The 54,569-nt window shown below is 63.6% G+C and carries 60 protein-coding genes and 1 tRNA gene (2 of these 61 cut by a window edge); 34 read left to right on the top strand and 27 right to left on the bottom strand.

Annotated features, from left to right (window positions below; all coding sequences use genetic code 11):
- The 12 genes from rpl7ae to FYC77_RS11650 form a co-directional block, all read left to right on the top strand.
- Positions 1–87, top strand: the end of a protein-coding gene (rpl7ae, locus tag FYC77_RS11705; RefSeq protein ID WP_149081683.1) for a 50S ribosomal protein L7Ae. The gene continues 276 nt to the left of window position 1, outside the view; the window shows 87 of its 363 coding nt (coding positions 277–363); the start codon falls outside the window, past its left edge; the stop codon is at positions 85–87.
- An 11-nt stretch (positions 88–98) separates the two neighbouring features.
- Positions 99–323 (top strand): 30S ribosomal protein S28e, encoded by a 225-nt coding sequence (locus FYC77_RS11700; protein WP_008894573.1) that lies wholly within the window; start codon positions 99–101, stop codon positions 321–323.
- A gap of 3 nt (positions 324–326) precedes the next feature.
- On the top strand, positions 327–692 hold the full coding sequence (locus FYC77_RS11695; protein WP_149081682.1) for a 50S ribosomal protein L24e: 366 nt from the start codon (positions 327–329) through the stop codon (positions 690–692).
- On the top strand, positions 689–1,153 hold the full coding sequence (ndk, locus tag FYC77_RS11690; protein ID WP_149081681.1) for a nucleoside-diphosphate kinase: 465 nt from the start codon (positions 689–691) through the stop codon (positions 1,151–1,153). The genes FYC77_RS11695 and ndk overlap by 4 nt, the downstream gene beginning before the upstream one ends.
- A 158-nt stretch (positions 1,154–1,311) precedes the next feature.
- The gene (locus FYC77_RS11685) at positions 1,312–1,692 is read left to right on the top strand and encodes a DUF7344 domain-containing protein (RefSeq protein WP_149081680.1); all 381 of its coding nucleotides are present in this window, start codon (positions 1,312–1,314) and stop codon (positions 1,690–1,692) included.
- Positions 1,693–1,955: 263 nt separating this feature from the next.
- Positions 1,956–2,558: a superoxide dismutase gene (gene sod / locus FYC77_RS11680; RefSeq protein WP_149081679.1), complete on the top strand. Its 603-nt coding sequence runs from the start codon at positions 1,956–1,958 to the stop codon at positions 2,556–2,558.
- Positions 2,559–2,730: 172 nt separating this feature from the next.
- Positions 2,731–5,844 (top strand): FAD-binding and (Fe-S)-binding domain-containing protein, encoded by a 3,114-nt coding sequence (locus FYC77_RS11675; RefSeq protein WP_149081678.1) that lies wholly within the window; start codon positions 2,731–2,733, stop codon positions 5,842–5,844.
- 125 nt (positions 5,845–5,969) lie between these two features.
- The gene (locus FYC77_RS11670; RefSeq protein ID WP_149081677.1) at positions 5,970–6,278 is read left to right on the top strand and encodes a DUF5827 family protein; all 309 of its coding nucleotides are present in this window, start codon (positions 5,970–5,972) and stop codon (positions 6,276–6,278) included.
- Entirely contained in the window at positions 6,275–7,117 is an 843-nt protein-coding gene (locus FYC77_RS11665) for an ATPase (RefSeq protein ID WP_149081676.1), read from the top strand. The genes FYC77_RS11670 and FYC77_RS11665 overlap by 4 nt, the downstream gene beginning before the upstream one ends.
- A 128-nt stretch (positions 7,118–7,245) precedes the next feature.
- Entirely contained in the window at positions 7,246–8,424 is a 1,179-nt protein-coding gene (locus FYC77_RS11660) for a thiamine ABC transporter substrate-binding protein (RefSeq protein WP_149081675.1), read from the top strand.
- A 109-nt stretch (positions 8,425–8,533) separates the two neighbouring features.
- A complete protein-coding gene (locus tag FYC77_RS11655; RefSeq protein WP_149081674.1) occupies positions 8,534–10,414 on the top strand; it encodes an ABC transporter permease in 1,881 nt (626 codons plus the stop codon).
- A complete protein-coding gene (locus tag FYC77_RS11650) occupies positions 10,411–11,478 on the top strand; it encodes an ABC transporter ATP-binding protein (protein ID WP_149081673.1) in 1,068 nt (355 codons plus the stop codon). The genes FYC77_RS11655 and FYC77_RS11650 overlap by 4 nt, the downstream gene beginning before the upstream one ends.
- Before the next feature lie 63 nt (positions 11,479–11,541).
- On the opposite strand, the gene FYC77_RS11645 is transcribed toward FYC77_RS11650, so the two are convergent.
- On the bottom strand, positions 11,542–12,120 hold the full coding sequence (locus tag FYC77_RS11645) for an MBL fold metallo-hydrolase (protein ID WP_149081672.1): 579 nt from the start codon (positions 12,118–12,120) through the stop codon (positions 11,542–11,544).
- 120 nt (positions 12,121–12,240) lie between these two features.
- Here FYC77_RS11645 and FYC77_RS11640 point away from each other — a divergent pair, with 120 nt between their 5' ends.
- Positions 12,241–13,467: a helix-turn-helix transcriptional regulator gene (locus FYC77_RS11640; protein WP_149081671.1), complete on the top strand. Its 1,227-nt coding sequence runs from the start codon at positions 12,241–12,243 to the stop codon at positions 13,465–13,467.
- A gap of 92 nt (positions 13,468–13,559) precedes the next feature.
- A tRNA-Glu gene (locus FYC77_RS11635) sits at positions 13,560–13,634 on the top strand.
- A 544-nt stretch (positions 13,635–14,178) separates the two neighbouring features.
- On the opposite strand, the gene FYC77_RS11625 is transcribed toward FYC77_RS11635, so the two are convergent.
- Positions 14,179–14,649 (bottom strand): ArsR family transcriptional regulator, encoded by a 471-nt coding sequence (locus FYC77_RS11625; RefSeq protein ID WP_149081670.1) that lies wholly within the window; start codon positions 14,647–14,649, stop codon positions 14,179–14,181.
- A 153-nt stretch (positions 14,650–14,802) separates the two neighbouring features.
- Here FYC77_RS11625 and FYC77_RS11620 point away from each other — a divergent pair, with 153 nt between their 5' ends.
- The 3 genes from FYC77_RS11620 (at position 14,803) to FYC77_RS20455 (ending at position 16,742) form a co-directional block, all read left to right on the top strand.
- Positions 14,803–15,543, top strand: a complete 741-nt coding sequence (locus tag FYC77_RS11620; protein ID WP_149081696.1) for a hypothetical protein — start codon at positions 14,803–14,805, stop codon at positions 15,541–15,543.
- A 57-nt stretch (positions 15,544–15,600) separates the two neighbouring features.
- Complete coding sequence (locus FYC77_RS11615) at positions 15,601–16,344, top strand: Yip1 family protein (protein ID WP_149081669.1); 744 nt, start codon at positions 15,601–15,603, stop codon at positions 16,342–16,344.
- Positions 16,345–16,577: 233 nt separating this feature from the next.
- The gene (locus tag FYC77_RS20455) at positions 16,578–16,742 is read left to right on the top strand and encodes a hypothetical protein (protein WP_202911818.1); all 165 of its coding nucleotides are present in this window, start codon (positions 16,578–16,580) and stop codon (positions 16,740–16,742) included.
- Positions 16,743–16,783: 41 nt separating this feature from the next.
- Here FYC77_RS20455 and FYC77_RS11610 read toward each other — a convergent pair whose 3' ends face one another.
- The 3 genes from FYC77_RS11610 to FYC77_RS11600 all read right to left on the bottom strand — a co-directional run bounded on the left by FYC77_RS11610 (position 16,784) and on the right by FYC77_RS11600 (position 19,370).
- On the bottom strand, positions 16,784–17,968 hold the full coding sequence (locus FYC77_RS11610; protein WP_149081668.1) for a pyridoxal phosphate-dependent aminotransferase: 1,185 nt from the start codon (positions 17,966–17,968) through the stop codon (positions 16,784–16,786).
- A 9-nt stretch (positions 17,969–17,977) separates the two neighbouring features.
- A complete protein-coding gene (locus FYC77_RS11605; protein WP_149081667.1) occupies positions 17,978–18,463 on the bottom strand; it encodes an Lrp/AsnC family transcriptional regulator in 486 nt (161 codons plus the stop codon).
- A 277-nt stretch (positions 18,464–18,740) separates the two neighbouring features.
- Positions 18,741–19,370, bottom strand: coding sequence for a hypothetical protein (locus FYC77_RS11600; RefSeq protein WP_149081666.1), 630 nt, complete (start codon positions 19,368–19,370; stop codon positions 18,741–18,743).
- A gap of 190 nt (positions 19,371–19,560) precedes the next feature.
- On the opposite strand from FYC77_RS11600, the gene FYC77_RS11595 reads away from it, so the two are divergent.
- Entirely contained in the window at positions 19,561–20,139 is a 579-nt protein-coding gene (locus FYC77_RS11595) for a thioredoxin family protein (RefSeq protein WP_149081665.1), read from the top strand.
- An 86-nt stretch (positions 20,140–20,225) separates the two neighbouring features.
- On the opposite strand, the gene FYC77_RS11590 is transcribed toward FYC77_RS11595, so the two are convergent.
- The 6 genes from FYC77_RS11590 to FYC77_RS11565 form a co-directional block, all read right to left on the bottom strand.
- Positions 20,226–20,702, bottom strand: a complete 477-nt coding sequence (locus FYC77_RS11590) for a plastocyanin/azurin family copper-binding protein (RefSeq protein ID WP_149081664.1) — start codon at positions 20,700–20,702, stop codon at positions 20,226–20,228.
- A 148-nt stretch (positions 20,703–20,850) separates the two neighbouring features.
- Positions 20,851–22,176 carry a hydroxyacid-oxoacid transhydrogenase gene (locus FYC77_RS11585; RefSeq protein WP_149081663.1) on the bottom strand — a complete coding sequence of 442 codons (1,326 nt, stop codon included), beginning with the start codon at positions 22,174–22,176 and terminating at the stop codon, positions 20,851–20,853.
- On the bottom strand, positions 22,173–22,979 hold the full coding sequence (locus FYC77_RS11580) for an N-acyl homoserine lactonase family protein (protein ID WP_149081662.1): 807 nt from the start codon (positions 22,977–22,979) through the stop codon (positions 22,173–22,175). The genes FYC77_RS11585 and FYC77_RS11580 overlap by 4 nt, the downstream gene beginning before the upstream one ends.
- A gap of 161 nt (positions 22,980–23,140) precedes the next feature.
- Positions 23,141–24,382 (bottom strand): tripartite tricarboxylate transporter permease, encoded by a 1,242-nt coding sequence (locus FYC77_RS11575; RefSeq protein ID WP_149081661.1) that lies wholly within the window; start codon positions 24,380–24,382, stop codon positions 23,141–23,143.
- Between the two features lie 97 nt (positions 24,383–24,479).
- Positions 24,480–25,559 carry a Brp/Blh family beta-carotene 15,15'-dioxygenase gene (locus tag FYC77_RS11570; protein WP_149081660.1) on the bottom strand — a complete coding sequence of 360 codons (1,080 nt, stop codon included), beginning with the start codon at positions 25,557–25,559 and terminating at the stop codon, positions 24,480–24,482.
- Positions 25,559–26,320: a lycopene cyclase domain-containing protein gene (locus FYC77_RS11565; RefSeq protein ID WP_149081659.1), complete on the bottom strand. Its 762-nt coding sequence runs from the start codon at positions 26,318–26,320 to the stop codon at positions 25,559–25,561. The genes FYC77_RS11570 and FYC77_RS11565 overlap by 1 nt, the downstream gene beginning before the upstream one ends.
- 310 nt (positions 26,321–26,630) lie before the next feature.
- On the opposite strand from FYC77_RS11565, the gene FYC77_RS11560 reads away from it, so the two are divergent.
- The gene (locus tag FYC77_RS11560; RefSeq protein WP_149081695.1) at positions 26,631–27,440 is read left to right on the top strand and encodes a bacteriorhodopsin; all 810 of its coding nucleotides are present in this window, start codon (positions 26,631–26,633) and stop codon (positions 27,438–27,440) included.
- 345 nt (positions 27,441–27,785) lie between these two features.
- A complete protein-coding gene (locus FYC77_RS11555) occupies positions 27,786–28,379 on the top strand; it encodes a hypothetical protein (RefSeq protein ID WP_149081658.1) in 594 nt (197 codons plus the stop codon).
- A gap of 345 nt (positions 28,380–28,724) precedes the next feature.
- On the opposite strand, the gene rpl12p is transcribed toward FYC77_RS11555, so the two are convergent.
- Genes rpl12p through FYC77_RS11540 form a run of 3 tightly spaced genes read right to left on the bottom strand, consistent with a single transcriptional unit; the run spans position 28,725 to position 30,774 of the window.
- On the bottom strand, positions 28,725–29,072 hold the full coding sequence (rpl12p, locus tag FYC77_RS11550) for a 50S ribosomal protein P1 (RefSeq protein ID WP_149081657.1): 348 nt from the start codon (positions 29,070–29,072) through the stop codon (positions 28,725–28,727).
- A gap of 24 nt (positions 29,073–29,096) precedes the next feature.
- Positions 29,097–30,143: a 50S ribosomal protein L10 gene (locus tag FYC77_RS11545; protein WP_149081656.1), complete on the bottom strand. Its 1,047-nt coding sequence runs from the start codon at positions 30,141–30,143 to the stop codon at positions 29,097–29,099.
- Position 30,144: 1 nt separating this feature from the next.
- Positions 30,145–30,774, bottom strand: a complete 630-nt coding sequence (locus FYC77_RS11540) for a 50S ribosomal protein L1 (RefSeq protein ID WP_149081655.1) — start codon at positions 30,772–30,774, stop codon at positions 30,145–30,147.
- Between the two features lie 228 nt (positions 30,775–31,002).
- Here FYC77_RS11540 and FYC77_RS11535 point away from each other — a divergent pair, with 228 nt between their 5' ends.
- From FYC77_RS11535 to FYC77_RS11505, 7 genes are all read left to right on the top strand, one after another.
- Positions 31,003–31,608: a hypothetical protein gene (locus FYC77_RS11535; protein WP_202911817.1), complete on the top strand. Its 606-nt coding sequence runs from the start codon at positions 31,003–31,005 to the stop codon at positions 31,606–31,608.
- 132 nt (positions 31,609–31,740) lie between these two features.
- On the top strand, positions 31,741–32,109 hold the full coding sequence (locus tag FYC77_RS11530) for a DUF7475 family protein (RefSeq protein ID WP_149081654.1): 369 nt from the start codon (positions 31,741–31,743) through the stop codon (positions 32,107–32,109).
- Positions 32,102–32,857, top strand: a complete 756-nt coding sequence (locus tag FYC77_RS11525) for a CDP-alcohol phosphatidyltransferase family protein (protein WP_202911816.1) — start codon at positions 32,102–32,104, stop codon at positions 32,855–32,857. The genes FYC77_RS11530 and FYC77_RS11525 overlap by 8 nt, the downstream gene beginning before the upstream one ends.
- Positions 32,858–32,986: 129 nt before the next feature.
- On the top strand, positions 32,987–34,024 hold the full coding sequence (locus FYC77_RS11520; RefSeq protein ID WP_149081652.1) for a zinc-dependent alcohol dehydrogenase: 1,038 nt from the start codon (positions 32,987–32,989) through the stop codon (positions 34,022–34,024).
- Between the two features lie 89 nt (positions 34,025–34,113).
- Complete coding sequence (locus FYC77_RS11515) at positions 34,114–34,491, top strand: 6-pyruvoyl trahydropterin synthase family protein (protein WP_149081651.1); 378 nt, start codon at positions 34,114–34,116, stop codon at positions 34,489–34,491.
- Between the two features lie 2 nt (positions 34,492–34,493).
- Complete coding sequence (locus FYC77_RS11510; protein WP_149081693.1) at positions 34,494–35,630, top strand: glycosyltransferase family 4 protein; 1,137 nt, start codon at positions 34,494–34,496, stop codon at positions 35,628–35,630.
- The gene (locus tag FYC77_RS11505; protein ID WP_238386908.1) at positions 35,627–36,625 is read left to right on the top strand and encodes a class I SAM-dependent methyltransferase; all 999 of its coding nucleotides are present in this window, start codon (positions 35,627–35,629) and stop codon (positions 36,623–36,625) included. The genes FYC77_RS11510 and FYC77_RS11505 overlap by 4 nt, the downstream gene beginning before the upstream one ends.
- Before the next feature lie 86 nt (positions 36,626–36,711).
- Here the strand turns inward: FYC77_RS11505 and FYC77_RS11500 are convergent, their stop codons facing one another.
- The 3 genes from FYC77_RS11500 to FYC77_RS11490 form a co-directional block, all read right to left on the bottom strand.
- Positions 36,712–37,185: a 50S ribosomal protein L11 gene (locus FYC77_RS11500; RefSeq protein WP_149081650.1), complete on the bottom strand. Its 474-nt coding sequence runs from the start codon at positions 37,183–37,185 to the stop codon at positions 36,712–36,714.
- 114 nt (positions 37,186–37,299) lie between these two features.
- Positions 37,300–37,602, bottom strand: a complete 303-nt coding sequence (gene cutA / locus FYC77_RS11495; RefSeq protein WP_149081649.1) for a divalent-cation tolerance protein CutA — start codon at positions 37,600–37,602, stop codon at positions 37,300–37,302.
- An 89-nt stretch (positions 37,603–37,691) separates the two neighbouring features.
- Positions 37,692–37,877, bottom strand: coding sequence for an HEWD family protein (locus FYC77_RS11490; RefSeq protein ID WP_149081648.1), 186 nt, complete (start codon positions 37,875–37,877; stop codon positions 37,692–37,694).
- 385 nt (positions 37,878–38,262) lie between these two features.
- Between FYC77_RS11490 and FYC77_RS11485 the strand changes: the two genes are divergently transcribed.
- Both FYC77_RS11485 and FYC77_RS11480 read left to right on the top strand, forming a co-directional pair.
- A complete protein-coding gene (locus FYC77_RS11485) occupies positions 38,263–40,857 on the top strand; it encodes a methyl-accepting chemotaxis protein (RefSeq protein ID WP_202911815.1) in 2,595 nt (864 codons plus the stop codon).
- A 148-nt stretch (positions 40,858–41,005) separates the two neighbouring features.
- Complete coding sequence (locus FYC77_RS11480; protein ID WP_149081647.1) at positions 41,006–41,188, top strand: DUF7501 family protein; 183 nt, start codon at positions 41,006–41,008, stop codon at positions 41,186–41,188.
- A gap of 213 nt (positions 41,189–41,401) precedes the next feature.
- Here FYC77_RS11480 and FYC77_RS11475 read toward each other — a convergent pair whose 3' ends face one another.
- Together FYC77_RS11475 and FYC77_RS11470 are read right to left on the bottom strand one after the other, a co-directional pair.
- A complete protein-coding gene (locus FYC77_RS11475) occupies positions 41,402–42,025 on the bottom strand; it encodes a universal stress protein (protein WP_149081646.1) in 624 nt (207 codons plus the stop codon).
- Positions 42,026–42,095: 70 nt separating this feature from the next.
- A complete protein-coding gene (locus tag FYC77_RS11470) occupies positions 42,096–42,380 on the bottom strand; it encodes a helix-turn-helix domain-containing protein (RefSeq protein ID WP_149081645.1) in 285 nt (94 codons plus the stop codon).
- A gap of 172 nt (positions 42,381–42,552) precedes the next feature.
- On the opposite strand from FYC77_RS11470, the gene hmgB reads away from it, so the two are divergent.
- The 3 genes from hmgB (at position 42,553) to FYC77_RS11455 (ending at position 47,403) form a co-directional block, all read left to right on the top strand.
- Entirely contained in the window at positions 42,553–43,890 is a 1,338-nt protein-coding gene (gene hmgB / locus FYC77_RS11465; RefSeq protein WP_149081644.1) for a hydroxymethylglutaryl-CoA synthase, read from the top strand.
- 149 nt (positions 43,891–44,039) lie between these two features.
- Positions 44,040–44,852, top strand: a complete 813-nt coding sequence (locus tag FYC77_RS11460; protein WP_149081643.1) for a sulfite exporter TauE/SafE family protein — start codon at positions 44,040–44,042, stop codon at positions 44,850–44,852.
- Between the two features lie 40 nt (positions 44,853–44,892).
- Positions 44,893–47,403 (top strand): heavy metal translocating P-type ATPase, encoded by a 2,511-nt coding sequence (locus FYC77_RS11455; protein WP_149081642.1) that lies wholly within the window; start codon positions 44,893–44,895, stop codon positions 47,401–47,403.
- Between the two features lie 46 nt (positions 47,404–47,449).
- On the opposite strand, the gene FYC77_RS11450 is transcribed toward FYC77_RS11455, so the two are convergent.
- From FYC77_RS11450 to FYC77_RS11440, 3 genes are all read right to left on the bottom strand, one after another.
- A complete protein-coding gene (locus FYC77_RS11450; protein WP_149081641.1) occupies positions 47,450–48,601 on the bottom strand; it encodes an SPFH domain-containing protein in 1,152 nt (383 codons plus the stop codon).
- Between the two features lie 238 nt (positions 48,602–48,839).
- The gene (locus FYC77_RS11445) at positions 48,840–49,289 is read right to left on the bottom strand and encodes an RNA-binding protein (RefSeq protein WP_149081640.1); all 450 of its coding nucleotides are present in this window, start codon (positions 49,287–49,289) and stop codon (positions 48,840–48,842) included.
- A 63-nt stretch (positions 49,290–49,352) separates the two neighbouring features.
- A complete protein-coding gene (locus tag FYC77_RS11440; protein WP_149081639.1) occupies positions 49,353–49,553 on the bottom strand; it encodes a DUF1918 domain-containing protein in 201 nt (66 codons plus the stop codon).
- Positions 49,554–49,786: 233 nt separating this feature from the next.
- On the opposite strand from FYC77_RS11440, the gene FYC77_RS20900 reads away from it, so the two are divergent.
- Positions 49,787–49,912, top strand: a complete 126-nt coding sequence (locus FYC77_RS20900) for a hypothetical protein (protein ID WP_274381032.1) — start codon at positions 49,787–49,789, stop codon at positions 49,910–49,912.
- Between the two features lie 41 nt (positions 49,913–49,953).
- Here FYC77_RS20900 and FYC77_RS11430 read toward each other — a convergent pair whose 3' ends face one another.
- Positions 49,954–50,634: a type 1 glutamine amidotransferase domain-containing protein gene (locus FYC77_RS11430; protein WP_149081638.1), complete on the bottom strand. Its 681-nt coding sequence runs from the start codon at positions 50,632–50,634 to the stop codon at positions 49,954–49,956.
- Between the two features lie 203 nt (positions 50,635–50,837).
- Between FYC77_RS11430 and FYC77_RS11425 the strand changes: the two genes are divergently transcribed.
- Positions 50,838–51,299 (top strand): Hsp20/alpha crystallin family protein, encoded by a 462-nt coding sequence (locus tag FYC77_RS11425; protein WP_149081637.1) that lies wholly within the window; start codon positions 50,838–50,840, stop codon positions 51,297–51,299.
- A 31-nt stretch (positions 51,300–51,330) separates the two neighbouring features.
- On the opposite strand, the gene FYC77_RS11420 is transcribed toward FYC77_RS11425, so the two are convergent.
- The 4 genes from FYC77_RS11420 to FYC77_RS11405 all read right to left on the bottom strand — a co-directional run.
- Entirely contained in the window at positions 51,331–52,347 is a 1,017-nt protein-coding gene (locus FYC77_RS11420) for a DHH family phosphoesterase (protein ID WP_149081636.1), read from the bottom strand.
- Positions 52,348–52,773: 426 nt separating this feature from the next.
- Entirely contained in the window at positions 52,774–52,989 is a 216-nt protein-coding gene (locus FYC77_RS11415) for a hypothetical protein (RefSeq protein ID WP_149081635.1), read from the bottom strand.
- 304 nt (positions 52,990–53,293) lie between these two features.
- On the bottom strand, positions 53,294–53,713 hold the full coding sequence (locus FYC77_RS11410; RefSeq protein ID WP_149081634.1) for a DUF3054 domain-containing protein: 420 nt from the start codon (positions 53,711–53,713) through the stop codon (positions 53,294–53,296).
- 434 nt (positions 53,714–54,147) lie between these two features.
- Positions 54,148–54,569, bottom strand: partial view of a toll/interleukin-1 receptor domain-containing protein gene (locus FYC77_RS11405; RefSeq protein WP_149081633.1) — the 3' portion only. 190 nt of this gene lie beyond the right edge of the window; the window shows 422 of its 612 coding nt (coding positions 191–612); its start codon lies beyond the right edge, outside the window — the gene reads right to left on this strand; the stop codon is at positions 54,148–54,150.

Genomic DNA, 54,569 nt, shown 5'->3' with positions numbered 1-54,569 from the left:
GGCTCGGCCGCCGCAGCGATCGTCGACGCCGGCGAGGCCGACGGTGACGTCGAGGACATCGCCGACAAGGTCGAGGATCTCGACTGAGGTGACCGAAGATGAGTGCTGAAGAGGAAGAAACCGGATCCACGCCCGCCGAGGTCATCGAGATCGTCGGCAAAACCGGAATGCACGGCGAGGCCATGCAGGTCAAGTGCCGCATTCAGGAGGGCGAGAACCAGGGACGAATCATCACCCGAAACTGTCTCGGGCCGGTCCGCGAAGGGGACGTACTCCAGCTTCGCGAGACCGCCCGCGAGGCGGACTCCATCGGAGGTCAGTAACCAATGGTCGAGAAACGCACGTGCGACTATACGGGCGAAGAGATCGAGCCCGGCACGGGCATCATGTACGTCCGCAACGACGGAACCGTGCTCCACTTCGTCGACTCGAAGGCCGAGAAAAACTACAAGCTCGGTCGCGAACCGCGCGATCTCGAGTGGACCGCGGAAGGTCGCGCCGGGAAAGGCCCCGTCGAGACGGACGCGGACGTCGAGGAGGAACCAGACCAGGAGGACGTCGTCGAAGCCGTCGACGAGGACGACACCGAATCCGCCGACGGTGAAGACGTCGAAGACGACGACGCGCCAGCGAACGCCGAATCGGACGAGGCGGAAACCGCCGAGCGCGACGACGAGGAAGACGACCAATGAGCGACCACGAACGCACGTTCGTGATGGTCAAACCCGACGCGTTCGCACGCGGGCTCGTGGGCGAAGTGATCTCTCGGCTCGAGGAGCGCGGGCTCAAACTCGTCGCCATCAAAGTCGAGAACATGCCCCGCGAACGAGCCGAAGAACACTACGGCGAGCACGAGGACAAGCCGTTTTACGACGACCTCGTCGACTTCATCACCTCCGGCCCGGTCGTCCCGATGGTCTGGGAGGGCCAGGACGCGACCCGTCAGGTCCGCCAGATGATCGGCGAGACCGATCCGCTCGAGGCCGAACCCGGAACGATCCGGGGCGACTACGCGCTCGATCTCGGTCGGAACGTCGTTCACGCCGCCGACCACGAGGACGAGGGCGCAAACGAACGCGAGATCTCGATCCACTTCGACGACGACGAACTGATCGACTACGATCAACACGACGCCGGTTGGCTCTACGAGTAGCCCCGCCCGTCGAACCAGCTCCACCGCATTTCTACCCGGCCCAGTAAGTGTATTATATAACACAGGTACTCGTTCCGGTAGACGTAACATCTAATGTGGCGGCTGGTGAACGGGGTGTTGGTGGTTTCGAATGGTAACTTATGGTAGGTGGTCCGTGAATGCGTGAAGCCGAACGGGAGTCGACACAACTATCAACTGATACGACTCCGTCGCTCGACGTCGTTTTCGACCTCCTGTCGAATCACCGTCGTCGATACGTGCTGTACTTTCTGTACGACCGCCCCGACGGCGTCGCGACGCTCGAGGAGGTGACGGACAACGTTGTCGCCTTCGAGAACCGGGAGGAGGGGAGTGAGTTAGTTTCCGAGATCGATCGACAGAAACTGGAGATCCGAACGGAACTCCAACACGTTCACGTGCCGAAACTCGAGGATTCGGGGGTTCTCGAGTACGACCGCCGCAGCGAAACGGTCAGATACTGGACCCAGCCGACGCTCGAGGAGTGGCTCGAGCACGCCTACCACAAGGAGTTCGCCTGATACTGGTTGACGTACCTCTCTACCGCCGCACGCGGAGAACGGGCCCCCGGTGCGGCGGTGCTGACCGACAACAGATCGTATGAGATGACGAGAGCCGTCGAAACACGCATGTGCGGACCGGATCGGGTTGAAAGGTTTAACTTGACGTTCGTGGTGGGTTCTGACGGAGTCGACTCCCCACGACGTAATTGTGGGGTATGGTATCGTTTCACTCCTCAACACTTAACAGGAGAGATAGCATTACAACGAACAGGTGTTTACCAATGACTGACCACGAACTTCCACCACTACCGTACGATTACGATGCGCTCGAACCGTCGATCTCGGAGCAGGTCGTGACCTGGCATCACGATACCCACCACCAGGGCTACGTTAACGGTCTCAACTCCGCCGAGGAGACCCTCGAGGAGAACCGCGAATCCGGCGAGTTCGGCTCTTCGCCCGGAGCGATGGGCGGTGTCACCCACAACGGCTGTGGACACTATCTCCACACGCTGTTCTGGGAGAACATGTCCCCCGACGGCGGCGGCGAGCCGGAGGGCGAACTCGCCGACCGCATCGCGGAGGATTTCGGCTCTTACGACGCCTGGAAGGGCGAGTTCGAGGCCGCTGCCGGCGCTGCCGGCGGCTGGGCCCTGCTCGTCTACGACCCGGTCGCGAAACAGCTGCGTAACCTGGCGGTCGACAAGCACGATCAGGGCGCGCTGTGGGGCGCACACCCGATTCTCGCACTCGACGTCTGGGAGCACTCGTACTACCACGACTATGGCCCGGACCGCGGCAGCTTCATCGACAACTTCTTCGATGTCGTCAACTGGGACTCGGTCGCCGACGAGTACGGGAAGTGCGTCGACCACTTCGAGTAAGCGACGACTTCGTCGATCTCGATTTTTCTCGAACCAGTCGGAAAGCGACTGCCACACCGACGACCCGTACACGGCGTGGAACTAACACAGGATATCGGGATTAATCCACACGCTTTTGCCACCCGTTACCCACTCACATGATTTATTGTCGGGGACGATGAGAGGGCGTGATATGGCTGTCGAGGGCGATGAAACGATCGAGACCGACCGACTCGAGCGGAATCGGGGCCGAACGTCCGACGACGCCGGCACAGGACTGGCCGCGGATCTCGAGACAGCGTGTCGCGGTGACGTCCGATTTGACGAGTACACCCGAGTGCTCTACGCGACGGACGGCAGCATCTACGGTGCACAGCCGGCAGGCGTCGTCTTCCCCGTCGACGTTGACGACGTTCGTGCCGCCGTCCGTGTCGCAGCCGACCACGGCGTACCGATTCTCCCTCGAGGCGCGGGGTCGTCGCTGGCCGGACAGACGGTCGGTCCCGGCTGCGTCGTCCTCGACCTCTCCAGACATTTCGACGATATTCTCGAGATCGATCCGGAGGCGAAACGTGCCGTCGTCCAGCCGGGGGTCGTCCAGGACGACCTCGACGCCGCGCTGGCACCGGACGGACTCAAGTTCGCACCCGATCCCGCCTCCTCGAACCGCGCGACGATCGGCGGCGGAATCGGCAACAACTCGACGGGCGCACACTCGGTCCGGTACGGGATCACGGACGCCTACGTCGACGAGTGCGAGGTCGTCCTGGCCGACGGCTCGGTAATTCGCACCCGCGACGTCGGTATCGGCAGCGACGAGTGGGGCCGCATCCTCGAGAGGGACGACCGCGAGGCGGCGCTCTACCGGACGGTCCACAGCCTCCTCGACGAGCACGAAGCGGAGATCGAGAAACGGTATCCAACCCTCGAACGCAGTGTCAGCGGCTACAATCTCCAGAAGGTGATCCGGACGACCGACGACGGCGAGCGGGTGATCAACCTCTCGAAGCTGATCGTCGGCTCGGAGGGAACGCTCGGAGTCGTCACCGAGGCGACGCTCTCGCTGGTGACACGACCCGAGGAGACCGTCCTCGCGCTCTGTTGGTACGACGACTTACTCGAGGCGCTGTCGGCCGTCCCCGCGGCGCTCGACCTCGAGGCCAGCGCGGTCGAACTGATGGACGACGAGGTGTTCCGACTCGCTTCGGAGTCGGCGGAGTACGCCGAGTACGCCGATCCGGTTCCCGACGACACCGAGGCGGCGCTAATGCTCGAGTTCGACTCGGAACTGTTCGACGACTTCGACGATGCGCTGGAGAGAGCACGCACCCGGCTCGTCGCTGACGGAGACGCCTTCGGACTGCTCGAGGCACGATCCTCGACGGAACAGGAGCGACTCTGGAAGCTCAGAAAGGCCGCCATCCCGCTTCTGATGGGGATGGAAGGCGATCCGAAGCCGTACCCGTTCGTGGAGGACGCGTCGGTACCACCCGAGGAACTCGCCACCTACGTCGACGGCTTTCGTGAGATCCTCGCGGACCACGACACGACCGCCGCCTACTTCGCCCACGCCGGCGCGGGGACGCTCCACATCCGGCCGATCCTGAACTTAAAGGAGGGCGAGGGCGTCGAGAAGATGCGATCGATCGCCGATGACGTCACCAACCTGGCGCTCGAACACGGCGGTTCGTTCTCGGGCGAACACGGCGACGGCCTCGCGCGGACGGAGTTCAATCCCAAACTCTACGGCCCAGAGCTCTGGGCGGCGTTCAAGACCGTGAAGTCGGCGTTCGATCCGGAGTGGCGGATGAACCCGGGAACGGTCGTCTACCGGGAGGAAACTCCGACCGATATCCGCGAAAACCTCCGATACGGCCCCGGCTACGCCTCGCTCGAGCCGCGGACCACCCTCGATTTCGATGAGGATGGCGGCTTCTCCCACCTCGTCGAACTCTGTAACGGCTGTGGCACCTGCCGCCAGACCGACGACGACGTGATGTGCCCGACCTACCGTGCGACCGACGAGGAGATCGCGACGACCCGCGGGCGAGCCAACCTCCTCCGGGCGGCGATCAGCGGCGAAATCGATCCCGAGGAGCTGTACGACCAACGATTCCAGGAGGAGGTCCTCGAACGCTGTATCGGCTGTAAGGGCTGTCAGAGCGACTGTCCAACCGGCGTCGACCTCACGAAGCTCAAAGCCGAGGTGGCCCACCAGTACAACGAACGAACGGGAATCGATCTGCGAAAGCGACTGTTCGCGAACGTCGACAGGGTCGCCGCCCTCGGGAGTGCGTTCGCCCCGATCGCGAACCGCGCGTCGGCGCTTCCGGGTGCCAGAATCGCCCTCGAGCGAACGGTCGGAATCGCTGCCGATCGGACACTGCCGACGTTTCGCCGCGAGAGCCTGGTTTCGTGGTTCGAGGGACGTGGCCCCGGGGTCGCCACCGGCGAGGCGACGCGTGGCGTCGTCCTCTACCCCGATACCTACACGAACTACTCGAATCCGGAGCCGGGGAAGGCGGCCGTTCGCGTCCTCGAGGCGGCAGGGGTGTCCGTTCGGATTCCCGACCTCGGCCCCACGGGTCGGGCCGCCTACTCCCAGGGGATGCTCGAGGAGGCCCGAGCGCGCGGGGAGGCGCTGCTTTCGGACCTGGAGCCGTTCCTCGAGCGCGGCTGGTCCGTGGTCTTCGTCGAGCCCTCGGACGCGTCGATGATCGTGGACGAGTACCGTTCGTTGCTCTCCGGGACGGTCGACGAGGAGCGCCTCGAGCGACTCGCGACGAACGCCTACGACGTCTGCGAGTACGTCGATCGACACCGCCTCGAAGAGAGACTCTCGTTCGCCATCGACAGCGGCCCCCGATCCGACGGAGTCGCCTATCACGGCCACTGCCATCAGAAGGCCCGCGGGACGGATCACCACCCCGTCGGCGTCCTGGGCCGGGTCGGATACGACGTCGACCCCGTCGACGCCAGTTGCTGTGGCATGGCCGGGAGTTTCGGCTACGAGGCCGACCACTACGAGCTCTCGCAAGCGATCGGTTCGCTGCTTCGCGAGCAACTCGAGGGGCTGGCGGGCACGGCGACGGAGTCTGACCCTGACCGCATCGGGACGGCGTCGGCCGCGGCGGCCGACCGGGCTCCCGCGCGGGTCGACGGCGGGTCGGTCACTCGCGACGCGCCATCGGTGGTCGCACCGGGAGTCTCCTGTCGGACCCAGATCGGCGATTTCGAGGGATACGAGCGACCAGCACATCCGATCGAGATGGTCGACCGAGCCCTCGAGGACGGGCCGTTGATCTAACCGACCATCTCGGTGGGGACGTCGGAGTCGCCGGACGGCCACACGCCAGCTGGCTAACGCCCCGTCGTCCGTCCGCCACGCAAGGAAACGAACGATTTAGGCGCTCGAAACCGATAGCTCGGCGTATGCCAGTTCCGAAATCCGAGTTCGACCAGTTACCGCCCTGTGAGTTCTACACGCCGGAAGAGCTGCTCGAGGACGAGCAGATGTACACCGTCTACGAGATCGCTCGCTTGCTACAGGGACTCGAGACCGACGCCGACATCGACCGCCAGACCGAGGATATCCTGCTCGACTGGGCGATCCCCTGGGTGATGGTCAACGCCGACGATCTCGTCGTCGCCGAGCCGCGAAGCGACGACGAGCCGGGATACTACGGATTGAAACCGGCGGCCACGACGGCCGATGGGGAGGGCAACGACGAAGACGAATGATCGTCCTGGTCGTCGGTTCCGACCGCGTCGACGCCGGGAAAACGACGTTCTCGGTCGGCTTGCTCGAGCGAACCGGCGCCGCCGGCTACAAGCCCCGCGCGGGCAACGACTTCTGGTTCGACCACGACGACTGTCAGCGTGCGCTCGCCGATGGACGACTGTACGGCAAAGACGCGACGCGACTCGCGGACGCAGAGGGACGCTCTCGGGACCCCGAGTCGCTCAACCCGGTCCATCGGCTGTGGCAACCGAACCCCGCCGGCGGGAGCGGGCTGTTCGGCCGGGCGGACCGTGAGTTTCTCGTCGACAGGGTCGGTCGACCCGCCGACGGAGACGTGACGTTCGTCCGAAACGCCACCGCCGATATTCCGGCGACCGTCGCCGACGCGCTCCCCCTCGAGGAGGCGATTCCGATCGAGACCGTCGAGGAGTTCGACGAACTCGCAAAGCAGTCATACGTCCCCGAGTTCGAACGGCTGGCGACGGAGATCGACGCCGCAGAGATCGCCGTCGTCGAGTCCTACAGCGACGTCGCACGGCCCCTCCAGGCGCTCGATCCGGCGTCCGTTGCCGCCGTCGCGGCGGTCGAACCCGGCCGGGCACGGATCTACCGCGGTGACCGCTACTGTCGCGCCTGCGAGATCGCCAGTTCCAGCGCGATCGACGGCCGCCTCGAGAAACGCGTCCCCGACGTTCTCGAGTATCTCGATCCGCTCGAGCGCGTCGGTCTGCCGGCGCTCGGAAGCGACCGACGAAGCGAACCCGAACGGATCGCCCGGGCCTACGACGAGGCCTACGACGCGCTCCTGGAGGCGGCTCGAGAGACCGTCGGGCGGTGATCAGGACGAACTCCGTCTCGACGGACCGGTTTCGTCTGTCCTCCGTGCTCGAGTCGTTTTCGTCCGCCCATGCGCCGGGAAACAAACGGATCACAGCCGTTATGAACACTGAGTGGAACAACCGAGTAATGAGACGACGAACGGTTCTCGGTAGCGTCGGTGGTGGGATCACGCTCGGACTGGCAGGCTGTCTGACCCAGGACGGCGAAAACGGAGAGACGGGCTCCGGATCCGACGTCGACGACTCGGACGAATCCCCGACAGACGACAGCACCGATACCGACGACGGAACGGAGACCGACGGGGAGGACGACGAGCTCTCGGGGACGCTCCAGGTCGTCACCTACGAGTCGATGATCGACGGGGAAAATCCGGCCGGTCCGTGGCTGAAGGAGGCGTTCGAGGACGCATATCCCGAGGTCGAACTCGAGTGGGTCCAGCTTCCCGACCAGGGAATCAACCACTACGTCAACCGCGCCGACGAGGGCGTCGAGATCGAGCCGGACGTCTACTTCGGTCTCAACATCGACGACCTCGTGACGGTCGACGACAACCTCGAAGACGGCGGACTCTTTCGGGACCTCGACACCGACGAGATCGATCGGGCCGACCGGATCCGCGACGGCCTCGACATGGGTGACCCCCACGGTCGCGTCCTCGCCTACGATACGGGCTATATCAGCCTCGTCTACGACGAAAGCGAGATCGACGAGCCCCAGACGTTCGAGGATCTGACCGAGCCCGCCTACGAGGATGCCCTGTTGGCCCAGAACGCCCAGACGTCCGATCCCGGACAGGCGTTCTTGCTGTGGACGATCGACGCCTTCGGCGAGGACGGCTACCTCGACTACTGGGCGGACCTCCGCGAGAACGGCGTCCGGGTTCTCGACGACTGGACGGAGTCGTATTACGGCGCGTACATGGAAGAGGACCGTCCGATGGTCGTCTCCTATTCGACCGACCAGGTGTTTGCCGTTGCGGAGGGCAACGACCTCACCCGCCACCAGGTTGGATTCCTGAACGACCAGGGGTACGCCAATCCGGAGGGGATGGCGGTCTTCGAGGGCGGCGACACCGACCTCGCCTACGCCTTCTTCGAGTTCGTCCTCTCGAGTGACGCCCAAGCCGAAATCGCCGAACGAAACGTCCAGTTCCCGGCCGTCGAAGAGGAGTACGTCGACTTGGACGAGGAGTTCGACGAGTACGCCTACGTCCCGCCGGAGGCCGTGACCGTTGGCTACGAGGACCTGCGGGGCAACGTCGACGAGTGGGTCGACGACTGGGCCCGCGAGTTCGCCACGCACTGACCGGGCGCTAGCCGTGTCGCCCCCAGGACGGTCCGACGTCGCCGACCGCGTTCGAGGCTGGTTCGAGATACTTTCCCGCCGACTCGAACCGGCTCGACGTCGATTCACTTTGCTCTTTCGTCGACTCGAGCCGGTTCGAGGCTGGCTCGAGCGCCGAGCCCTGTGGCTGACCGCGCTCGTCACGACGGGCGTCCTCGCAGTAATGTTGTACCTGCCCGTCGGGGTCGTCTTCGTCGAGGCCGTCCTCGTCGACGGAACGCCGACACTCGATCACTTCGCCGACGTCCTCACCGACCCCTTCTACTTCGGGTTCCTCGCGGACGTCATCGCGGACCCCCTCACGGTCGGAACGCACCTCGGCGCGCTCGCGGGCTGGCTCGCCGGGGTATCGATCTCGGTCTCGCTCGAGTATCCCGTCCCAGGCGTCGGCGTTCCGATCCCGTGGCTCGGCCTCGAGACGCCGGGCGTCCGGATGGGGCTGTTCGGCTTCACCGCCTACCAGGCGGCGCTCTCGACGGTCGCGAGCGTCGCCCTCGGCCTCCCCGCGGCGTACGTCCTCGCGAACTACGAGTTTCGCGGCCGTCGAACGCTTCGCTCGCTGACGATCCTGCCCTTTGTCCTGCCGGGGATCATGGTCGCGGTCGGCTTCTACGCGATGTTCGGGCGGGCGGGAACGCTCAACACGATTTTCGGTCTCGCTGGGATCGGTCCGTTCGCGTTCGTCGAGGCGAACCCGCTCGCGATCGTGATCCTCGCCCACGCCTTCTACAACGCGCCACTGGTCGCCCGGATCACCGTCGCGGCCTGGGAGTCCGTCGATCGTCGGGCCGTCGAAACGGCCCGGAGTCTTGGCGCGAGCGAGCGCCGTGCGTTTCGCGACGTCGTCGTCCCGCAACTCGCGCCCGCGGTTCTCACCGGTGCGTTGCTGACGTTCATCTTCACGTTCATGACGTTCCCAATCGTGCTCGCGCTGGGCGGCCTCCAGCTTGCGACCGTGGAGGTCTGGATCTACGACCGCGTCCAGCGCCTGGACTACGCCGAGGCGGCCACGCTCGCGATCCTCGAGACGATCCTCTCGCTCGGGCTCACCTACGCCTACCTCCGGTACGAGTCCGCCCGGTCCGGGTTCGCCAGAACGAGCGCGTCGCGGTCGGTGGAGCCGCTGTTTCCCGATCTCCGAACGGCGTTCACACCGAAACGCCTCGGCGTGCTCGCCTACGGGCTCGTCGCGCTGGTCGTCTTCGTCGGGCCGGTGGCGAGTCTCGTCGTCGGGAGCGTCACCGACGGCGGCGGCTTCACCCTCCGGAACTACGCCTTTCTCCTCGAGCGCCAACTCGAGGGAGCGACCTTCCAGACCCGCCCGCTTCCGGCGATCAGAAACTCGCTTCTGTTCGGCGTCGCGACGCTTCTGATCGCGGTTCCGATGGGCGTCACCGTCTCGGTACTGACCGCGCGGGCCGGCCGCGCGGGGACAGTCGTCGACGCCCTCGCGATGCTCCCGCTTGCGGTCAGCGGCATCGTCTTCGGGATCGGCCTCCTGCAGGGACTGGTCTTCGGCATCCCGCTGCCCGGCGGGTGGCGATTCCAGGTGACTGGCGCGGTCGCCATCGTCGTCGCCCACGCCGTCGCGGCCTACCCGTTCGTGACGCGAAACGTCTCGCCGTTGCTCTCGAGTCTCGACCGCGCGATGGTCGAGTCCGCCCGGGCGCTCGGGGCCTCGCGCTACCGCGCGCTGGTCGACGTCGAACTGCCGCTGATCGCAAGCGGTGTCGTCGCCGGCGCGGCCTTTGCGTTCGCCATCTCGATCGGCGAGTTCTCTTCGACGGTGATTTTGGCGGGCGGAAGCGAGAGCTACACCATGCCGGTCGCCGTCGAACGCTATCTCGGACGCAGATCCGGCCCCGCGCTCGCGATGGGGACGCTCTTGTTGGTCGTGACCGCGGCCAGCTTCGTCGTCGTCGACCGTGTCGGCGGGAGGTACGAGCCGTGACCGAACTCCGTCTCGAGGGCGTCTCGAAACGGTACGGCTCGGCCGAGGGCGGGACGAGCGCACTCACTGGGATCGACCTGACCGTCCGCGACGGCGAGTTCTTCACGCTGGTCGGCCCCTCCGGCTGTGGGAAGACCACCACCCTCCGGACGATCGCCGGCTTCGAGGTGCCGACCGAAGGGACGGTCTCGTTCGACGGCGAGCCGATAACGGATATCCCGCCCGAGGGCCGCGACGTCGGCGTCGTCTTCCAGAGCTACGCGCTCTTTCCGCACATGTCCGTCGCCGAGAACGTCGGCTACGGACTCCAGTTTCGCGATCCGCCGACCGGGACGACCGTCGACGAACGCGTCTCCGAGTTGCTCGACCTCGTCGACCTGTCGGGAATGGGCGAGCGCTCGCCCGATCAGCTCTCGGGCGGCCAGCGCCAGCGCGTCGCGCTCGCTCGAGCGCTCGCACCGGAGCCCGACCTCCTCTTGCTCGACGAACCGATGAGCGCACTCGACGCCCGCCTGCGCGAGTCGCTTCGCCTCCAGCTCAAACGAATCCAGTCCGAGCTGGCGATCACGACCGTCTACGTCACCCACGATCAGGAAGAAGCACTCGCCATCTCGGATCGACTGGCCGTGATGCGAGACGGCGAACTCGAGCAGGTCGGCCGACCACAGGAGATCTACCGGGAGCCGGCGACGCGGTTCGTCGCCGAGTTCGTCGGCGACAACAACGTCCTCGACGGGGTGGTTCGCGACTCCGAGGTTCTCCCTTCCGGCCGTAAGCGGGGGCGAACACGAGTCGACGTGGGCGACACAGCGTTCGAACTCGAGGGCGTTTCCGAGGACGCACGACGAGTGAGCTTCTGTGTCCGTCCCGATTCGCTCTCGCGGGAGGCCGACCGGAACCGCTTCACCGTCGACGTCGAGACAACTGAATTCCTGGGCGAAAGCGTCCGCGCCCACGGCAACTGGAACGACATCCCCGTTGTCTTGCGACTCGAGGAGGTCCCCGACGACACCGTAACGGTCGGATTCGCCCCCGACGACGTCCATGTCGTCGAGAGATGGTAGCCCCTCAAGCGCTCGGACAGAGGGAAGTGTCCGGGGCGAACGACGGAACCAGTCGACTCCAGGCTACATCTGCCGGGCCATCCGCCCCGCCAGTTCGACGTGCTTTGCAGGGTCGGTCGACACGCTCGGGCCGTGACCGGTGTGCATCTCCGCGAAGTCGTCGTCGATTCGCTCGGCCAGCCGGTCGATGCTTTCGATGAGCGTCTCGCGATCGCCTTCTTCGAGGTCGGTCCGGCCGAAACCTCCGTTCTGGAAGACGAGATCGCCGGCAAACAGGATGCCCGCCTCCCTCGAGTACAGACAGAGGTGGTCGTCTTTGTGACCCGGCGTGTGAACTGCGACGTACTCGTGATCTCCCAACTGGACCGTCTCGCCGTCCTCGATCCCGTGGTCGACGCCCGGTTGCGAGGGATCGAATCCCCAGACGTCGACGTCGAACGCCTCGACGACCGTCTCGAGGTTGCCGACGTGGTCGGGATGTGTATGCGTGAGGACGACCGCCTCGAGATCGTCGGTGTTCGCTCGAAGCCCGTCGACGACGTCGAAATTCGCGCCAGTGTCGACCAGGACTGTCCGATCGCCGTCGACGAGAAAGGCGTTGCTCGTAAACGCCTGCACGCCGGCCGCGAGGTTCGTGATCATACGCCTCAGTATGCAGGCGGTCGGTTTGTGCGTGTCGACACGTCCCGGTACCAATCACGACACAGAGTGACGAACAGCTATTCACAAGGATTTTTAGCTCCGGCACGTAGTGATAGATGAATGAGCCGGCCGGTTTCCGTCGGGTTCGTCGTCCTCGTCGTCGTCGTCTCGCTGGTCGGTGTCACGGGATCGGCGGCGGCCGGTGGTGTCCACGACTACGCCGCCAGCACGAATCCGACGACAGGGGAAGGTGCGGTAGCCGCGTCCATACCAACGGCGAGTCAGTCCGACGTCGACTCCCGAGATTTCGATACCACCACGTTCGAGATCGTCGTTCACGAGAACGGAAGTGCGACGTGGACGTTCCGCCACGAGCAACGGTTAGACGGCAGCGACGATACGAACGAAATGGTCGCACGCGAAAACTTTCGCGAGTTCGCCGACGGGTTCGAATCCGACGGCGACGATTTCGGGCTGTACGAACGGTTTCGGGATCAGGCCGAAGCGATGACCGAAACGGGAGCGAGTGCGACCGACCGGGAGATGGAAGCGACGAACTTCAATCGCTCGGCCGGTATCGACGAACAGCTCAACCCGGTGGGAGTCGTAGAGATGTCGTTCCTCTGGGACGGCTTCGCGGCGACTGACAACGGAACCGTCATCGTCGGCGACGTCTTCCAGGATCTCTACATCACCGACGATCAGTCGATCGTTGTCGTCGCCGACGACGACCTAACGTTCCAGGCCGCCGAACCCGAACCGGAGTACGTCGGTGCCTCACTCGAGAACGCCGACTCGGTCACCTGGAGTGGCGAACGAGAGTTCCTCGACGGCCACCCACGCGCCGTCCTCGAACAGCCAGAAAGCGAGACCGGAAACACCGGCGGTGGCGGCCCCGTCTCCGGAATGGGCGACGGTAGCGACGACGGACCGCCCTGGCAGCTCCTCGTCGTTGCACTCGTCGTCTCGCTTGCAGCCGGTGCCGGCGTCGTCCTGTATCGTCGCCGATCCGAGGACGCCGACCGCGAAGCGACCGTCTCGTCGACGGCCACGCCGGTCGAATCCCCAACCTCAAGCGACCAACCAGTCGACCCGCCCGACGACTTCCCGGAAGCGGAACTGCTCAGCGACGAGGACCGCGTGGTCAACCTCATCCAAGACAACGGTGGGCGGATGAAACAGGTCAACATCGTCGAGGAAACCGGTTGGTCGAAGTCGAAAGTCAGCATGCTCCTCTCGGATATGGAAGACGAGGGAACCATCAGCAAACTCCGCGTCGGCCGCGAAAACATCATCAGCCTCGAGGGCTTCGAACCCGAAGCGACGAAATCTCCCTTCGACGAGTGACCGACAGCGGCCGTGTCACGACTGCCCACTCCCGATTCGAAACGGAATCCTTAAACACAAACCCGCGTAACGAACGAATGCACACGAGACGCGCTCCGATAGTGTAGTCCGGCCAATCATATTGCCCTCTCACGGCAATGACCTGGGTTCGAATCCCAGTCGGAGCACTCCAATCCCTTTCTCGTCTTGCGGCTTTGGCCTGTGGCTAACCTGAGGTGAATACGATGCTACAGAGCAAACACGTAATCGAACCCGTGTTATCCCGACGCCGTCTTGCGGTTCATGTTGCTGCCCCGGCTATTACGTTCGACGTAAGGTTCAGGGAGAGTTCATGACCGATCTTGACGGTATATCGGTTGTCACGGAACCATGCGAGGAATTGCTCAATGAACGTCAGCTATCTGATTATCGTTCCCAGCGTGAAGACTGTCTCAAATGGTTGCTCACGTTCGGGAAGAACCAGACAAAGTCAGCGGGTATGCTTTCGAGACGGTGCGGGCCAGAGCATATCGGATGGACATGTTCCATCGATTGCTCTATTGAAAGTGGACGACAGCGGCGATGCTAGGCTGTGCTTGGGAACGGAATGAAGTCGAGAAGAGGAAGATATGGCAATTAACCTCCTCGACGAAGCGGTCGCTGGGGTCTGAGCTACGTTCACTCGGTTGGTAAGGCGGGAGCGGCGGGACGGCCTCTACGACGGAGTTGGGCCTATTCTAGCTCTTCGGGAACTGGTTCCTCGAATTGGAGCGCCTCTTGGACGGCATCAGGAAGCGACGGTCGTGGAGCCGTTTCGTGGCGGCGAACCTTCTCTGATTTGTTCGTCTCTTCGTAGACTGCCCGGGCAACCGGGACACCGCGAAGGAAGTTGTGTTCGTACAGTACTTCGACCCCACGTTCGGTCGGTCCCCAAAACCGAGACGGCAGATTACGTGTGGATATGTTCGGCTCGTGGACGTAGACGTCCACGAGACCAGCTTCCTGGAGCGTCTCGAGTTGATCGAGAATCGCTCCTTCATTTTTCTGGATCATGTAGGTGAGTTCGGCAAGCGACGCGAGATGGTGAGGATGGCCCAGCAGGCACTGGACGATTAGGTGACGAGTCTCCTGGGAGAGTAGCTCCCGCATTTCGCGTTGCTCGGCGAAAGGATCGTCGAAGACATCGTCCGCCGTATGGCTCATAGTGGACTGTAGCATAGCTCTGCATTTAACGATTTGGGACAACTAAGTGAGTACATAGCCTGAATAACTAAGTTAATCAGAAGACGTATCACTGTACTAGTTATCGAACAAAATATGACGACTCCATCTGTACCGCCGAACGCCGGACAAATCATGGGTGCTGTCCGTCGCGCTCTGTGCAACGTTGATCTCACACCGACAGAAGCGAGGGATATTCTCTCGTGGGCACAGGACGAACTCCCAGCCATCTACGAACGGGATCAGACGGCGTATCTCGTCTTAGGAAGTTATCGGTCACCCTATATCCGCCGGGTGCGGTCGGTAAGTGACCGACTCAACCGCCGCTACGGGACCTATGCATTCCTGATCGGTGATCTGGACGATATCGATGTCTCACGACTTCCCGAGTTTCGCGTCAAGTTTCATCTGACAGCGGCACTCGCCGACTACATCACGACAGTTATCGAGCAGGATGCAGGCGGCGAGATTAACGAACTGGGCAAACTTTCGGAGACGGAATATTTCAGGAAGGCGTATGTTCTGCCGCGAGGCTACCGGTGGGACACAGAATCGAATCTTCGAGACAGGGAAGACGTACTCGCTGCAGCGGCTCAAATCGAGACCGCAACTGGTACTGGCGAGGAAACGAAGCAGTTCGAGCTATCGAAACTTGTCGATCGAGCCACTGCGGCTGGGATCGATGTGACTGTCGGTGAGCTCACAGAGTGGCTTACCGATCATGAGTTAGCGGTTCCCTCCTACAGTTGGGTCCAGTTGAACGATTTCAGATTGTTCGAGTTACAGGACCGGTGTTACCCGTGGCTAACCGAAGATGAGTTGGTGGAACGAACAGACGAATTACCAGGTTCTCCGCGACCTCAGTGGGAGGAATAACTCTGTCTTGATATATTTAGAAAGTCTTTAGCGCCAACTTGACGACTCGTCGTCACGATGCCCTCCATCCCCCGTTCGATTCGGACGCTCCTGCTCTCGCCTGGGACGTTCTTCGAGGAACGACCACCGGCCGAAACGCTCGCGGTCGCGGCGGGTGTCGTCGTCGCGCTCGCGATCGCTCTCGTGATCGGCCTCTCGCTTCTCGGGACGATATTCGCCGGATCGATCGACGCGACGGTGACGATGGACAACCCCGACCGGCCGCCGGAGTGGGTCTGCGATCAACACGGTGACGACGAATCGCCACTCGCCGACAACTGTGACGAACCGGCGACGGTCGAACGCGACGCGGGTGCACTGGCCCAGGAGACGTTCCACGAGTACATCCCGTACGCGCTGATTTCGCCGTTTATACTGTGGATTTTCAGCGGGATCGTGCTGTTCGCCGCCGGCCGCCTCGCTGGCGGAGATCCCTCGGTCCCGGGATCATTCGCGCTCGCGGGTTGGGCCGCGGTTCCGGAATTCGTCCGGCTCGGCGCAGTTATCGTCGGGTTCTGGTTCGTCCTCCGGGACGTCACGATCACCGATCCCGACGCCCAACTCGGCGTCATCGAGGGAGCGGTGGCCTCGCTCGAGCCGATCCTGCAGGTCGTCTCGCTTCTGGTCTTGCTCTGGCAGTGGTACCTGCTCACGTGTGGTCTCTCCAGAGACGCCGACGTTCCGTGGGGAACGGCTGCGGTCGCCGTCGGCGTTCCGCTGGCGCTTTTGGTGCCGTTCGCCGTGTTCGATAGTAGCCACTGAAAGTCAATGTACACCTGATCGCAAGGTGGCTCCGCGATCAGTGTGTCATTCGTTCCAGTGGCTACTATAGGGGACGTCACGGACTACCGCACTTGCGGTCGGTAACTGGCGTTTCTCGCCACGTGACCGGCGGCATCCCCCCGCCGTCCCTCACCGCGGCGGAGACGTTCCACCTCCCAGAAACTTAGGCCCACCAAAACCTTTTTAGATTTAGGGTCACCTAACCTCTCGTGATGGACGTACCCGCCCGCAGGGAGAATCAGGACGACGAAGAACTGGAAGAACCGACGACGATCGTAAGCAGCCACGAGACCCGGCCCGGCAAGCACGTTTTCACCGAACGAGACAACACCGACGGCTGGATCGCGACTACCGTAACTGTCGATCTCGAGCCCTGAGACGCCTGTTTACCCTGTTTCGGTCGGAGAGGCGATGCCGGTCAGTCCCGTTCCTCGAGGAAGGCCTCGATCCGTCCCAACGCCTCACGAAGCTCTTCGAGGCCGGTCGCGTACGAGACTCGGAGGTGTCCCTCGCCACCGTCGCCGAAGACGTCACCCGGAACGACGGCGACGCCTTGCTCGCGGAGAATTGCTTCAGCGAACTCCTCGGCGGTCCAGCCTTCCGGAACCTCGGGGAAACAGTAGAACGCACCTTTCGCCTCGAAGACGTCCATGCCGATCTCGCGGAACCGCGAGAGGACGAACCGCCGCCTGCGGTCGTACTGGTCGACCATCTTCTTGACCTCGTCGTCGCAGGACTCGAGCGCCTCGAGGGCGGCGTACTGGGCCGTCGTCGGCGCGGAGAGCATGGTGTACTGGTGGATCCGGTTCATGGCGCCGACGACGTCTGCGGGGGCGAGTGCGTACCCCAGTCGGAGGCCAGTCATCGCGTGGGCCTTCGAGAAGCCGTTGAAGACGACCGTTCGCTCGCGCATGCCCGGCAGCGTCGCGATCGAGGTATGCGTTCCACCGGACGAGGTGTCCGACCCGTCGACCTCGTAGGTGAGTTCGGCGTAGATTTCGTCGGAGAGGACAGTCAGATCGTGCTCGCGGGCGAATTCGGCGACCGGCTCGAGGTCGCTCTCGCGCATGATCGCGCCGGTCGGGTTGTTGGGGTAACAGAGGACGAGGAGGTCGGCTTCGCTCGCACCCGCAGCCTCGAGTGTCTCCACCGTCAGTCGGAACTCGTCTTCCTCTCTCGTCGGGACGGGGAGGACCTCGCCACCGGCGAAGACCACGCCGGGCTCGTAGGAGATGTACGACGGCTGGGCGATCGCGACCGTATCGCCGGGATCGACCAGCGCGCGAAACGCCAGATCGACGGCCTCGCTCGCGCCGGCCGTGACGATGATCTCCTCGTCCGGGTCGTAGCCGAGGTCGAACCGATCGGCGGCGTAGTCGGCGATGGCCTCCCGGAGTTCGCGCTTGCCCCGGTTTGCCGTGTAGGAGGTCTTTCCTTGCTCGAGGGAGGCGATGGCGGCGTCTCTCGCCGCCCATGGCGTCGAGAAGTCGGGTTCGCCGACGCCGAGCGAGATGACGTCGTCGCGCTCCTCGGCGATCTCGAAGAATCGCCTGATACCCGACGGCGGGACCGCATTCACGCGGTCTGAGAGTTCGATCGTCATCGTCGGAGATCAGGGGGAGTACGAGAGTCGATCGTCTTCTTCGCCGTCGCCGAGTTCGATCCCGTTTTCCTTGTAGGAGGTCATCACGTAGTGGGTGACCGTCTGGGTGATCTCGGGGACGGGGGCGACTTTCTCGCTGATAAATTGCGAGACCTCGCGGATGGAGTCGCCTTCGACCTCCATGTCGAAGTCGTAGTCGCCGCTGACCAGCCGCAACGCGGTGACCTCCGGGAACTGGACGAGCCGTTCGGCGATGTCGCCGTAGCCCGTCTCGCGGTCGAGGCGCACGTTCAACTCGACCTCGGCGCGAACGCGCTCGTCTTCCAGCTTGTCCCAGTCGACGACCGCCTGGTAGCCGCGAACTACGCCTGCTGCCTCGAGTTCCTCGATTACTGCCTCGACCTCGCTCTCCTCGAGGTCGGTCATTCGCGCGATGTCCGCGGTGGAGTATCGCGCGTTCTCACGAAGGGACTCGAGCACGTCGCGTTCGCTCATACCACTGCGAAGCGCGAGCGCGAGTAAAAACGTTGTTCTTCGCTCGTTAGACGAGAAGGATCGCCGTCAGCCGCGGGTTCGACCGGGTCACCGGGAGGGCCGTCCGCTCTCGATGGGTACGACGGCCCCGATTCGAGTTGAAGCGGCGTTCGAAGGAAAGACCGACACGAGACGACCGCGTCTCTCCACGAAATCCCGTTTCTCGGCTATCGAGACGCTCTCACTGATGACGGAAACGAACACCGCGTTCGACTCTCCGACGAACGACTGGATCGAGTTACCGATAATTCTTGAACAACAGCGCGCGGACGTCGTCTTTCGTCTGGACGTCCTCGCTCGAGCCGTCGGGGAGTGCGACGGTGTAACGGTAGTCTGCCGACGACGACTCCTCCCACTTGTCGTCGTGGGTCTCGAGTAAGCTCATCATCTCGTTGAGCATGTCGTCGTCGTCGGCGTCACCGCCCCCACTCGAGCCGTCATCTGCGTCGTCGCTCGCACTCGAGCCCTCGTCCGTTTCGCCGCTGTCTTCAGAGACATCGTCTTCGTCACCTCCCTCCGGGTCCCGTTCGTCGTCCTCGGGTTCCGATTGCTCGTCGGTCGCCGGTTCGTCGTCCGCCGGAGAGCCCTCACCGTCGGGGTCGGTGGACTCGTCGTAAGAAATCTCCTCGAGTTCGTGGGGATCGGGCCCGCCTTCGATGGCCGCGTCGACCGATGCCGTCACGTCGTCGGTCGCCGACGAGTCGAACTCGCCGTCGATCTCGAGATCTTCGTCGGCGTTGTCGATCAGAAACTGCACGGCGTCTCGTTCGCGCACGAACCCGTACTTGCCGACGACAGACTCCGAAATCTCCTCCCGGAGGTGCTGGATGTAGGCGTACTGTTCGTCGGTTACCTCGATCGTCTTCATATTTCATCGATAACGTGGGAGGTACAAATATGTAGGCCGTCCCGAGGGTCTCTCGAGTGGACGTGAGATCGGACGGACGTTCGAGCGAATAGGCGTTTCGGACGTGGGTCCATCGACTCTCTCCGGCCAGTCGACCGGAGGAAGGCCCCGACGACAACGGTTTTTACGCCCGATATACAACGGTACTGACATGGTCCTGCGTGAATCTGATTCCGAACTGGCCGCCGACGACCCGGCACCCGACTTCGAACTACCCGGCGTCGACGGCGAGACGTATACCCTCGAGTCGTTCGCCGACGACGAGGCGCTGTTGCTCGTGTTCACCTGTAACCACTGTCCGTACGCACAGGCGAAGTTCGACCTGCTGAACGACCTGGCCGACGAGTACGACGACGTCTCCGTCGTCGGAATCAACCCGAACGACGCCGAGGAGTATCCCGACGACTCGTTCGAACTGATGTGCGAGTTCGTCACGGACGGCCGGATCGACTACGATGCGTACCTCCGTGACGAGAGTCAGGCGGTCGCCCGCGAGTACGGTGCAGTCTGTACCCCGGACCCGTTCCTCTTCGCGAACGAAGCCGAGGCGTCCGGCGAGGCCGACTTCCGGCTGGTCTACCAGGGGCGACTCGACGACGCCCCCAACCCGGACGACGAACCGTCCCGGTTCTACGTCAGCGAGGCCATCGACGCCGTCCTCGACGGCGAAGACGTGAACCTCGACTGGCGACCGTCACAGGGCTGTTCGATCAAGTGGCGCGAGGAGTGATCGCTCTCCGAGCAGTGGGGTGGTCCCGAAAAGCGAAAATCGCAGCGTTCTCGTCCCGAACGACGAGTTGCGGCCGGTTGATCGTACTACTCGACCTGAAAGTCGCCGACCATGGTCGTCTCGTGTGGTTCACACACGTACTGGGCCATCTCGGCGCTGGCTTCGAACTCGAGGATCTGGTCGTCGGGCTCGTCGTCGTCGGTTTCGTCGGTCTGGAGATCGTCGACGACGTCACCGCCGTCGTCGCGAATCTCGATGTTGTGGAACGCGCCGTCGCCTTCGGTCCAACCGATGGTGTACTCGCCGCCTTCCTCTAAGACGAGCGTCGGGTTCTGTTCGCTCTCGATTTCGGAGGGCTCGAGACCCTCCCAGCCGGCGGTCTGACCGTCGAACCGGATGTCGGTGCCAGGATCGATCGCGATACCGTCGCCGTTACCGTTACCGTTGCCGTTGCCGTTACCGTTTCCGTTGCCGTCGTCGCTACATCCTGCGACGAGCGCCGTCGCTGCTGCCGCACCGGTGAGCTTGAGGAACGTTCGTCGGGAACCGTGGTCCATACTCATAGTTCACCGTTGTTTTACGGGTCTATCTCATTGAAGCGCGCGCCTATTCCCATCGGTTGAGACGTAGGTCGAACATGTTCGCTTACTATATTGGTTCACAAACAGTATCTATCGCTCGAGTCCGCCGGAGGAGCCGGGATCGAATCGGCTACTCCCAGTTGTGCAAGGCATCCCGAAAGATCTCGATGGCATCCGCTTTCGTAACCGGCCGCGGGTTACACCGCAACAGCCGTTGTTGGGTCTCGACGGTCTGGGTCGCGAGCCAGTCGACGTCGTCGTCCTCGATACCTGCGAGGTCGGTCAGACCGCTCGGGATGACGTTTAGGTCCTGCTGGAGCCGGACGTACTCCGCTCTCGCTCGATCCGCGGCCTCGCGGGTACCCATACCGTCGGTGTCGGCACCGAGCATCTCGGCGACGCTGGCGAAGCGTTCTGGATCGCTCGCAGCGTTGTAGCCGAGCGTTGTCGCGGGGGTGAGCACAGCGATCGTCTCGCCGTGATAGGTGTGATACTTGTTTCCCACGGGGTAGGCCATCGCATGACAGAGGCTCGCCCCCGCCGTCAGGCCGGCGATTGCACCGAACAGCGCTCCTTTCAGCATGGCGGACCGGGCCTCGATGTCGTCGCCGTTGTGGACCGCAGTGCGGACGTTGCCGGAAAGAAGTTCGATCGCCTTCTCGGAGAACATCTCCGTCAGTCCGGTCCGCCCCGCGTAGACGGGTCGTTCGGCTGGATCCGACGGGCGCAACAGGCCGTCGAACGGATGCGTGGTGTAGCCCTCGATCGCGTGCCCCAGCGCGTCCATCGCGGTTTTGCCGGTCTGCTCGGCGGGAAGCGTCGTCGTGAACGTCGGATCGAGGACTGCCGCGTCCGCCCGAATGTGGTTACTCGAGACGCCCTCCTTGATTTCTTTTTCCTCGACGGAGAAGATCGCGACGGGCGAGATCTCCGCGCCGGTCCCCGCCGTCGTCGGCATCAACACGAGCGGCGGGCCGGATTCCGTGAGCGACTCGCCTCCGCCGGTCGGTTCGGCGATGTAATCGAGGACCTCGCCGCCGTTTGCGATCACCGCCCGAGTCCCCTTCGCGACGTCGATACAGCTTCCGCCGCCGAATCCGACGTAGAAGTCGTACCCGTCCTCGCCCTCGTTCTCGCGGACGAACGAGATACAGTCGTCGACGTTCTCGATCGAGGGCTCGCGCTCCGCGCCGTCCCAGACGGTGACGTCGTAGCCCGCGTCCTCGAGGAGGTCGGTGACGCGATCGACGTGGCCGATGTCGACCAGGTTTTCGTCGGTCACGAGGAGACCGTGTGGCGTCTCGTCGGCAGCCGCGTCGACCCCGAGATCGGCGAGCTGGAAGCCGAGTTCCTCGACGCTGTCCCGACCGAACCGAATCTGGGGCATCTGGAGGTGCCAGACGGTTTCCGGGCCGAGTTCGTGTTCCGGCGCTGAGACCGAGCGATCGTAGCTCATCGCCCCCACCCGTCCCTGATCTCCTCGAACTGGTCGGCGTCGTGGCCGTAGACGACCTCCGCGTCGTGACGCCGTTCGATCTCTTTGATGTGGCGGAGGGTCTCGAACCACTCCGTCTTGCCCCAGAGCAATCCGGCACCGAGCGGGGCCTCGTCCTCGTAGTTTGGGGCCTGATACACCTGATCGCCGGTGAACACGAGCGTGCCGTCATCCTCGAGATGGATCACCGTCCCAGTCAACCCCGGTGTGTGCCCCGGGAAGCGGACGAACTCGACGTCTTCGAAATGCTCCTCGCTGTCACGGTGGATCACCTGCCAGTTCAGGTCGTGATCGAAGTCTTCGAGGATGTACGCCGCGCTTCCCTTGTCCGTCTTCGCGCTGTAGTAGGCGAACTTGATCTCGCGTTCGTGGACGTAGACCGGGACGTCGGTCCCGTCGAAAAACTCGAGGCCGCCCGCGTGATCCAGATGCAGGTGGGTCTGGAAGACGGCGTCGATGTCGTCCAGGCTGTACCCCGCCTCCTCGAGATCGTCGTCGAGCCGATGTTCGTGGGCGTCGTGGGGATAAAACGCCTGTAAGAGCCCCTCGGGCCAGTGACCGTCGAGGGCGTCGTGGTGTGAGCCGGTGTCCCAGAGGATCGTCGCCTCCGGGTGATCGATGACGAGGCTCCAGACCGGGATTTCGTCGTAGGTCACGTCAGGGTTTGGCTCGTCGTGTGTGCCGAGGGTCTCTCCCTCGATCATGTAGTTCTGGTCGCACTCGAGCCCGCCGCGGTGGATGACGTCGACTGTCGCGTCTACCATTGGTGAGCACCGTCGAGCCCTACATTAATCGTGTACAAAAATTATGTGGTATATTCGATGGCCCGACGAGAAGCGGCGATTCAGCCGACTCGGTGGATCAATGAATCGGTGAAACCACGGGGAGGTCGTGGTTTCGCCGGTACCGTTCGACAACAGCTCGTTCAGAGGCCGAACATCAACGGACCGATGAGAACGCCCATCAGATGGACACGTCGGGCTCGCAATCGGACGGGAATCAGTCCGACTGCGGTCGCCACGACGAACACAGCGATACCGGGAACGCCGGTAAAGAGAAACGAGAGGACGAGCAGTAACCCGAGGACGACCGCCGAAATCTTCCAGTATTCGGTCCGACCCACTAGCTCGAGGTAGGCGTCGCCGACGACGATCACGAGCACGAAGCCGATCGCACCGGCGACGACGACCGCGAGGATCAAAACGGGCAACTCGAGTGGCGCGTTCGCGTGCTCGAAGGCGACCATCACGCCCGTCCGCGGCTGGCCGATGGCGACCAGCGCGAACAGCGCGAAGATCGTGTTCGCGGTGTCGACGCCGCTCGTTGCGACGATATAACCACGATCGCCCGAGCCGCCGGGAACGAGTACCAACACTGCAACGGCGGCGATGGCGGCCGAGATGCCGGGGATGTAGCCGACGACCGCGCCCGCGAGCGTTCCCGCGACGGCGGTCGAAGCGACGAGCCACCGCGGGAGCGCGATCCGTTCTTCGTCCTGACGTGGAATTCCGCCGCCGACGATCGCATCGATCAACACCGGCGCACCGAACAGTCCGGCGAACAGCGGCGCGAGCATCCCACCCGCCTCGAGCGGTGCGTCCGGCGAGAGGTCGAGCGTCAGCGCGCCAAGCGCCGCGGCGAGTGCGAACGAGAGCGCTCCGCCGGCCCGACCGCGCCACGTCCGTTCCGAGGCGATCAACGCGACGACGACCGCGGCGAGCACCAGCGAGAGGTTCGCCCGGATCGTCGGATACGCGGCTGTCACGGCGTAGGTGACTGGAACGGCGAGCGGAACTGCTGCGAGCACGGCGAGGAGGCTGCCGAGCGCCGAGAGGCGAATCGCTTCTGGGCCTCGCCCCTCGAGAACCATCCGGTGGCCAGGTAGGGCGGTGATGGCCATCTCCGCGTCGGGAACGCCGAGTGCCATCGCGGGAACGGCGTTCAGGAACGTGTGGACGACGCCCGCGGCGAGCATCGCACAGCCGACGTAAAGCGGCGGGCCGGGGACGGCGGTTGCAAAGCCGGCGAGCAGAAGTGCGAAGTTGTTGGCGTGAAGCCCCGGCACGAGGCCGCTTACGCTCCCGAGTATCGCGCCGCCGAGGATCCAACTCAGTAGCTGGAGGGTCGTGGCAGGATCGGTGACGAACTCGACGCCGGGCGTTAGCATCGCCCGCTTTGGCCGCCCGTTTCGATTTAAACCTCCCGCCGCTCTCGCCCGCGGCTCGTCGCCGGTTCACACGTATTCGAGGCGGAAGCCCACGACTTCAGTCGTGGCTCGGTGACGGCGGCCAGAGTCCCTGCGATCGATCGAGCAACGAGACGACCACGACGTGGGGTAACGTGAGGATCGCGAGAGCGACGAGATAGAGCCCACCGATCTCCGGAACGGTCGCCGGCGTCTGTGGAACCAACAGAGCAATCCCAACGCAAACGACGATCCCACCGACCGTCAGCGGCGTCGCATCGCGGGCGAATCGCAAGCAGGCCCGCCCCACCGCGGGCTCCGCGAGAGCAGAGACGGTACCGTCGTCGACGAGCATCGTCCGAAGGATGTGACGAACGCTGTGCCAGAAACAGAAGTAGAGTCCGATCGCGAGGACCGGCGGTACGAGCGCAAAAAACGCGACGAGTCCGACCGTTTCGCCGGCGTCGAACATCCACGACCGCGAGCCTCCAGATCGGAGATAGCCGACACCGAGGGCCGCGACCACCACTGCACCGAACGCCGCGCCGACGAGCAGGCGAACCTGTGTCCGAATCAACGACTCGAGTCCAGCGGCCACACCGGGGTCGAACAGACCGACCACTGTCCCCGCGACGAAGGCATACTGCCCGGGAAAGGCGATGAGGGGGACGACCATCGGTGCGCCGCCGCGAACGAGCAACGCGAGCGTTCGTCTCGCCGGCGTCTCGAGGTAGTCGACGCCGACCAGTTCGACGAGTGCGTAGACGTCACCCTGGCCCCAGTGAAACAGCGTCAGGAGGATGAACAGGGAGAACGCAGCCACCGGAGCGAGCAACCAAATTGCGGCGTAGATGGTTCCGGCGACGAGATAGAGTGCGCCAACGCCCGCGAGCGCCCGGACGGTGATCGGCTCGTTTCGAGCCCTGGGGAGAACGAGATGATCGACCGCACCGTGTGGGAGGCCCAAGAGGAGAACGCTTGCCAACAGCGGCAGGTACTGAACCCACAGCGGGAGTGATCCGGTGAGAGCCGTAAGCGCGAATCCGAGTCCGAGCACCATCGTCGCGGCTGCGAGGCTCACGACTCGAGCGACGTTTCGAGCGCGCGCACGCTCTCGAGCGGTCGGCGATTGGGCCGCCGCGTTCGTGTTCGTAGACATTATCGACGCGTTCGAAGACCCTGGAGCGTCGGAGTCTCGTCGAGTTGCTCGAGTGTCCACACGTACAACACCAGCCCCTGAACGACGAAGACGTTCGTGACGAGGAAAAACAGCGCCTCTTCGACCGGGAGACCGATCAGCGACACACCAATCGTGTGTTCCTCCGAGATAACCCAGACGCCGAGTCCAATCGCGATCCGATCGACGATCCAGAGATACAGCGTCGGAACGGCGACCGCCAGTGCGACCGTTCGACGGACGTCCCACAGCGCGGTGATCCCGAACGCCCACTGAATGGCGAGAATCGGTCCCGCCCACAGCAGTATCGCACCGAGATACGTCGTCGGCGTCGATCCGAGCAAGAGCCATCCCAACCCGCCGATCGAGAGTCCCGCGAGCGCACCAACGAGGCGGTGTAAACGTGGGATACGCAGCGACCGGTCCGGAACTCGAAGAAACTGAAACAGCCAGAACCCGGTCAGAAGTGGCTGGAACACGAAAAACAGGTACTCTTCGACCGGGGCGTGCCAGATGGTCGCCCGAACGCTCCCTGTTCCATACCACCAGACGCCCTCGGCGATCAACAGATTGTCCCACGGCGTCGTGTAGACGACAGCGAGCACGAGGATAACGCCGAGGCCAGTCAGCGCTCGAGTGGACCACCGAGCGTGGTCCCGTCGCGAGGCGAACCATCCGAGGACGACGATCGGCGGGAGTACGAAAATCGCGTGGATAGACAGATAACTGAGTGCCAGTGTCATCGGTTTAGGATCGTTCCCGTTCGAAACGGCGAACGCATCGATGATAACTCTCATACCGGCCGAACGTGCTCGAGTGGATCCAGCGGGTCACAGTACGTCCGTCGTGAGGAACCATCAATAAACCAGACCCATACTGAGCAGGATATCGCAGTAACTGGGCGGCCGACACCTGAATGTCGTTCGTCGCTCGTCAGTGGCGTTTGCATGGTATGGGTTCACAACGATGCCTCGTGCCGTCTATACTTGACGTACAATGATCGAACCGATCGCGGCGGAGATGGTCGCACTCGTTCACGGGGTACCACTCGAGATGACGCAAGCGGAGGTCTACCAGGAGGTCCAGGACAACACGTTGTTGAACGCGTCGTTCTGGGCGAACATCGCCCTCGCCGGGGTAGCCATACTCCTGTTCGTCTATATGGGCCGAAACGTCACGGATCCGCGGGCACAACTCATCTGGGTCGCCACACTGCTCGTGCCGCTCGTGTCGATCGCCAGCTACACCGGACTGGCGTCCGGGCTGACGATAAGCTTCTTCGAGATGCCGAGCGGCCACGCACTGGCCGGCGAGGAGGTGTTGACGATGTGGGGGCGGTATCTCACCTGGACCTTGTCGACTCCGATGATCCTGCTCGCTCTCGGCTTGCTTGCGGGAACGAATCTGACGAAGCTGTTTACGATCATCACGGCCGACATCGCGATGTGCGTGACCGGACTTGCGGCCGCAATGACGACGTCTTCGTACGGTCTCCGTTGGTTCTGGTACTTCATTAGCTGTACGTTCTTCCTCGTCGTCCTCTACGTCTTGCTCGTCGAGTGGCCCAAGGACGCCGAAGCCGCAGGGACCGCCGATATCTTCAACATGCTCAAGATCCTGACGGTCGTGTTGTGGCTCGGCTACCCGATCTTCTGGGCGCTCGGTGCCGAAGGACTGGCGATCCTCGACGTCGCGATCACCTCCTGGGGCTACAGCGCCCTCGACATCGGTGCGAAGTACGTCTTTGCCTTCTTGTTGCTCCGCTGGGTCGCAGCCAACGAAGCGCTCATCGCCAGACAGCCGTCGACGTTCGGCACCGGTGTAACGCCCGACTCCGGAGCAGGAACCCCTGCGGACGACTGATACGGTATACTGTCAGTCAGTACCGCCGCTCCCGGAGAACGGGTTCCGGGCGCGGTTGGACACGGTCACACCAATCCGTATGAGATGGTCTGTTGTCCCGGTGTAACCGCAAGCCAGGTCGCGGTTGTCCCGGAACTGACGTCTATAGTAACAACTGAAACGGTGCACACACTGACCGCCGAGCAGTCTGGCGGTCAGGTGTGCAATGACTTTCAGTGGCTACTATAGTAGTCCATCCGGACCGTCACTCCACAGAGAACTATCACGTTTCGCGACGAAGCCGCCCTCGAGCGGCCCGATCCAGAAGGCCTATAATCGGATCCGGCCTTGCGCCGTTCGAACGGCATGCACGACCGCGATAAGTACACTCGACTCGTACTCGAGGGGTCGGAGTACGAGTTCCTCCGGGCCCGACGGGCGCTGTTGAGCAGGTGGACGATCCCACAGAAGATTCGGCGGTGTAGCTACCTGCTGTTTGCTGCGTCGTCGATGCTCCCGATTATGCTCTTTCTCCCGGCTGTCGTCCAACAGCAGCACGTGGGTTCCGACCCCGCCTTTTCTCGCGTCTCGTTTACCGCACTGACGCTGTTTAGCGTCTGCTGTCTCGTCGGCGCGAGTCTCGGGCTCGCCGCCACCGCAACCTACCGAGACGGACTCGAGAACATCTCCGAGGAGCAGGCGTGGTCGCTCGTCGGTATCGAAGGGCTGTTTTCCGGAATCGGCTTCGTAAGCGGTTCGCTCGGCGTGACAGTCACGCTCGTCCTGTCGGCGGTCGGCTACGCCGGGGCCGAGACGGTCGACTCACTGATCGCCTCCGGCGTCGATCCGTACCACTCGAAGGCAGGGATCGCCGTCACCGTGGCTACGGCCAGCGCCATCGCGTTTTGCTGTGCGATCACCGTCTTCCTGCTCAGCGTGTTCGTCGAATCACTCGAGTGACGAAGTCGGCCCCGTTCGGACTGCTGTCGATCAGTTCTGGCACAACCACGATCTCCGCATTCGGCTGCTCTCGACTCGAGCGGCGATCGGCGGTAGCTGATCGTCCCCAACCGATCGTTTCGCCGCTTGTCTGTCGACACCGTGTCTCGACTGACGGGCGGGTAATCGATGGACGTCTACGATAGCTCCTATGACTACGACAACCTCTCTGAAACTCACGAGCGAGAGCCCACAGCGGTTCGCTTCCCGTAACTCACGACGGGACTGCGGATCGAACTGGGGAACGCAGTCGCTCGAGAGTGGTGGAATAAAAATCTGGATCGGTCGAAGTCAGCGTCGTGCGACTTAGCCGAAGAGTTCGCCGAGGCCCTCGCCACCGGCGTCGTCGTCTTCGTCGTCGTCCTCGTCGTCGTCCGTCGTGTCCGGGACGTCGCTGGTCTCTTCGGCTTCCTCGTCTCCGTCCTCGTCGCCAGCGGCTGCGGCAGCGCCACCTGCGGCGGCTCCTGCTGCCGGAACGGCGGCGGCCTCGGAGACCGCTTCGTCGATGTCGACGTCCTCGAGTGCGGCGACGAGCGCCTTCACGCGGGACTCCTCGACGTCGACGCCAGCGGCGTCGAGTACGTCGGTCAGGTTGTCTTCGTTGATCTCTGCGTCCGTTTCGTTCAGGATGAGTGCAGCGTAAACGTATTCCATTGTTGTGTCCTCCAGTTGTGTTGATTAGCCGAACATCGCGCCGAGTCCTTCGCCACCGCTGGCGTCGTCATCGTCGTCATCGTCGTCTTCGGCGGTCTCGTCGGCCTCAGCTCCGTCTTGGTCGTCAGCCGGTTCGTCTTCGTCCTCGCTCTCGTCGGTCGCCGGCTCCGCCGCCGGCGCTTCGACATCCTGCAGTTCCTCAGGCAGGGCGTCCTCGTCGTCGATCTGGGCCGCGAGCGTACGAAGCTGCGCGTCGGCCTTGCTGACGAGGTCGGGCATGAGCGCTTCGTCCTCGATGGCGGCGTGCAGGCCAAGGCTCTTGGCCTCGCCCGTCGCCTTCGCGATGAGCGTCGACGCCGTCGTTGCGGTCGGGAAACTCGCGTTGACCGAGAGGTTCCGTGCGCGGGCGGCGGCCGTCGACACGTCGCTCTCGTAGGCGTCGACGTCGATGTCTAAGTCCTCGGGGTCGAACAGGACGCCGTCGGCGACGACGGCGCGAAGGTCGAGACCGACCTCCTTCGGTTCGATGCCGAGTTCGTTGAGAACGTTCGAGAGGTCCGCAGAGACTTCCTCGCCGGCTTCTAAGACCGTCGAGTCCTCCATGACCTGAATCGAGCCGTCCTCGATGCGGGCGTTCGCACCGATACCCTGCAGTTCACCGACGAACGGCCCCGGATCGACGCCCGTGTCCCCTTCGGGGATCACGATGTCGTTCGGGGCGACCTCGCCCTCGTTGATCGGAGCCGGCGTCTTCGACGCCTCGAGCTCCTTGTAGAGGGTGAAGGGGTTGTCGTTGGTCGCAACCAGACCGACCTGTCCCTCGACGTGAGAGACGAGGTCGTCGAGCCCGGCGTCCTCCAGTGCGCGGACCTGCAGCGTGTTCCGGCTGACGCGGACCACGGCGGTGCCGTGGAGACCGCGGCGCATGTCCTGGAGCTGTTTGCTCGGAATGCCAGTGATGCCGACGATGCCGATGCTCTCGTACTCGTCGATGAGTGACTCGAGCTCGTCGACTTCCTCTTTTTTCCACTGTGGAAGGTTCTCGGTCTTGCGTTCGGCTTCTGCGCTCACGCTAGACCACCTCCACGGACGGCCCCATCGTCGTCTTCACGAAGACGCCATCGATGTTCTGTGGACCCTTCTCGAGGTCAGCGTGCAGGCGACGCAGGATAACGTCGATGTTGTCGGCGATATCCTCCGCGTCCATATCCTCGGCACCGACGAGCGTGTGGAACGTTCGTCGGTCACCCGATCGGATCTGCACGGTGTTCTTGAGCCGGTTGACGGTCTCGACGACGTCGTCGTCGGGCGCGAGCGGGTCCGGCATCTTCCCCCGGGGACCGAGGATGGTACCCAGGTACCGGGCGATGTCTTGCATCATCGCCTCTTCGGCGATGAAGAAGTCCGTCTCGTCGGCCATATCCTTGGCGTCGTCGTCCTCAAGGTCGGCCACGTCGTCTACCGAGAGGACGTCGTCCGCGGCCTCCTCGGCGCGGACAGCGGTCTCTCCTTCGGCGATGACGACGATACGCGTCTCCTGTCCGGTTCCGGACGGGAGCACGATAGACTCGTCAACACGGTTCGACGGTTCGTTCAAATCAAGGTCGCGCAAGTTGATCGCGAGGTCGACCGTCTCGGTAAAGTTCCGGTCCGGTGAGTCCTCGAGTGCGCGAGCCACTGCGGTTTCGATATCCTCTGCCATCGTTCACCTCCGTAGTACGCAGGAGTGCTCCTACGGGTCAGTGAAACAGGCAACGCCTGTCTCCTTTGAGAAAAGTGGCATGCTGAACTTAAACCCGTCGAACTATCCGCCGCCCAGAGGACGTTGACCACCGCCGCTCGAGGTATTGCCGGCCCACCCCAGCCGGGATTTTTCACTTCCTGTTTCCGACCGAAAGTAATATCTTCGATGACAGTGTATCGTTCGTGTATGTGGCCAACAGATTTATATCCTATCAGCGGGACAACGGGTCTCGAGTCGGCCGACTACTTCGCCCACGGGTGGGTACTCGAGGTGTACCGGGTGCTCTTTCCCTACGAGCGTGCGGCCGTCCAGTTCGCCGCGATGGCCCTCGTCTCATTGGTACTCCTCGGAACCCTACAGGGGAGAGGGTCCGACGCGATCACGACGTCGCGACGGAGCCCGGTCATCTCGACGTGTATCGGGCTCCCCTCGTTGCTCGTCGTCACCGTACTCGTCAGTGCGGGCTATTTCATCGTCGGCTCGAGTCTCGGGACGTTTTTCGGCGTCATCTTCGTCACTATCGGCGCTGCGGTCGTCCCGGCGTCGGCCGCGATCGGCTTCGTCGCCCTCGGCCAGTCGATCGTCTCCCGGTTGGGCCAGGATCGGCTCTGGCTCGGCGTCCTGATCGGGAGCCTCGTCTTCGGCCTCGCCGGCTTCTCGGTTCCGGCGACGGTCGTCGTCGCCACGCTCGCGACGATGCTCGGAATGGGTACTATCGTCCGTATCCTGTTCGGACCGGGTGGATCGACCAACCCCGACGAACGCACCGTCCCGCCCGCGAACAAGATCTGACGGCCCCGACACGCTATCTGACGATTCCGACACGCTGACCATACGGGACGGTCGTCGTCCCGATCCCTCGTTGCTCTCTCACGCTACGTATTTTCCCGGAACGTGTTTTTCGACTGACGGTGAGTCGTCGGTATGGCCTCACCCGGGAACCCACTCGCGCTCGAGTCGCTGTCCACGCGTCACTGGATCGCGATTGGGCTGGCGGTCGTCACCGCCGTCGTTCACCTCGTCCTCGGGGTCGGGTTCCTCCCACACTGGATGGGGGGAGCGTTCCTCTTCGCGACGGCCGGCTTTCTCCTCGGTATCACGTTGGTACTCGTCGACTACCGCCGCCGACTGGTGTACCTCCTCGGGGTTGCGTTCACCGGCGGGCAGGGGATTCTTTGGTACGCCCTCAACCGCCCAGACGGCCTCGGCGCGATCTCCGCCGCCGAGGGCGTAGACAAACTCGCACAGCTGCTGTTGATCGCCGCGTTGATCGTCCTCTATCGCCGTGAGTGACGATTCGCTGGCGACGTTCCGCCCGGACGTTCGCCGACGGTGGGGAGAGGCCACGGCCGGGCTCCTCTGTGCCGTCTTCCTCGTCATCATCGTCCTCGAGCACCTCTGGGCCGGCGGCCTGGCGCTCGAGTTTCTCGTCGTCGTCGCGGTTGCACTCGCCCTCGAGTCACTGCTCGTCCTGGTGACGATCGACCGAACGTCGGTATCCGACACGACGACGTTTACACTCGCGACGGGGGTGACGATCGCGCGTGCGGCCGCCGTCGCCGTCCTCGCTGGCTTCGTCGCCACGCGGCCACCGCCCGGCCTCCTCGTGTGGGCACCCGGCGCGCTGTTCGCCGTCGCGGCCGCCCTCGACGCGGTCGACGGTGCGATCGCTCGCACGACCGGGACCGAAACCGATCTCGGCGCACGCCTCGACGTCGAAGTGGACGCATTCGTCGTTTTCGTCGGTTCGATCGTCGCCGTTACCGCGGGCGCGGCGCCGATAGCGTTCCTCGCCGTCGGCATCGCACGATACCTCTTCGCGGGGAGTCTCTGGTGGCGCCAACGACGGGGGCGCGACGTGTTCGAACTCCAGCCGAGCCGGTTTCGACGGCCGCTGGGCGCGCTCGCGATGCTCGCGATCTGGCTCGCAATCCTGCCGGTTCCGGACCAGGACGTCTCGAGGGTGGTCACGACGATCGTCCTGGTTCCGTTTCTCGTCAACTTCGTCCGGGACTGGCTCTTCGCCACCGGCCGCGGCTGATCGCCTGATGGTGGCCCACGGTCGTTCTCACGAACTGTCACCCGGGCGAACGATCAAGTGCGCGCTCGTCGAACTGGCCTGCAGCGTGATCGATCACCACCTTCGGCCCGGTTCGGGCCGTGAGCACCGATGACGACGCGGTCGACGGTCGACGCACGAAGGCTTTACTTCACGGCGCCACGGACGGTCGAGATCCGATCACGATCCGTTCCTCGACCTGGCCCCGAATCGGTCCGCGTCCGGACGCTCGTCTCGGCGATCAGCGCCGGCACCGAGGGGTTGATCTACCGCGGCGAAGCACCCCCGTCGCTTCCGGCCGACGAAGCGCTCGAGGCGTTCGACGGCGACCTCTCCTTTCCGCTGTCGTACGGCTACGCCGCCGTCGGCGAGGTGGTCGCGGTCGGTGAGGACGTCCCCGACCGCTGGCTCGGACGACGCGTCTTCGCCTACAACCGACACGAGAGCGCCTTTCTCGCCAACCCCGAGGATCTGCTGGTCGTCCCGGAGGGGGTTGCCACGCGCGAGGCTGCGCTGTTCGCGACCCTCGAGACGGCGGTCACCCTTCTCCTCGACGGCGCGCCGTTGCTCGGCGAACGCGTCGTCGTGGTCGGTCAGGGGGTCGTCGGCCTGTCGACGGTGGCGTTGCTCGCGGAGACGCCCCTCGAGACGCTCCTGACGGTCGAACCCCGCGAGAAGCGCCGGCGCATCTCCGAGACGTTCGGTGCCGATCGGTCGGTCGACCCGGGCCGCGGTGATCTCCGAGAGCGATTCGAGGCGATCGCCGGCGACGGCGTTCGCGCCGATCTCACGTACGAACTCTCCGGGAATCCGGACGCGCTCGACGACGCAGTCGCTGTCACCGGGTTCGACGGTCGTGTGCTCGTCGGCTCCTGGTACGGGACGAAACCGGTGACGGCCGACCTGGGCGGACGTTTTCACCGCGACCGAATCGAGATCAGGAGTACGCAGGTGAGCACGATCGATCCCCGACTCTCGGGACGATGGTCCCGCGAACGGCGCCATCGGATCACCTGGGACTGGCTCCGTCGACTCGACCTCGAGTCGCTTTGCACCCACGACGTGCCGTTCGAGGACGCCGGCGGGGCGTACGAACTGCTCGAGGAACGCCCCGATGAGGTAATTCAGGTGCTTTTGACCTACGATTGATCGACTCTCTCGGGCGGGCCAGGGACGGAGACTCTCAGCACGTGTGACCGGTCCCAGTCGTTTAGCCGGCCTCCATCGTAGCGGGAGACATGTACACCGTCACCGTTTCTCGAACCCTCGTGGCCCAGCACTATCTGACGGTTCCCGATCCGGGTCCCGAAGGCGACGTTCACTCCCATCGGTTCACCGTGACGGCGACCGTCCGGGGTCCTGACCTGGGCGAACACGGCTACCTCCTCGACATCGACGACGTCAGCGACGCGATGGACGCCGTCGCCGGGTTCTACGCCGATCGAACGCTCAACGACTGCCCCGAGTTCGACGGCAACAATCCGAGCGCCGAACGGTTCGCGCGGCTGTTCGGCGACCGACTGCTCGAGCGCCTCGAGTGTGCCGGCGCGAGCGAACTTCGGATCGAGGTCGCCGAGGACGACGTCGCCCGCGTGGCCCACGAGCGGTCGCTGTGACGATGCGGGTCGGCCTCGTCGTCGCCGAGGACATCGCGCGGACCTCCGGTGGCTACCGGTACGACCGCAAACTGGTGTCGTTTCTCGAGCGCCGGGGTGACGACGTCGACGTGATTGCGCTGGCCGAGTACCCCGAACCGACGGTTCGCGACCGCCTGAACCGACCGTTCGACGTGCTCGTACAGGACGAACTCTGTTACCGAACGCTGCTCGAACACAACCCCACACTCGAAGCACCCAATGCGATCGTCGCGCTCGTTCACCTGCTCGAGTCGGCCGGGCCCGCTGAGTGGATACCACGTCGAGCAGAGGAAAACCCCCTCGATCCGGACCGGGTGCGAGCGCTCGAGGCGCGGTACCTCTCGACGGTCGACGCGGCAATCTGTACCAGCGAGTATACGCGGGACCGAACGACGGATCTCGTCTCGCTCCCCACGCACGTCGCGCCGCCTGGCGGTCGCCGCGAGGGGGCCACACTCGCTCCCGAGGCCGTCGAATCCAGGGCGACCGCGAGCGGCGATTCGCTTTGTGTCACCTTCGTCGGGAACCTGGTGCCGCGAAAGAACGCGACGGCCCTCCTCGGTGCCCTCGAGCGCGCCGATCGCGACTGGACGCTGACGGTCGTCGGAAGCCACGACGCGGACCCGACGTACGCACGAACTGTTCGAGAGCGAGGCGAGGACCGCTCGATCGCCAGCCGAGTTACGTTCACCGGCGACGTCGACGACCGAACGCTGGCGTCGATCCTCGAGCGATCTCACGTCCTCGCGGTCCCTTCCCGCTACGAGGGGTTCGGGATGGTTTACCTCGAGGCGATGGAGTTCGGAGTCGTCCCGATCGCAACCGCAGTCGGCGGTGCGGACGAAATCGTTACCGACGGAGAGAACGGCGTGCTCGTCGACCCCGAGGATACGAACCGTCTCGCCGCGGAGATCGATCGCCTCTCGGCCGACCGCGACCGACTCACGAACCTCGCCCGCGGTGCCCTCGAGACGGCGGCCAACCACCCGACGTGGGCCGAGACGCTCGCCGATCTCCGGGCGTTTTTGGAGTGTCTCGAACCGGGGGCGTCTCGGGGCGGACAGCCGGCAGACTCGAGCGGTTGTGAGTCGGACGAGTCGGGGAGTGAGATCCCGTGAGACCGAGCCTGCAGTCGTATCTCGCGGCCAAACGAACCGTCGACGATCGGGCGCTGAACCGGCGCGTGCTCGAGCGGTTTTCCGACGAACTCGCGGGGGTCGACGACCCTGCTCGAGTCGTCGAGTTCGGGTTCGGCGTCGGAACGATGATCGAACGCCTCGCCGAGTGGGGACGGCTCCCCGAACGGACGAGCTACCGCGCGATCGACCGCGATCCCGAAAACGTCGCCGCCGCGAGAGCGCGGGTACCGGACCGACTCGAACCGACGGAGTACCGGATCGTAGACGACCACGACAGTGGGTGGGCGGCCACACGCGAGGACGTCGAGACGGCCGAATTAGACCGCGTTGAAACGGCCGATTTCGGGGAGCGAACGGACGGTCGATCCATTGCTCTCACACTCGAGGTGGGCGATGCGCTGTCGCCGGAGACGATCGCCAGCGGCGACGCCACAGCGGGAAACGATGCGTGTGCGGAGGCCGTCGTGGCCGCGGCGTTTCTCGACGTCGTCGACCTCGAGCGAGCGCTCGAGTCGATCGCGGCGGCCCTCGAGCCCGGCGGCCTCCTCTACGCGCCGATCACGTTCGACGGGGCGACGGGATTCGCGCCATCCCACCCGCTCGACGATCGGATCGAACGGCTCTATCACCGCCACATGGACGAGATTCGTGACGCTGGCGCGAGCACAACCGGCCGGCAACTCCTCGCGTCACTGCCGGCGAACGGCTTCGAGATGCTCGCCGCCGGCGGGTCGGACTGGATCGTCCGGCCTCGGTCAGCCGACGAGGGGAGTGGGTATCCAGCGACCGAGCGGACGTTTCTGCAGACGATTCTCGAGACGATAGACGAGGCGCTCGCGGCGTATCCCGCGGATGTCCTCGATCCGGCCGACCGACGAGCGTGGCTCTCGACGCGACGGCGTCAACTCGAGGAAAGCGAACTCTCGTTCGTTGCCCATCACGTCGACGTACTCGCCCGTCTCGAGAACAACTGATCGGCGTACTCATCCATCACGGGGCAGTCGAGTACAGTCGAAACCCGACCGAATTCGGCCGGGAGTAACGTGGACCGGCGTCTCGCTTACGCGAGGACGTCGTCGTACTCGCCGTCGTCGACCTTCGCCTTGAACTCGCGAGCGTCGTCGCCTTCGATGGTGACGCCCATCGAGGCACAGGTGCCGACGACTTCCTTCGCGGCGTTTTTGGTGTCGTAAGCGAGCAGGTCGGGATGTTTTTGCTCGGCGATGGTTTTGACCTGATCGACCGAGAGATCCGCGACGAAATCCTTCTGGGGTTCGCCGCTTCCGGTCTCGAATCCTGCCTCGTCCTTGACGAGTGCCGCCGTCGGCGGGACGCCGACGTCGATATCGAACGAGCCGTCCTCCTCGTACTCGACGGTAACCGGTACTTCGGTGCCGTCGAACGCTTCGGTCTGGTCGTTGATCTCCTGTACGACCGCCTGTACGTCGACGGGCGTCGGTCCGAGCTCGGGACCGAGCGGTGGGCCAGGGTTGGCCTGGCCACCCGGAACGAGCACTTCGATGGTTCCAGCCATACCCGTCACAACCCGTGCGCGAGTTTTAAGGGTTGCTTTTTCGCCGAGTCCGTGCCTGTGACGCGCTATCGTAGCACAGATCTGCCGAGCGGTTGCCGGTGCGCTGGAGGGTGGTCATTCGACGGTATCGGCGCGCCACGCTGCGAACGACTCGAGGACGTGGCTCTCGTCGAACCGCTCGATACATGGGATGTCGTAGGGGTGAATCTCGAGGACGCGCTCCTCGAGATCGACGTACGTGTCGTCGGTCGTCTTCGCGAGCAGAACGTGTTCCTCGTCGTGGTGGATCTCGCCGTCCCATCTGTAGGTCGATGTCGTCGGCATCCGATTGACACAGGCCGCGAGTCGCTCCTCGACGAGCGCTTCGGCGATTCGATCGGCCGCGTCCGGCGGGGAAGTGATGTAGACGGTCGTCATCGTCGACTGGATGGGTTCGGAGCCAAAAAAGATGCTCGACAGTAGAGTTGCACCTCGAGGTGACGATTCCGACCGGAGGCGGTCGATCGTTACTGTTTGACGACGGGGTTGAACGTACCGTTGATGTCCCACTCGTGGAGACAGTGAGGGTTACCGACCTGTTTGTCGCCGTCTTCGCTGTCGATCTGCCAGGCGTCGAGTTCGTCATCCCAGTACTCCATTCGCCCACACCGTTCGCAGACGCGGGCCGTCGGAGTTCGTACCTGTGGACTCATTGGCGGTGATGAGAACTGCACTCATATAACAGTGTCTGTGTCCCGCAGGTCCCGATCCGTCGCGGAGCGACCACTTCGAACCGACCGCGTATAAGCGACAGTCCGTTTGGTATTTTCGGATAAAATCTACACAATCACTGATATAGCCGAACGAGTAACCGATATTAGAACTTATCGGCCACGACAGAGTGGTTATCATCTATCCAATATCCCAATAGTTACCCAGTAACACTGGAAGAAAATAACATGTATAGTGGTATTAGTAAGATTTATTAATAGTCACGAATTGACGTACGTAAACGTCATCGATTGGCAGGCGGTCGGTGACAGTGTCTCGAAGGGTGGCAGGTCAGGTTACAACGGACAGCACTCGAGTACAACTAAAATGAGCGATAATTCACAGACAACGGGCGATTCGAATCAGTCGACGGGGAAATCGAGTGGCCGATCGATCGGCTCACTCCTCGTGCCAGGTGTAATCAGGCGGCGACTTATCGCGAAGACACTCATCGCGATCGTTGCGATTCTCCTGTTGACCGCTGCGATCAGTACGTTCTTCTATCTCGGAATCAGCGACGAACTCGACGGTCAAGTCGACAATCAGGTCGAGCAGACGACGCAACTCCACACGAACGTCGTCGAACAGTGGATGACCGAGCGAAAGCACACACTCGAGGAGATCGAGCGATCGCAGGAGCTAGACAGCGCCGACTCGGAAGCCGTATCGACGTTCCTCGAAGGAGAGTCGTACGAAAGTAGATTTTCGGACATTCACATGGTCGACGAGGAGACGGGAGAGGTGGTCGGGAGCTCGAGCGAGAGCGCGGTCGGAGAGAACGTGTTCGACCTGCTCGACGAGGACGTCGTTCAGCAACAATCGTTCGTGACGACCGAACGGTACACGAATTTCGACGACGAGGAGGTTATCGCGATGGGACAGCGACGATCGCTGTTGACCGGTCACGTCGTCATCGGGGAGCTTCCCGCCGAAGAGACCGGCCCCGATCTCCCGCAGGCGATCGAGGGTGCCGACACCGCGGTCGTCAACGAGGACGGAGGCGTCATCATCGGAACCGACGGGGTCGATCCGTCGGTCATCGAACCCGGGGCCGGGAGGGTTGGCCAGACCGAGGACAGCCAGGCGATCTACACGTACTCGCCGATTAGCGGCGAGGACCTCTACGTCGTGACGACGACGCCACAGGAGACTGCCTTCGCGGTGAGAGACGAGGTTCAGACGAGCTTCGTCGTGACTATCGTCCTGACTGGTCTCGTCTTCGTCGCTGTCGGTCTCATCGGCGGACGGAGCGTTTCGAAGCAGCTCAATCGGTTGCAAACACGCGCACAGACGATGGAGGAAGGGAACCTCTCGGTCGACCTCCAAACCGGCCGCGTCGACGAGATCGGATCGCTGTACCGAAGCTTCGACGCCATGCGCGATTCGCTTCGAGACCAGATTCACAACGCCCAGACCGCACGCCAGGAAGCGGAGACCGAGCGTGCACGCGTCCAGCGGATCAACGACGAACTCGAGGACGCCGCCCAGGAGTACTGTACGGTGATGGCCGCCGCCGCTGACGGTGATCTCGCCGTGCGCGCCGACGTCGATACCGACAACGAGACGATGCAGACGGTCGGCGAGGACTTCAACGAGATGCTCGACGACATCGAAGCGACCATCGCCGACCTCCAGACGTTCGCGACCGAGGTCGCCATCGCCTCCGAGCAGGTGACGGCCTCGAGCGAGGAGGTTCGCTCCGCGAGCGAGCAGATCAGCGAATCCGTCCAAGAGATCTCCAGTGGCTCAGAACGCCAGAACCAGTCCCTCCAGGAGGCGACCGGCGAGATGTCGAATCTCTCGACGACGACCGAAGAGATCGCCGCCTCCTCGAACGAGGTCGCCGACCTCGCCGCCCGAACCGCGAACACCGGTCAAACCGGGCGCGAAGCCGCCCAGGACGCGATCGAGAGCATGACGGATACTGAAACCGAGGCCGAGCGTGCCGTCGAAGAGATCCGTGCGCTCGAGGCGGAAGTGAGCCAGATCGACGACCTCATCGAGCGGATCCAGCAGATCGCCGAGCAGACGAACATGCTCGCGCTCAACGCCAACATCGAGGCGTCTCGCTCCGCAAGCGGTGACGACGGCGAAGGGTTCGGCGTCGTCGCACAGGAGATCAAGGAGCTCTCCGGCGACGCCAAGTCGGCCGCCGCGGAGATCGAGGCGCGTCTCGAGAGTATCAGGGAACAGACCGTCACCTCCGCCGAGGAGGTCGAAGAGACCAGCGCGAGACTCGAGTCCGCAAGCGACCAGGTCGAACAGGCGGTCGACGCACTCGAGGAGATCGCCGAGTACGCCGCCGAGACGAACACCGGCGTCCAGGAGATCTCCGCGGCGACCGAAGAGCAGGCCGCGACCACCCAGGAGGTCGTCGCGATCGTCGACGAAGCCGCGACGATCAGCGAGGAGACGACCGCCGAGGCCGAAAGCGTCGCCGCCGCCGCAGAAGAGCAGACGACGGCGATGACCGAGGTCTCCGGCTCGGCCTCCCAACTCTCACAGCAGGCCACGCAGCTCTCGGAAGCGCTGGATCACTTCGAGACGGATATCGACGACGATGCAACCGGTGTCGTGACGCTCGAGGTCGACGAAGATGGTTCGACGGGTGCAGACCGCGCCGACGAAGAGGGCGACGACGGGTCGGACACCAGTTCCGGGCAACCGGACGCCGCCGCGAGCGAGACGGGCGAATCAGTCGTCGAAGAACCATCCGTTGTGGCCTCGGACGACGCGACGGCGGCGCTGGACGCCGAAGACCAACTGGTCGACGGCGACGAATCCACCCAGCCCGAGGACGAGGTAAGCGAATCGGACGCGTCGGACGACGGAGCCGACGACGCCGCGGATTCGGACGACACCGGAGACGACGCGTCGGATGTCTTCCAGTTCGAGGAGTCCGACTCGAACGAGAACCGCTGACCAGGAACGGAGACGTATATCGACCACGAGCTGGACTAATTTTCACTTCTGCCATTCGAAGACAATATATACGGGCCTTAAACACATTCTATTAATTAGTCGCATTTGTCGAATAGGCTTATACGGAAGTTCGTGGTTAGGTTGTCATATGACAGCTACAACGACCATGGACTGGACGGATCCGGTAACATGTCCGTTCTGCGGTGACGAACTTCCATCGCCCGGTGCTGGCTTCATCGATCACATCGACGAGAACGGAGACTGCGAGCGCGGCTTCGAACACTGGCGGGCAAATCTCGCTGGAGACCTCGCGGGCGAGTGGTCCGGGTAACTCTGCCGGGCTGATACGGTTTGCTGTCCCGATCTCCTGGCGCACCCGCCGTCCGGATCGCGGGTGTGGCGGGCCAGACGACAGGAGACCGCACGACGTCCGTCTACACCGACCGTTTGAGGGCGACGATCGGTCCGAGCGCCAGCAGCGCCAGTCCTGTGGCCCCGGCGGGAGAAGACCGCGACGAGCAGCCAACGAGTCGTCCCGAACGAGTTAGTCCTGAACGCCGCTCTCGAGGCGGGTCTCCTCCGAGACGCCGTCGACGGTCACGTGGACGGGATCGTCGTCCGGTTCGAACGCGAATAGCCACGAGCCACTGATGCGGTGTGGGCCACCGTCGACGATCGAACGCTCGCGATCGAGGGAGCCATTAGCCAGCGCCTCGCGGGCGAGTCGTTCGGCCTCCTCTGGGTCGTCGATCCGAAGCTCGTCGGTTAGGCGGACCGTCACGATCGGTACTTCGGCCATTCTGATCACCCGCTCCGTGACGCTCCCGACGAGGACGCGATCGAGTCCGGTCCGTCCCTGCGTTCCCATCACTACCATGTCGACGTCGTGGTCGTCGACGTAGTCGAGTATCTCCTCGTGGGGAACGCCGTGTTCGACCGCGGTGACGGCCTCGAGTCCCGTCTCGGCCGCCTCCGATTCGACGTGTTCGACGGCGCGATGAGCCGCAGGCGTCGCCTCTTCGCTCTCGAGCGTTCCGAGCGGTCCCTCGGGGACGACCGAGAGGGCGTGTACACGTGCGTCGAAGCGCTCGGCGATCGTCAATCCGTGAACGATCGACCGGCGGGTGCCGTCGCTTCCGTCGGTTGGGACGAGGACGTCCTGATACATCATCCCGTTCTAGGCAGGCGAACCTCAATAGGCTGGCGCCACGACCGTCCGTCGAAGGCTCGACGGGCGCTCACGCTCGAGCGACCGCGAGCATGTGAATCGAGAGGTCCGCGACGACCGGGTCGTCGTTCGTCAGGCGGACGGTTCGCTCGAGTGCCGCCCGTTCGTCGTCTGGCAGTTCCGCGAGACCCTCCTCCTCGAGCGCCGAGAGCGTCCGGGAGACCGTCCGGCGCGAGGCGTCGACGTGCTCGGTGAGTTCGGGGGTTTCCGCGGGCCCTCGCTCGAGTAGATAGCGGAGAATGCGAGGGCGAACCGGCGACCGAGTGATGACCGACAGCGTGTCGAATCCGTTCATCGTCCGTTCTATCCGCCGTATCAACAAAACGGAATTACTCTTCGGATCCCGCTGAGCCAGCGGGTCGGTCGGTCAATTTCGTCCGTGATTGCGGGGGTATTGCGGTGGTACTTCGTCGTTCGTCGAAACTCCGAACGACAATACCATATGGCTCCTCCCACACTATCAGACCATGACCGCAGTCGGTATCGACGCGATCGAAATCTGGACCGGGAATCTCAAACTCGACTTGCCCGGGACGTTCGCCCCCGAGAAAGGCGAAGACCCGGAAAAGTACACGAAGGGACTCGGCCTCAACGCGAGTTCGTTCCCCGACAGCTACGAGGACATCGTTACGATGGGGGCAAACGCCGCCCACCGACTGATGGAGCGAAAGGGCTTGGAGCCGGACGATATCGGTCGGATCGACGTCGCGACGGAGAGTTCGTTCGACAATTCGAAGCCGGTTTCGACGTACGTCGCCGGCTGTCTCGAGGGGGTCTTCGACGGCGACTTCCACCACGCGAACAAAGGTGAGCGGAAGTTCGCCTGTATCGCCGGGACCCAGAGTTTAGACGACGCGTACAACTGGATCCGTGCGGGCCGAAATCGTGGCCGTTCGGCGCTCGTCATTGCGACGGACACGGCGCTGTACGCTCGCGGCGACGCTGGCGAGGCGACCCAGGGTGCCGGTGCCGTCGCCATGCTCATCAGCGAGGATCCGAGTCTCGTCGAACTCTCGACCCACCAGGGCTACGGCTCTGCCGACGAGACCGACTTCCTCAAACCCAACCAGCAGTTCCCCTCCGTCGACGGCAAACGGTCCGTCCAGGTGTACCTCGCACGGATGCGCGAGGCAGTCGAGGACTACGAGAGCGTCGCTGGCGACGTCCACCCCGACGATTTCGAGTTCGCGCCGTTTCACACGCCGTTCCCGGGGATGGTTCGCAAGGCGGCGATGCTCGCGTATCGCCACGTTACGCGCGATACCGCGATCGAGGACGAACTCGCCGACGAGATCGGCAGACAGCCCCGACGTGAGGCGTTCGACGACGAGGAGACGTTTCACGACGCCGTCCGCGAATATATGGACTCGCTCAAGGAAACCGACCAGTATCGGGAGTGGTACGACTCGACCATCGATCCGACGCTGTCGATCTCGCGTGAAGTCGGAAACTGGTACACCGGCTCCGTCCACGTCGCTCGCGTCAGCGCGCTCAAGACCGCACTCGAGGCGGGCCGCGATCTGACCGGCGAGACGCTGCTCGTTGGCTCCTACGGGAGCGGTGCACAGGCCGAGATTCACGCCGAAACGATCGTCAGCGGCTGGGAGGACGAGATCACGTCACTGAACGTCGACGAACAGCTCGAGGCCCGATACGACCTCTCTTGGGAGGACTACGAGGAGGTTCACGACGTTCACAACCACGAGATGGACGTCGACGTCGAGGAGTTCACTGCTCCCGAATCGGAGTTCGTCTTCGACGGCTGGGGGCGAATGGGTGAGCGCAAGTACCGCTACGTCGAGTAGCGGTTCGGGCGACGCGCGTTGCCGACGTCAATAGCGAGGTCACTATTGATCCTGCCGTAGTTCGATCGTCGAATCCGATTCCGAAGGCGAAACGCACTACACCTCTCGGTGGCTAGGTCGGCCAACGATCGAACTCGAGGCCCCGACTCATGGATCCGCTCACGCTACTCGGCGTCGACGTCGTTCTCTTCCTCATCATCGGATTGCTCGCCGGCGCACACTGCGTTGGAATGTGTGGTCCGCTCGTGACGATGTACTCGAGTCGGATGACCGACGGGGGGACGACATCGGAATCAGCGGCGGGTGGGCGTGGCGGACACCTGACGACCTACGAAGTTCGCCAGCATGCGCTGTTCAATCTCGGCCGAACGGCGAGTTACACGCTTCTCGGGGCGGCGTTCGGGGCCCTCGGTGGTGCCCTGTTTCTGACGACGGCAGAACTCACGCCCGTCGTCGACCTCGCCCGCGGCGGGGTCGGCCTCGTCATCGGTGGCTTCGTCATCGCCACCGGCGTCTACTACGTGCTCGGACGGACGACCGGCGGCGTCTCGATCCCCGGCCTCGAGCGGGTTACCAGCTGGCTCGTCGGCCACGTCGACCGGCTGGCGAACGGTCCCGGTATCGTCGGCCTGGGGGCGCTTCACGGATTGCTCCCGTGCCCCGTCCTCTATCCGGCGTTTCTGTACGCGTTCGCGACCGGCTCGCCGACCGGCGGTGCGCTCGCGCTCGCGGCGCTCGGGGTCGGAACGATCCCGGCCGTTTTCGCCTACGGAACCGTCATCGATACCGTCGACGTCGCTCATCGGCGTCGCGTCCACCGGCTGCTCGGCGTCGCGTTCGTCGTGCTGGGGTACGTCCTGTTCGCCCACGGATTGATGGCACTGGGTGTTCACGTACCACATCCCGAGTTGCCGTTCTACGACGCCATCGATGCCCCTGGCACCGACGGCCACCACCACTGAAACCCAGCGATGATCGACCGCCGATCGAACTAACCACACGATGACAGACGACCGATCCGACACCGGCTGTACGCTCTGTGATCTCCCCGTCGAGGGCAGCGACGTCGTCGCCGACGGGAAGCCGTTTTGCTGTGTCGGCTGTCGGGACGTCTACGACGTACTCGGTGGCGTCGACGCGGTCGACGCCGAGGACGTTCGCGACGCTCGAGCGAGCGAGGAGACGACCGGAGACGATTCCTCCTCGAGTGGCAATCCCGACCACGAGACGTCCTACCTCGAGGTCAGCGGGATGTACTGTGTGACCTGTGAGGCCTTTATCGAGTCCGTCGCCACGTCGGCCGACGGCGTCAGCGATGCGAGCGCGAGCTACGTCACCGACACCGTCCGGGTCGACCACGATCCCGAGCGTGCACCACTCGAGGAGTTGACGTCGGATATAAGCCAGCTCGGCTACAGCGCGTACAGTCGCGAAGACGCCGTCAGCCGTCGCCGGGCGGAGAACTGGGAGATGGGACGGATCGCCGTCGGTGTCCTCATGGGGATGATGGTGATGCTCCAGTACGTCGTCTTTATCTACCCGGTCTACTTCGGCGGGCTCTTTTACAACGAGCAGACGATGGCGTTTTTCGAACAGGCGCTCGCCGACGAGCGGGCGACGCCGTTTTATCTGATGATCGCAGCGCTCACGACGATCGTCCTCGGCGTCACCGGCAAGCCGATCCTACAGGGGGCGTACGTTGGGATCAAGACCCGGTCGCCGAACATGGATCTACTGGTCGCGATCGCCGCGGTCAGCGCGTACCTCTACAGTACGCTCTCGATCGCCGTCGGCGGCGACCACATCTACTACGACGTTACCGTTGCGATCGTCGTCATCGTCACCGTCGGCGGTTACTACGAGTCTACGCTGAAACGGGAGGCGACCGAGCGCCTCTCGGATCTCACCTCCGTCCAGGTCGACGAGGCCCGTCGCGTCGGTCCGGACGGAAGCCACGAGGACGTTCCGCTCTCGGCGCTCGAGCCCGACGACCGAGTACTCGTCCGGGCGGGCGAACGGGTACCGATCGACGGCGACGTGATCGACGGCGAGGCCGCGGTCGACGAGGCGGTCGTCACCGGCGAATCCCTCCCCGTCACCAAAGCGGTCGGCGACGACGTCGTCGGCGGCTCGCTGGTCGCCGACGGCGCGGTGACGGTCCGCGTCGGCGAGGACGCGACGAGCACGCTCGATCGCATCACCGAACTCGTCTGGGACCTCCAGAGCGGTACCCACGGTATCCAGAAGCTCGCGGACAAACTGGCGACGATCTTCGTCCCGCTCGTGCTCGTCCTCGCGGTCGTCGTCACCGCGGTCTATCTCGCGCTCGGCTCCGGGGTCGCCGCTGCGTTGCTCGTCGGCCTCACCGTCCTGATCGTCTCCTGTCCGTGCGCGCTCGGGCTCGCGACGCCGCTTGCGGTCGCCGCCGGCATCCGTGACGCCCTCGAGCGCTCGATCGTCGTCTTCGACGACAGCGTCTTCGAGCGCATCCGCGAGGCCGACACCGTCGTCTTCGACAAGACGGGGACGTTGACGACCGGCGAGATGACCGTCGTCGACGCCGACTGTGACGAAAAACTGCTCGAGCGGGCGGCGATCCTCGAGCGTCGATCCGCCCACCCGGTTGGGCAGGCCATCGCCGCTGTAGGGGGAGACATCGACTCCACCGATCCGGTCGCAGACGGCGGCAGACTCGATGGAGAGTCGTCTGCGGACAACGTCGCCGAGGATCGGTCCGGTTCCGGTGAGGGGAGCCGAGCCGAGACCCTCGGCGACCGCATCGAGTCCTTCGAGAGCCACCGTAACGGCGTCTCCGGCGTCGTCGACGGCGACGAGGTCGTCGTCGGTCACCCGGACCTCTTTCGCGATCGTGGTTGGACGGTTCCGGCCGACCTCCAGGAGCGAATCGATGGGGAGCGAACGGCCGGACGGGTGCCGGTCGCGATCGGACGCGACGGAACCGCCCAGGGGGTTGTCGTGGTCGGCGACGACCTCCGGGAGGGGTGGGCAGAGACGCTGACAGCGATCTCGGATGCGGGTGCGGAAGTCGTCGTTCTCACCGGCGACGATGCGCGTGCAGCAGAACAGTTCCGCGAGCACGCGGCGATCGATCGGGTGTTCGCTGGCGTTCCGCCGGAGGGGAAAGCCGAAACGGTTGCGCGCCTCGGCGAACGTGGACGAACCGTCATGATCGGTGACGGAACGAACGACGCACCCGCGCTCGCGGCGGCCGATCTCGGAATCGCTCTCGGAGGTGGCACTGCGATGGCAGCCGACGCCGCGGACATCGCCCTCGTCGACGACGACCTCTCCTCGGTCGACACCGTCTTCGATCTCGCTCGCGCGACCGATCGGCGCGTCAAAGGAAACATCGGCTGGGCGTTTTGCTACAACGCGATCGCCATCCCGTTGGCCGTCACGGGACTGCTCAACCCGCTTTTCGCCGCGATCGCGATGGGCGCGAGCAGCCTCCTCGTGGTCACGAACTCCTCGCGGGCGCTCCTCGAGGAGTGATCGTCGGCCGCGTACCACAACTCACCGGTCGCGATCCGAGAGGTGCTCAATCGGGCCCTCCCCTGGCGTCCGTATCCTCCCGGCGTTCCTGTCCCGTCTTGGAAATATCGATGGCGTCACCGCCCTCGGCTGGCATATCCTCGCCTTCCTTGATCGCCTGGGCCTCCTGTTCCATCGCCTCGACGTCCATCTCGGCGTCCTCGATCTCGCCGATGATCTCGGCGATGTCGTCTAAGCCGATCAGTTCGCGCGTCTCGTCGTCGAACTCGAGGCTCTCGAGTTGCTCGCCGTCCGTTCTGACGTCGCCGCCCGAGAGGTGTTTGCCGTAGCGGCCGACCATCGACGTGAGTTCCTGTGGGAGGACGAACGTCGTCGACTCGCTCCTCCCGATCTCTTCTAAGGTGTCCATCCCCTTGTCGATGACCGCGCGTTCACCCATCGACTCGGCGGAGCGAGCCCGCAAGACGGTCGAAATGGAATCACCTTGCGCCTCGAGGATCTGACTCTGCTTTTCACCCTGGGCGCGGATAATCTCACTTTGCTTGTCACCCTCCGCCTTCTCGACGGCGCTGCGGCGTTCTCCCTGGGCCTCCAGGATCATCGCGCGGCGGCGACGTTCGGCGGAAGTCTGTTCTTCCATTGCACCTTTGACGTCCCGAGAGGGTGTCACCTCCCGAACCTCGACGCTCTCGACGCGGATCCCCCACTCGTCGGTGGGCTCGTCGAGTTCGTGGCGGATTCGCTCGTTGATCATCTCGCGTTTGCTCAGGGTGTCGTCGAGTTCCATATCGCCGAGGACGGCACGCAAGGTCGTCTGGGCGAGGTTCGAGACCGCCCGCTCGTAGTTCTCGACCTCGAGGAACGCCCGTTTGGCGTCCATCACGCGGATGTAGACGACGGCGTCGGCGGTCACCGGCGAGTTGTCCCGGGTGATCGCCTCCTGGCTCGGCACGTCGATCGTCTGGGTGCGCATGTCGAACGTGTAGACTCGCGAGACGAACGGGGGAACGACGTTCAGCCCCGGCTCGAGCAGTTTGCGATACTCTCCAAAGACGGTGAGTGCGCCCCTGTTGTAGGCGTCGACGATCTCGATCATCGACCAGACGGTGGCGACGACGAGTACGACTGCCAGCGCCGCGACGATCAGTATCGGATCGCCGACATCGAGTTGCAGGGGTGCGAGTATAGATGACTCCATCGTGTGTTATACGGTAGCGAGACGAATAACTCTTGGCCGCTGGCCACTCGAGCGCCACGGAGGGGGAACTATTATTCGTACGCTACCGCGTTCGATTCAACGACAGGGGTGACCGAAACCGATCTACGATCTTCGGATACCGACGGTGATCCCCGTTATACGGTTTACTGTCCGTCAGTACCACCGCGCCCGGAGAACGGGTCCCGGGCGCGGCGGGACACAGGGACAGCAATCCGTATCACTCCTCGTTTCGAAGGCGCGTCAGGACCTCCTCGGCGTTCTCGAGTGCCTGCTCTTTTTTGGCAGGATAGGCCTCGACCTTTCCACGGAAGGTGATCCCATCGCCGAGGCGGACGTCGCCGTTGAAGGCGGCCTGTTTGTCGAGTCGGAGGAAAAACTCCGTGTTCTCGGTTACCCGTTCGTCGAGTTCGTCGATCAGCGTCTCGAAGCTCTCGAGGTCGGCGAGTCTCGAGAGGACGTGGCGGACGTCGTCGGCGTTCTCGACCCGGGCTGAGAGGACGAGAATACGATCGCCGTAGTGGCCCTCGCTCTCGGCGCGTTCGATCTCGAACGGCTCGTCGTCGCCCTCGGGAAGGAACGTCCGAAGCGCCTCCTCGACGCGCTTTTCGTCCTCGGTGGCGTAACAGAACGTACGTAAATCGACGTAGTGAAGCGGAATCTGTGGCATCTACAGGTCGGAACGGCTTGTGAGTTCTCGCCTCGAGTCTCCGGGCTCGAGGGGTGTATAACGTTACTCCTCGTCGTCGACGTCGTCGTCGGCGGCCTCGAGGGCGTCCTCGGGGACGCCTGCCTCCTGTCCGTCCTCGAAGCTGATGGTGTAGGTGACGTCGCCGAACATCGACTCCATCGTCTGGGTGACGGTTCCGGTTTCGCCGTCGAACTCGCTGTGCTCGTCGTGTAGGACGACGTGGTCGTCTTCCTCGAAGCTCATACTCGAGATTCCGCCCCGCCGCGTAAAAAGGAACTGATTGCAGGCCTTCGCTTGGGAGGGTGTCGTCCGTTGTCCCGTGATTTGCTTTGAGGATCGTTCGAAACGGTTACCTGTCTGAGGAGTCAACGAGACTGCATGTTCGGAATCCTGTTTTTGGTCCTCCCGATCGTCGGCGCGTACGCCGTCTACGTCGATGCGGTCGATCGCGACACGGACGGACCGGTGTGGTGGCCATGTTGACGCTCGTCATCGGCTACGGTGTCGGACCAATCGTCCTGGGGCTGTTTCTCGTTCTCTATCTCGTTCTCCAGTTCCTTGAGGCGAAGTGGGCCGGCCGCCGCTCGGTCTCGGGAGCCTGATCGCCGGCGTTCTTTCCGCTGTGGGTCGATCGGCGAGGTGATCAGTGGTCGAGTTCCTCGAGTAGCGTCTCCCCGGCGGCGCTCGACGAACCCGGGCCGCGGGCGGTAATGAGGTCGCCGTCGACGGTGACGCTCGTGTCTGCCTCGAGTTCGGCGTCCCAGTTCCCACCGGCGGCCTGTACTTCGTCTTCGACCCAGTAGGGGAGTTTGCGGCCGTCGGGCATGCAATCGTTTTCGTCGACGATGTCTTCCTCCCACGCGTTAGGAAATCCGGTGACATCGCGGCCGTTGACGACGAACGCACCGTGGCTATCGCGGGCGAACGCGAGGATGCCGACGGCGTGACAGACGACTAGCGCTTTCCCGTCGTCCCCTTCGACCGTCTCCCGTAGAAGTCGGCGAGCGTCGTGGTCCTGATTGACGTCCCACTCGGTGCCGTGGCCGCCGGGGAAGACGACGGCGTCGTAGACTTCGGCGTTCGCTCGAGCGAGCGGGATCGGATCGTTCAATCGCTCGTCGCTCTCGTGGACCTCGCGGACGTGTTCGGTGGTCTCCTCGCCGACCTGTTCGGGATCCACCGATCGTTCGTCGATCACCGGCGGGCTCCCCGACGGCGTCGCGACCGTGATCTCGACTCCCGCCGCCGAGAGCGTCTCGAGGGGGTCGACACACTCCTCTCCCCAGTATCCCTCCTCGCTGACGACGAACAGTGCTTGTGTCATACTCGAGGCTACACCGACCGCAGATAAAACTCCCCGCCCCGTCCACGGTTTCGCCGGCACCGCCACGTACGTTTTGCTGGACGAGTGGTCGATCCGTTCGTGACGAGTGTCGTCCAGTTCGTTCCTGTTCGATTCGACGACCGTCAGGTGGGATTGAGATGACTTTTTCGCCGTCCACGACGAACATCCACTAGGTGATAGCAATGGCAGGCCGTTCCGGCCCGTTCGACGAAATCGGGGAACTGTTCGACCGACTCGCGCGTCAACTCGAGACGGCGGCTCGATCGTGGGAGACAGCGGTCGACGACCGAAGCCGTCTCGACCTCTCGATGCGGGGGTCGGCGACCAGCCTGGACGTCGCCGAGGAGGGCGAGGAGTTCGTCGTCACCGTCGACGTCCCCGGCTACGAGACCGACGACCTCGAGATCAACCTGACTGGCGAGACGCTCAAGATCAGAGGCGAGCGAGCACGGGAGACCGATCAGGTCGACGAGGAGACGTACATCCGTCGCGAGCGCGAGCTGCGATCGTTCAGCCGCCAGGTCCGACTCCCTGCCGTTGTCGACGCCGACGGCGTCGATGCCACCCTCAACAACGGCGTCCTCACCATCCGTCTCCCCACACTCGAGTCGGACGACAACGCACAGACGATCGACATCGAGTGAACCGTACCGACGTGTCACGAGCGGAGAATCGTCACGGCGGTCCGTCTCGTGGATCGTCGAGATTCAACGCGTCGAAGAACCGCCGGGTCAGGCGGCCGCCGACGAACTCGAGCAGCTGTTTCTCGTCGCCGGCGTCGTCGCCAAAGAGGCCGAGATCGATCCGTCCGCCGGCCATATCGTGGTGGCCGCCGATGGCACCGAACTCGCCGAACCCATCCTGGAGGGTTTCGCCGATGTGGATTCGTGGGTCGATCGACCGCGCGCTGACTCGAATCGTCCGACCGACGATCCCGTAGGCGAGGACGGTGTCGACGCCTTCCAGGTTGAGCAGAAAGTCCGCCGCCTGCGGAAGCGCGTCAGTCTCGGAGGTCGTCCCCACGCTGGCGACGAGCGAGGAGCCACGACGCTCGCGTGAGCGGATCGCACAGCCGATCGCGTCGATCGTTCCCGGCGAGAACGCGCTGCCGTAGAGCTGTTCGAGCGCCTCGAGGTCCGCTACAGGGTACACCGAAAGCGCCGCCTCGTACTCCCGTCTCGTGGGATCGCGAACGAAATCTAGGCGCTCACGATGGAGGGCAAAGAGCAGGGCAGACGCGAGTCGAGTCGTCAGTTCGACCTCGAGTTCCCACAGGTACTCGACGAAAATCGTCGCGGTCGCACCGTATCTCGTCCGGACGTCCTCGACGGTCGCGCCGGCGGACTCGCCCGGATGGTGGTCGACGACGATATCGGGTTCGACGTGGGCCAACAGCTGCGAGTTCTCGCCGGGGATTGCGTGATCGACGAACGCGATACAGTCGGACGCTTCGACGTCGACCTCGTCGATCGGTCGAAGAGCGATGTCGAGCATGTTGACGAACGCCCGGTTTTGCTGGTGGGAGATCTCGCCACCGTAGACGATGATCACGTCGTCGACACCGATGTCCTCCGCGATTGCCTCCAGAGCGAGCGCGCTGGCAAGACAGTCGGGGTCTGGATTGTCGTGACAGACGATCGCCACCGACTCGGCCACCTCGAGGACGGATACGAGTTCCGCCGCGCGGGACATACAGGGATCGTACGGGAAGCGACCGTTTGAACCCCCGGTCGCTAACGGCCACGAATCCGTCGAAACACGGTGTTGACCGTCCGGTATGATCTCGATACCTGATGCGACCGAACGGAGGTCAGGTGGATCCCGACCCGTCCGACATCGTCCCCGAAAGCGCCTCGGTCGTCGGTGTGAACTCGAGTTCTGCCCACAGCCGCCTGCGTGGCCCTTCTCGTACAACATCGAGGCTACGGCGACGGTCTCGATGCCGGTTTCGCCGCCGTTGAAGGCGATGATCTCGTCGTCGCTCGGCCATCGGCGTGTCTCCGGCCATCGGGGAGGATAGTCGCGTAGCTAGTGAGAAAGAGTGTACGAATCAAGTTCATACGGCAACGCAAGCGAGGATGACGAGACTGGTGACAGGCAGGTAGACGGATAGTTGTCTCAATCCGCGTTGAGCGGGGGACGGGACGACTGGGCTTCGTCCGAGCCGTCCGCGGGGGTGTTTACGAACATTGCGTGACCGATGATCCCCATCGCGACGAACGCACCGATCGGTACCGCTGCCGTTAACGAAAGGCCGACCAGGGAGAGGGAAGCGGTGATCCCGAGCAGTGCGACTGGGATGAGTCCGAGAACAATGTCGTAATATCCAGTCATAATCTATCCTATACTATGGCAAATACGCATATAAGTGTTTCCCATAATTGGCCAGTACTGGACTCATTTGTGACACATATTCGTCGCATTGGTTTCTCATAAGTTATAGAACAGCCATCGGTGTTTCGACCACTCGATCGTCAAGCGAACTTCGGAGAGAGAACTGCGATCGAGCACCGAAATCGGACGATACCAGCGGAGAACGTCGGCTACTGTCTCGTCGATCCGGCCCCAACACGTCCTGGTCGAGGATGGTTGCTCATTCGAAGCCGGTACGTTCTCGAAATATGAATGGTTGTCCGAGTCACGGAGATTCCAGTGCGACGACCACCAGACGCCAGCCGACGAGCACGATCAGCCCCAGCCCAGTCATCACGAGCGGGAACGGCCACGTGATCCCTCCCTCGAAATACGGTGACCCTCGCAGGAGAAACCCGATGTTGGCACCACCGAGCCACGTAACCGCCACCAATCGAATCGTTCGAATCGCCGACGATCGATCGGCCGTGTACAGTCCAGCGATCACCGCGACGACGAGCCAACCGGCCACGAAGGGGACGACCGTCTCGAGGGTAGAGAGCGGGTCGGCAATCGGATCGAGGCCGTGGGTGAGTCCGCCAGCAGTAACCAGTGCGGTCAGCAATCCGACATCGGCGACGGCAAGCCCGATCGTTTGCCGGTCGATGGGCCGACCGCCGGCGTTTCGTTCGGCTATTGTGATCATACGATCGGGTTTGTCCGCTCGACATATCGTCTTCCCGGTTCGATCGTCGACCTCGAGACCGACAGGAGAGGGAACCCCCGGCGACCGAGGGTCGCCGAGCGTCGTCCAACGGACGGGGCGTCCGTGCGAGGTAAATCCTCGCACACCACGGGTCGGCCACCGGACACTTCGTTATCGGCACCGTTCAACGGATCTTCCCCGCTCGTCGGATCCAGTGGACACGGTAGGCGTCCCTTACGAGCCACCCCCGCGACTCCGAAATCGCGAACGCATCGCCGCCCATCCTCTCGAAGACGAGACAGTGGCTGTGGTTGGCGACGGTATCGCCTCGAGCGCGAATTGCCAGCGCCCAGAGCCCGGGACGTCCTCGCCGTGGACCCGGACACGACTGACGCGGGTAATTCCGACATCAACGATCGGCTCTTGGACGACGATCACTGTGTCGCGGGGTCACGACGGATGAACCCGAGCGTCGCCGGGTTGAAGTAGTACGTCCCCCCACACGCTGAACAGGTTACCGCCAGCGGCTTGCCGTGACGGTGTTGTTTCCAGAGTTTCGACTGTGGCGCGTCGATCTCGAGGACGACCTGTTCCGGACAGCCGTCGGTCGTACAGGGAAACCGCATGAACCAGTTGGGAACCGAGAGCGGTCCGATCGGCTCGAGAATGTGTCTGAGACCGCCGAGTAACTCGCAGATAGTTCGTGAGAGGTCGTCTCGTTTGATCGACATCCCCTCGATGTCGGCGAGATATCCACCGCGATGGCGTTCGTCGGTGTACACCGGAAAGATCGGGATCCTTTCGGCGCGCGCGTAGCCGATCTCCTGGTTGACCCACCGGGAGTCGGCCGACCGGT

It is taken from the genome of Natrialba swarupiae (genome assembly GCF_008245225.1).
GTDB lineage: Archaea > Halobacteriota > Halobacteria > Halobacteriales > Natrialbaceae > Natrarchaeobius > Natrarchaeobius swarupiae.
The sequence above is the reverse complement of the archived record's forward strand: the minus strand, read 5'-3'. Positions and strand labels throughout refer to the sequence as shown.

What these genes read in the sequence shown, in the direction of transcription:
- FYC77_RS11590 (WP_149081664.1), bottom strand. Translation starts at nt 20,702, where the DNA reads ATGAGTATGGACCACGGTTCCCGACGAACGTTCCTCAAGCTCACCGGT.
- FYC77_RS11440 (WP_149081639.1), bottom strand. Translation starts at nt 49,553, where the DNA reads ATGAGCTTCGAGGAAGACGACCACGTCGTCCTACACGACGAGCACAGC.
- FYC77_RS11560 (WP_149081695.1), top strand. Translation starts at nt 26,631, where the DNA reads ATGACGCAAGCGGAGGTCTACCAGGAGGTCCAGGACAACACGTTGTTG.
- FYC77_RS11660 (WP_149081675.1), top strand. Translation starts at nt 7,246, where the DNA reads ATGAGACGACGAACGGTTCTCGGTAGCGTCGGTGGTGGGATCACGCTC.
- ndk (WP_149081681.1), top strand. Translation starts at nt 689, where the DNA reads ATGAGCGACCACGAACGCACGTTCGTGATGGTCAAACCCGACGCGTTC.
- FYC77_RS11450 (WP_149081641.1), bottom strand. Translation starts at nt 48,601, where the DNA reads ATGGAGTCATCTATACTCGCACCCCTGCAACTCGATGTCGGCGATCCG.
- FYC77_RS20900 (WP_274381032.1), top strand. Translation starts at nt 49,787, where the DNA reads ATGTTGACGCTCGTCATCGGCTACGGTGTCGGACCAATCGTCCTGGGG.
- cutA (WP_149081649.1), bottom strand. Translation starts at nt 37,602, where the DNA reads ATGACGACCGTCTACATCACTTCCCCGCCGGACGCGGCCGATCGAATC.
- FYC77_RS11430 (WP_149081638.1), bottom strand. Translation starts at nt 50,634, where the DNA reads ATGACACAAGCACTGTTCGTCGTCAGCGAGGAGGGATACTGGGGAGAG.
- FYC77_RS11665 (WP_149081676.1), top strand. Translation starts at nt 6,275, where the DNA reads ATGATCGTCCTGGTCGTCGGTTCCGACCGCGTCGACGCCGGGAAAACG.
- FYC77_RS11530 (WP_149081654.1), top strand. Translation starts at nt 31,741, where the DNA reads ATGGCCTCACCCGGGAACCCACTCGCGCTCGAGTCGCTGTCCACGCGT.
- hmgB (WP_149081644.1), top strand. Translation starts at nt 42,553, where the DNA reads ATGACCGCAGTCGGTATCGACGCGATCGAAATCTGGACCGGGAATCTC.
- FYC77_RS11580 (WP_149081662.1), bottom strand. Translation starts at nt 22,979, where the DNA reads ATGGTAGACGCGACAGTCGACGTCATCCACCGCGGCGGGCTCGAGTGC.
- FYC77_RS11535 (WP_202911817.1), top strand. Translation starts at nt 31,003, where the DNA reads ATGTGGCCAACAGATTTATATCCTATCAGCGGGACAACGGGTCTCGAG.
- FYC77_RS11490 (WP_149081648.1), bottom strand. Translation starts at nt 37,877, where the DNA reads ATGAGTCCACAGGTACGAACTCCGACGGCCCGCGTCTGCGAACGGTGT.
- FYC77_RS11460 (WP_149081643.1), top strand. Translation starts at nt 44,040, where the DNA reads ATGGATCCGCTCACGCTACTCGGCGTCGACGTCGTTCTCTTCCTCATC.
- sod (WP_149081679.1), top strand. Translation starts at nt 1,956, where the DNA reads ATGACTGACCACGAACTTCCACCACTACCGTACGATTACGATGCGCTC.
- FYC77_RS11415 (WP_149081635.1), bottom strand. Translation starts at nt 52,989, where the DNA reads ATGACTGGATATTACGACATTGTTCTCGGACTCATCCCAGTCGCACTG.
- FYC77_RS11475 (WP_149081646.1), bottom strand. Translation starts at nt 42,025, where the DNA reads ATGTATCAGGACGTCCTCGTCCCAACCGACGGAAGCGACGGCACCCGC.
- FYC77_RS11600 (WP_149081666.1), bottom strand. Translation starts at nt 19,370, where the DNA reads ATGAAGACGATCGAGGTAACCGACGAACAGTACGCCTACATCCAGCAC.
- FYC77_RS11520 (WP_149081652.1), top strand. Translation starts at nt 32,987, where the DNA reads ATGACGACGCGGTCGACGGTCGACGCACGAAGGCTTTACTTCACGGCG.
- rpl12p (WP_149081657.1), bottom strand. Translation starts at nt 29,072, where the DNA reads ATGGAATACGTTTACGCTGCACTCATCCTGAACGAAACGGACGCAGAG.
- FYC77_RS11455 (WP_149081642.1), top strand. Translation starts at nt 44,893, where the DNA reads ATGACAGACGACCGATCCGACACCGGCTGTACGCTCTGTGATCTCCCC.
- FYC77_RS11610 (WP_149081668.1), bottom strand. Translation starts at nt 17,968, where the DNA reads ATGACGATCGAACTCTCAGACCGCGTGAATGCGGTCCCGCCGTCGGGT.
- FYC77_RS11645 (WP_149081672.1), bottom strand. Translation starts at nt 12,120, where the DNA reads ATGATCACGAACCTCGCGGCCGGCGTGCAGGCGTTTACGAGCAACGCC.
- FYC77_RS11445 (WP_149081640.1), bottom strand. Translation starts at nt 49,289, where the DNA reads ATGCCACAGATTCCGCTTCACTACGTCGATTTACGTACGTTCTGTTAC.
- FYC77_RS11575 (WP_149081661.1), bottom strand. Translation starts at nt 24,382, where the DNA reads ATGCTAACGCCCGGCGTCGAGTTCGTCACCGATCCTGCCACGACCCTC.
- FYC77_RS11500 (WP_149081650.1), bottom strand. Translation starts at nt 37,185, where the DNA reads ATGGCTGGAACCATCGAAGTGCTCGTTCCGGGTGGCCAGGCCAACCCT.
- FYC77_RS20455 (WP_202911818.1), top strand. Translation starts at nt 16,578, where the DNA reads ATGGACGTACCCGCCCGCAGGGAGAATCAGGACGACGAAGAACTGGAA.
- FYC77_RS11700 (WP_008894573.1), top strand. Translation starts at nt 99, where the DNA reads ATGAGTGCTGAAGAGGAAGAAACCGGATCCACGCCCGCCGAGGTCATC.
- FYC77_RS11555 (WP_149081658.1), top strand. Translation starts at nt 27,786, where the DNA reads ATGCACGACCGCGATAAGTACACTCGACTCGTACTCGAGGGGTCGGAG.
- FYC77_RS11410 (WP_149081634.1), bottom strand. Translation starts at nt 53,713, where the DNA reads ATGATCACAATAGCCGAACGAAACGCCGGCGGTCGGCCCATCGACCGG.
- FYC77_RS11540 (WP_149081655.1), bottom strand. Translation starts at nt 30,774, where the DNA reads ATGGCAGAGGATATCGAAACCGCAGTGGCTCGCGCACTCGAGGACTCA.
- FYC77_RS11585 (WP_149081663.1), bottom strand. Translation starts at nt 22,176, where the DNA reads ATGAGCTACGATCGCTCGGTCTCAGCGCCGGAACACGAACTCGGCCCG.
- FYC77_RS11510 (WP_149081693.1), top strand. Translation starts at nt 34,494, where the DNA reads ATGCGGGTCGGCCTCGTCGTCGCCGAGGACATCGCGCGGACCTCCGGT.
- FYC77_RS11615 (WP_149081669.1), top strand. Translation starts at nt 15,601, where the DNA reads ATGCCCTCCATCCCCCGTTCGATTCGGACGCTCCTGCTCTCGCCTGGG.
- FYC77_RS11565 (WP_149081659.1), bottom strand. Translation starts at nt 26,320, where the DNA reads ATGACACTGGCACTCAGTTATCTGTCTATCCACGCGATTTTCGTACTC.
- FYC77_RS11470 (WP_149081645.1), bottom strand. Translation starts at nt 42,380, where the DNA reads ATGAACGGATTCGACACGCTGTCGGTCATCACTCGGTCGCCGGTTCGC.
- FYC77_RS11685 (WP_149081680.1), top strand. Translation starts at nt 1,312, where the DNA reads ATGCGTGAAGCCGAACGGGAGTCGACACAACTATCAACTGATACGACT.
- FYC77_RS11670 (WP_149081677.1), top strand. Translation starts at nt 5,970, where the DNA reads ATGCCAGTTCCGAAATCCGAGTTCGACCAGTTACCGCCCTGTGAGTTC.
- FYC77_RS11605 (WP_149081667.1), bottom strand. Translation starts at nt 18,463, where the DNA reads ATGAGCGAACGCGACGTGCTCGAGTCCCTTCGTGAGAACGCGCGATAC.
- FYC77_RS11420 (WP_149081636.1), bottom strand. Translation starts at nt 52,347, where the DNA reads ATGTCCCGCGCGGCGGAACTCGTATCCGTCCTCGAGGTGGCCGAGTCG.
- FYC77_RS11675 (WP_149081678.1), top strand. Translation starts at nt 2,731, where the DNA reads ATGGCTGTCGAGGGCGATGAAACGATCGAGACCGACCGACTCGAGCGG.
- FYC77_RS11595 (WP_149081665.1), top strand. Translation starts at nt 19,561, where the DNA reads ATGGTCCTGCGTGAATCTGATTCCGAACTGGCCGCCGACGACCCGGCA.
- FYC77_RS11480 (WP_149081647.1), top strand. Translation starts at nt 41,006, where the DNA reads ATGACAGCTACAACGACCATGGACTGGACGGATCCGGTAACATGTCCG.
- FYC77_RS11425 (WP_149081637.1), top strand. Translation starts at nt 50,838, where the DNA reads ATGGCAGGCCGTTCCGGCCCGTTCGACGAAATCGGGGAACTGTTCGAC.
- FYC77_RS11515 (WP_149081651.1), top strand. Translation starts at nt 34,114, where the DNA reads ATGTACACCGTCACCGTTTCTCGAACCCTCGTGGCCCAGCACTATCTG.
- FYC77_RS11625 (WP_149081670.1), bottom strand. Translation starts at nt 14,649, where the DNA reads ATGAGCCATACGGCGGACGATGTCTTCGACGATCCTTTCGCCGAGCAA.
- FYC77_RS11640 (WP_149081671.1), top strand. Translation starts at nt 12,241, where the DNA reads ATGAGCCGGCCGGTTTCCGTCGGGTTCGTCGTCCTCGTCGTCGTCGTC.
- FYC77_RS11620 (WP_149081696.1), top strand. Translation starts at nt 14,803, where the DNA reads ATGGGTGCTGTCCGTCGCGCTCTGTGCAACGTTGATCTCACACCGACA.
- FYC77_RS11485 (WP_202911815.1), top strand. Translation starts at nt 38,263, where the DNA reads ATGAGCGATAATTCACAGACAACGGGCGATTCGAATCAGTCGACGGGG.
- FYC77_RS11695 (WP_149081682.1), top strand. Translation starts at nt 327, where the DNA reads ATGGTCGAGAAACGCACGTGCGACTATACGGGCGAAGAGATCGAGCCC.
- FYC77_RS11570 (WP_149081660.1), bottom strand. Translation starts at nt 25,559, where the DNA reads ATGTCTACGAACACGAACGCGGCGGCCCAATCGCCGACCGCTCGAGAG.